General features: G+C 65.5%; 55 protein-coding genes, 1 pseudogene and 1 riboswitch (1 of these 57 running past the window's edge). Of the genes and pseudogenes, 27 read left to right on the forward strand and 29 right to left on the reverse strand.

The genetic code is table 11. The features are described 5' to 3' along the window. Together ACNI3R_RS10615 and gyrB are read left to right on the forward strand one after the other, a co-directional pair. Nucleotides 1-237 carry the final stretch of a glycosyltransferase family 25 protein gene (locus ACNI3R_RS10615; protein WP_426183030.1) on the forward strand. The gene continues 588 nt to the left of window position 1, outside the view, so only the last 237 of its 825 coding nucleotides appear in the window; its start codon lies beyond the left edge, outside the window; the stop codon is at nt 235-237. Between the two features lie 162 nt (nt 238-399). After that, entirely contained in the window at nt 400-2,883 is a 2,484-nt protein-coding gene (gene gyrB, locus ACNI3R_RS10620; protein WP_426183032.1) for a DNA topoisomerase (ATP-hydrolyzing) subunit B, read from the forward strand. Between the two features lie 12 nt (nt 2,884-2,895). On the opposite strand, the gene ACNI3R_RS10625 is transcribed toward gyrB, so the two are convergent. Together ACNI3R_RS10625 and ACNI3R_RS10630 are read right to left on the reverse strand one after the other, a co-directional pair. Next, nucleotides 2,896-3,360, reverse strand: a complete 465-nt coding sequence (locus ACNI3R_RS10625) for a DoxX family protein (protein ID WP_426183034.1) — start codon at nt 3,358-3,360, stop codon at nt 2,896-2,898. 53 nt (nt 3,361-3,413) lie between these two features. After that, nucleotides 3,414-3,692, reverse strand: coding sequence for a BufA1 family periplasmic bufferin-type metallophore (locus ACNI3R_RS10630; RefSeq protein ID WP_426183036.1), 279 nt, complete (start codon nt 3,690-3,692; stop codon nt 3,414-3,416). Between the two features lie 139 nt (nt 3,693-3,831). Here ACNI3R_RS10630 and ACNI3R_RS10635 point away from each other — a divergent pair, with 139 nt between their 5' ends. The 6 genes from ACNI3R_RS10635 (at nt 3,832) to ACNI3R_RS10660 (ending at nt 7,579) form a co-directional block, all read left to right on the forward strand. Next, nucleotides 3,832-4,440: a sigma-70 family RNA polymerase sigma factor gene (locus ACNI3R_RS10635; protein ID WP_426183038.1), complete on the forward strand. Its 609-nt coding sequence runs from the start codon at nt 3,832-3,834 to the stop codon at nt 4,438-4,440. Beyond that, a complete protein-coding gene (locus ACNI3R_RS10640; protein WP_426183040.1) occupies nt 4,437-5,078 on the forward strand; it encodes an NrsF family protein in 642 nt (213 codons plus the stop codon). Before ACNI3R_RS10635 ends, ACNI3R_RS10640 begins: the two co-directional genes overlap by 4 nt. A gap of 89 nt (nt 5,079-5,167) precedes the next feature. Then, nucleotides 5,168-5,434, forward strand: a complete 267-nt coding sequence (gene bufA2 / locus ACNI3R_RS10645; RefSeq protein ID WP_426183042.1) for a BufA2 family periplasmic bufferin-type metallophore — start codon at nt 5,168-5,170, stop codon at nt 5,432-5,434. Nucleotides 5,435-5,490: 56 nt separating this feature from the next. After that, on the forward strand, nt 5,491-6,324 hold the full coding sequence (bufB, locus tag ACNI3R_RS10650; RefSeq protein WP_426183044.1) for an MNIO family bufferin maturase: 834 nt from the start codon (nt 5,491-5,493) through the stop codon (nt 6,322-6,324). Beyond that, nucleotides 6,321-7,055 (forward strand): HvfC/BufC family peptide modification chaperone, encoded by a 735-nt coding sequence (locus ACNI3R_RS10655; protein WP_426183046.1) that lies wholly within the window; start codon nt 6,321-6,323, stop codon nt 7,053-7,055. Before bufB ends, ACNI3R_RS10655 begins: the two co-directional genes overlap by 4 nt. A gap of 53 nt (nt 7,056-7,108) precedes the next feature. Beyond that, complete coding sequence (locus ACNI3R_RS10660) at nt 7,109-7,579, forward strand: YaiI/YqxD family protein (protein WP_426183048.1); 471 nt, start codon at nt 7,109-7,111, stop codon at nt 7,577-7,579. Nucleotides 7,580-7,671: 92 nt separating this feature from the next. Here the strand turns inward: ACNI3R_RS10660 and ACNI3R_RS10665 are convergent, their stop codons facing one another. The 4 genes from ACNI3R_RS10665 to ACNI3R_RS10680 form a co-directional block, all read right to left on the reverse strand. Then, nucleotides 7,672-8,205 carry a DUF1993 domain-containing protein gene (locus ACNI3R_RS10665; RefSeq protein ID WP_426183050.1) on the reverse strand — a complete coding sequence of 178 codons (534 nt, stop codon included), beginning with the start codon at nt 8,203-8,205 and terminating at the stop codon, nt 7,672-7,674. Nucleotides 8,206-8,320: 115 nt separating this feature from the next. After that, nucleotides 8,321-8,647, reverse strand: a complete 327-nt coding sequence (locus ACNI3R_RS10670; RefSeq protein ID WP_426183052.1) for a hypothetical protein — start codon at nt 8,645-8,647, stop codon at nt 8,321-8,323. Between the two features lie 31 nt (nt 8,648-8,678). After that, nucleotides 8,679-9,284, reverse strand: a complete 606-nt coding sequence (gene wrbA, locus ACNI3R_RS10675) for an NAD(P)H:quinone oxidoreductase (RefSeq protein ID WP_165323401.1) — start codon at nt 9,282-9,284, stop codon at nt 8,679-8,681. 100 nt (nt 9,285-9,384) lie between these two features. After that, nucleotides 9,385-10,080 (reverse strand): pirin family protein, encoded by a 696-nt coding sequence (locus ACNI3R_RS10680; protein ID WP_426183054.1) that lies wholly within the window; start codon nt 10,078-10,080, stop codon nt 9,385-9,387. Between the two features lie 116 nt (nt 10,081-10,196). On the opposite strand from ACNI3R_RS10680, the pseudogene ACNI3R_RS10685 reads away from it, so the two are divergent. The 6 genes and pseudogenes from ACNI3R_RS10685 (at nt 10,197) to ACNI3R_RS10710 (ending at nt 15,937) form a co-directional block, all read left to right on the forward strand. Then, nucleotides 10,197-11,117 (forward strand): annotated as a pseudogene (locus ACNI3R_RS10685) (LysR family transcriptional regulator). Nucleotides 11,118-11,219: 102 nt separating this feature from the next. Next, nucleotides 11,220-11,486 (forward strand): DUF3297 family protein, encoded by a 267-nt coding sequence (locus ACNI3R_RS10690; protein WP_426183056.1) that lies wholly within the window; start codon nt 11,220-11,222, stop codon nt 11,484-11,486. Nucleotides 11,487-11,491: 5 nt separating this feature from the next. Beyond that, nucleotides 11,492-12,376, forward strand: coding sequence for an aldose 1-epimerase family protein (locus tag ACNI3R_RS10695; protein ID WP_426183058.1), 885 nt, complete (start codon nt 11,492-11,494; stop codon nt 12,374-12,376). A gap of 438 nt (nt 12,377-12,814) precedes the next feature. Next, complete coding sequence (locus ACNI3R_RS10700; RefSeq protein ID WP_426183060.1) at nt 12,815-12,991, forward strand: hypothetical protein; 177 nt, start codon at nt 12,815-12,817, stop codon at nt 12,989-12,991. Between the two features lie 283 nt (nt 12,992-13,274). Continuing rightward, nucleotides 13,275-13,667 (forward strand): peptide-methionine (R)-S-oxide reductase MsrB, encoded by a 393-nt coding sequence (gene msrB / locus ACNI3R_RS10705; RefSeq protein ID WP_426183062.1) that lies wholly within the window; start codon nt 13,275-13,277, stop codon nt 13,665-13,667. 122 nt (nt 13,668-13,789) lie between these two features. Further along, nucleotides 13,790-15,937 carry a transglycosylase domain-containing protein gene (locus tag ACNI3R_RS10710; protein WP_426183064.1) on the forward strand — a complete coding sequence of 716 codons (2,148 nt, stop codon included), beginning with the start codon at nt 13,790-13,792 and terminating at the stop codon, nt 15,935-15,937. Here the strand turns inward: ACNI3R_RS10710 and ACNI3R_RS10715 are convergent. From ACNI3R_RS10715 to ACNI3R_RS10725, 3 genes are read right to left on the reverse strand one after another with little or no spacing between them, the layout of a single operon-like run. Further along, nucleotides 15,913-16,635, reverse strand: coding sequence for a M48 family metallopeptidase (locus ACNI3R_RS10715; RefSeq protein ID WP_426183142.1), 723 nt, complete (start codon nt 16,633-16,635; stop codon nt 15,913-15,915). The genes ACNI3R_RS10710 and ACNI3R_RS10715 overlap by 25 nt on opposite strands. A gap of 46 nt (nt 16,636-16,681) precedes the next feature. After that, nucleotides 16,682-17,125 carry a YcgN family cysteine cluster protein gene (locus ACNI3R_RS10720; RefSeq protein WP_426183066.1) on the reverse strand — a complete coding sequence of 148 codons (444 nt, stop codon included), beginning with the start codon at nt 17,123-17,125 and terminating at the stop codon, nt 16,682-16,684. Continuing rightward, the gene (locus ACNI3R_RS10725; RefSeq protein WP_426183068.1) at nt 17,122-17,748 is read right to left on the reverse strand and encodes an SCO family protein; all 627 of its coding nucleotides are present in this window, start codon (nt 17,746-17,748) and stop codon (nt 17,122-17,124) included. The genes ACNI3R_RS10720 and ACNI3R_RS10725 overlap by 4 nt, the downstream gene beginning before the upstream one ends. Nucleotides 17,749-17,804: 56 nt before the next feature. On the opposite strand from ACNI3R_RS10725, the gene ACNI3R_RS10730 reads away from it, so the two are divergent. After that, the gene (locus ACNI3R_RS10730) at nt 17,805-18,410 is read left to right on the forward strand and encodes an ankyrin repeat domain-containing protein (RefSeq protein WP_426183070.1); all 606 of its coding nucleotides are present in this window, start codon (nt 17,805-17,807) and stop codon (nt 18,408-18,410) included. Nucleotides 18,411-18,421: 11 nt separating this feature from the next. Here ACNI3R_RS10730 and ACNI3R_RS10735 read toward each other — a convergent pair whose 3' ends face one another. The 10 genes from ACNI3R_RS10735 to ACNI3R_RS10780 all read right to left on the reverse strand — a co-directional run bounded on the left by ACNI3R_RS10735 (nt 18,422) and on the right by ACNI3R_RS10780 (nt 24,602). After that, on the reverse strand, nt 18,422-18,910 hold the full coding sequence (locus ACNI3R_RS10735) for an MmcB family DNA repair protein (RefSeq protein WP_426183072.1): 489 nt from the start codon (nt 18,908-18,910) through the stop codon (nt 18,422-18,424). 92 nt (nt 18,911-19,002) lie between these two features. Continuing rightward, nucleotides 19,003-19,308, reverse strand: a complete 306-nt coding sequence (locus ACNI3R_RS10740; RefSeq protein WP_426183074.1) for a DUF1491 family protein — start codon at nt 19,306-19,308, stop codon at nt 19,003-19,005. 29 nt (nt 19,309-19,337) lie between these two features. Then, nucleotides 19,338-19,805 (reverse strand): PaaI family thioesterase, encoded by a 468-nt coding sequence (locus ACNI3R_RS10745; protein ID WP_426183076.1) that lies wholly within the window; start codon nt 19,803-19,805, stop codon nt 19,338-19,340. A 16-nt stretch (nt 19,806-19,821) separates the two neighbouring features. After that, nucleotides 19,822-20,307: a PTS sugar transporter subunit IIA gene (locus tag ACNI3R_RS10750; RefSeq protein ID WP_426183078.1), complete on the reverse strand. Its 486-nt coding sequence runs from the start codon at nt 20,305-20,307 to the stop codon at nt 19,822-19,824. A gap of 20 nt (nt 20,308-20,327) precedes the next feature. Then, entirely contained in the window at nt 20,328-20,915 is a 588-nt protein-coding gene (gene hpf, locus ACNI3R_RS10755) for a ribosome hibernation-promoting factor, HPF/YfiA family (protein ID WP_426183080.1), read from the reverse strand. A gap of 76 nt (nt 20,916-20,991) precedes the next feature. Further along, on the reverse strand, nt 20,992-21,690 hold the full coding sequence (gene dnaQ, locus ACNI3R_RS10760) for a DNA polymerase III subunit epsilon (protein WP_426183144.1): 699 nt from the start codon (nt 21,688-21,690) through the stop codon (nt 20,992-20,994). Then, a complete protein-coding gene (gene coaE, locus ACNI3R_RS10765; protein ID WP_426183082.1) occupies nt 21,651-22,292 on the reverse strand; it encodes a dephospho-CoA kinase in 642 nt (213 codons plus the stop codon). The genes dnaQ and coaE overlap by 40 nt, the downstream gene beginning before the upstream one ends. 8 nt (nt 22,293-22,300) lie before the next feature. Next, nucleotides 22,301-23,167 (reverse strand): shikimate dehydrogenase, encoded by an 867-nt coding sequence (aroE, locus tag ACNI3R_RS10770; protein ID WP_426183084.1) that lies wholly within the window; start codon nt 23,165-23,167, stop codon nt 22,301-22,303. Beyond that, nucleotides 23,164-23,769, reverse strand: coding sequence for a Maf family protein (locus ACNI3R_RS10775; protein WP_426183086.1), 606 nt, complete (start codon nt 23,767-23,769; stop codon nt 23,164-23,166). The genes aroE and ACNI3R_RS10775 overlap by 4 nt, the downstream gene beginning before the upstream one ends. Then, nucleotides 23,769-24,602 (reverse strand): pyruvate, water dikinase regulatory protein, encoded by an 834-nt coding sequence (locus ACNI3R_RS10780; protein ID WP_426183088.1) that lies wholly within the window; start codon nt 24,600-24,602, stop codon nt 23,769-23,771. The genes ACNI3R_RS10775 and ACNI3R_RS10780 overlap by 1 nt, the downstream gene beginning before the upstream one ends. 324 nt (nt 24,603-24,926) lie before the next feature. Between ACNI3R_RS10780 and hemE the strand changes: the two genes are divergently transcribed. From hemE to ACNI3R_RS10800, 4 genes are all read left to right on the forward strand, one after another. Next, nucleotides 24,927-25,961, forward strand: coding sequence for a uroporphyrinogen decarboxylase (gene hemE, locus ACNI3R_RS10785; RefSeq protein WP_426183090.1), 1,035 nt, complete (start codon nt 24,927-24,929; stop codon nt 25,959-25,961). Between the two features lie 11 nt (nt 25,962-25,972). After that, nucleotides 25,973-26,419, forward strand: a complete 447-nt coding sequence (locus ACNI3R_RS10790) for a CopD family protein (protein WP_426183092.1) — start codon at nt 25,973-25,975, stop codon at nt 26,417-26,419. Between the two features lie 189 nt (nt 26,420-26,608). Then, the gene (gene rho, locus ACNI3R_RS10795) at nt 26,609-27,865 is read left to right on the forward strand and encodes a transcription termination factor Rho (protein ID WP_165323420.1); all 1,257 of its coding nucleotides are present in this window, start codon (nt 26,609-26,611) and stop codon (nt 27,863-27,865) included. 135 nt (nt 27,866-28,000) lie between these two features. Beyond that, entirely contained in the window at nt 28,001-28,939 is a 939-nt protein-coding gene (locus tag ACNI3R_RS10800) for a cyclase family protein (protein ID WP_426183094.1), read from the forward strand. Between the two features lie 19 nt (nt 28,940-28,958). Here the strand turns inward: ACNI3R_RS10800 and ACNI3R_RS10805 are convergent, their stop codons facing one another. Further along, nucleotides 28,959-29,468, reverse strand: coding sequence for a protein tyrosine phosphatase family protein (locus ACNI3R_RS10805; protein ID WP_426183096.1), 510 nt, complete (start codon nt 29,466-29,468; stop codon nt 28,959-28,961). A gap of 15 nt (nt 29,469-29,483) precedes the next feature. Next, nucleotides 29,484-29,564, reverse strand: a riboswitch (ZMP/ZTP riboswitch). A 49-nt stretch (nt 29,565-29,613) separates the two neighbouring features. Beyond that, the gene (locus tag ACNI3R_RS10810; protein ID WP_426183098.1) at nt 29,614-30,306 is read right to left on the reverse strand and encodes a YggS family pyridoxal phosphate-dependent enzyme; all 693 of its coding nucleotides are present in this window, start codon (nt 30,304-30,306) and stop codon (nt 29,614-29,616) included. Between the two features lie 22 nt (nt 30,307-30,328). Here ACNI3R_RS10810 and ACNI3R_RS10815 point away from each other — a divergent pair, with 22 nt between their 5' ends. Continuing rightward, nucleotides 30,329-30,889, forward strand: a complete 561-nt coding sequence (locus ACNI3R_RS10815; RefSeq protein ID WP_426183146.1) for a thiamine phosphate synthase — start codon at nt 30,329-30,331, stop codon at nt 30,887-30,889. 9 nt (nt 30,890-30,898) lie between these two features. On the opposite strand, the gene ACNI3R_RS10820 is transcribed toward ACNI3R_RS10815, so the two are convergent. After that, nucleotides 30,899-31,636 (reverse strand): porin, encoded by a 738-nt coding sequence (locus ACNI3R_RS10820; protein WP_426183100.1) that lies wholly within the window; start codon nt 31,634-31,636, stop codon nt 30,899-30,901. Nucleotides 31,637-31,905: 269 nt separating this feature from the next. On the opposite strand from ACNI3R_RS10820, the gene ACNI3R_RS10825 reads away from it, so the two are divergent. Genes ACNI3R_RS10825 through holA form a run of 4 tightly spaced genes read left to right on the forward strand, consistent with a single transcriptional unit; the run spans nt 31,906 to nt 36,395 of the window. Continuing rightward, complete coding sequence (locus ACNI3R_RS10825; protein WP_426183102.1) at nt 31,906-32,349, forward strand: DUF3576 domain-containing protein; 444 nt, start codon at nt 31,906-31,908, stop codon at nt 32,347-32,349. Nucleotides 32,350-32,368: 19 nt separating this feature from the next. Further along, nucleotides 32,369-34,876 carry a leucine--tRNA ligase gene (gene leuS, locus ACNI3R_RS10830; protein WP_426183104.1) on the forward strand — a complete coding sequence of 836 codons (2,508 nt, stop codon included), beginning with the start codon at nt 32,369-32,371 and terminating at the stop codon, nt 34,874-34,876. Beyond that, a complete protein-coding gene (gene lptE, locus ACNI3R_RS10835) occupies nt 34,873-35,379 on the forward strand; it encodes an LPS assembly lipoprotein LptE (RefSeq protein ID WP_426183106.1) in 507 nt (168 codons plus the stop codon). Before leuS ends, lptE begins: the two co-directional genes overlap by 4 nt. Next, nucleotides 35,376-36,395: a DNA polymerase III subunit delta gene (gene holA / locus ACNI3R_RS10840; RefSeq protein ID WP_426183108.1), complete on the forward strand. Its 1,020-nt coding sequence runs from the start codon at nt 35,376-35,378 to the stop codon at nt 36,393-36,395. Before lptE ends, holA begins: the two co-directional genes overlap by 4 nt. A gap of 152 nt (nt 36,396-36,547) precedes the next feature. Here holA and ACNI3R_RS10845 read toward each other — a convergent pair whose 3' ends face one another. From ACNI3R_RS10845 to ACNI3R_RS10870, 6 genes are read right to left on the reverse strand one after another with little or no spacing between them, the layout of a single operon-like run. Continuing rightward, complete coding sequence (locus ACNI3R_RS10845; protein ID WP_426183110.1) at nt 36,548-37,450, reverse strand: ParB/RepB/Spo0J family partition protein; 903 nt, start codon at nt 37,448-37,450, stop codon at nt 36,548-36,550. After that, on the reverse strand, nt 37,447-38,226 hold the full coding sequence (locus tag ACNI3R_RS10850) for a ParA family protein (RefSeq protein ID WP_426183112.1): 780 nt from the start codon (nt 38,224-38,226) through the stop codon (nt 37,447-37,449). Before ACNI3R_RS10850 ends, ACNI3R_RS10845 begins: the two co-directional genes overlap by 4 nt. Further along, a complete protein-coding gene (gene rsmG / locus ACNI3R_RS10855; protein WP_426183114.1) occupies nt 38,223-38,888 on the reverse strand; it encodes a 16S rRNA (guanine(527)-N(7))-methyltransferase RsmG in 666 nt (221 codons plus the stop codon). Before rsmG ends, ACNI3R_RS10850 begins: the two co-directional genes overlap by 4 nt. Next, entirely contained in the window at nt 38,885-40,759 is a 1,875-nt protein-coding gene (mnmG, locus tag ACNI3R_RS10860; protein WP_426183116.1) for a tRNA uridine-5-carboxymethylaminomethyl(34) synthesis enzyme MnmG, read from the reverse strand. Before mnmG ends, rsmG begins: the two co-directional genes overlap by 4 nt. 56 nt (nt 40,760-40,815) lie before the next feature. Beyond that, on the reverse strand, nt 40,816-42,129 hold the full coding sequence (gene mnmE / locus ACNI3R_RS10865) for a tRNA uridine-5-carboxymethylaminomethyl(34) synthesis GTPase MnmE (protein ID WP_426183118.1): 1,314 nt from the start codon (nt 42,127-42,129) through the stop codon (nt 40,816-40,818). Further along, the gene (locus tag ACNI3R_RS10870) at nt 42,119-42,361 is read right to left on the reverse strand and encodes a DUF6489 family protein (protein WP_426183120.1); all 243 of its coding nucleotides are present in this window, start codon (nt 42,359-42,361) and stop codon (nt 42,119-42,121) included. The genes mnmE and ACNI3R_RS10870 overlap by 11 nt, the downstream gene beginning before the upstream one ends. Before the next feature lie 64 nt (nt 42,362-42,425). Between ACNI3R_RS10870 and ACNI3R_RS10875 the strand changes: the two genes are divergently transcribed. Genes ACNI3R_RS10875 through ACNI3R_RS10885 form a run of 3 tightly spaced genes read left to right on the forward strand, consistent with a single transcriptional unit; the run spans nt 42,426 to nt 44,607 of the window. Then, nucleotides 42,426-42,917 (forward strand): methylated-DNA--[protein]-cysteine S-methyltransferase, encoded by a 492-nt coding sequence (locus ACNI3R_RS10875; RefSeq protein WP_426183122.1) that lies wholly within the window; start codon nt 42,426-42,428, stop codon nt 42,915-42,917. Further along, a complete protein-coding gene (locus ACNI3R_RS10880; protein WP_426183124.1) occupies nt 42,914-43,612 on the forward strand; it encodes a dienelactone hydrolase family protein in 699 nt (232 codons plus the stop codon). The genes ACNI3R_RS10875 and ACNI3R_RS10880 overlap by 4 nt, the downstream gene beginning before the upstream one ends. A gap of 17 nt (nt 43,613-43,629) precedes the next feature. Then, nucleotides 43,630-44,607: a quinone oxidoreductase family protein gene (locus ACNI3R_RS10885; RefSeq protein ID WP_426183126.1), complete on the forward strand. Its 978-nt coding sequence runs from the start codon at nt 43,630-43,632 to the stop codon at nt 44,605-44,607. Nucleotides 44,608-44,616: 9 nt separating this feature from the next. Here the strand turns inward: ACNI3R_RS10885 and ACNI3R_RS10890 are convergent, their stop codons facing one another. After that, nucleotides 44,617-44,886: a hypothetical protein gene (locus tag ACNI3R_RS10890; protein ID WP_426183128.1), complete on the reverse strand. Its 270-nt coding sequence runs from the start codon at nt 44,884-44,886 to the stop codon at nt 44,617-44,619. Nucleotides 44,887-44,990: the final 104 nt, after the last annotated feature.

A 44,990-nucleotide genomic window follows, 5' to 3' on the forward strand; every position in this document is an offset into this window, starting at 1 on the left:
AAGGCACGCTATGTCTTCCCCTATCTGGTCGGCCTCGATCCCGGGGCGAAGACGACGCTCACCGACCGCCGCGACGAGGGCAATCACCAGCTGTTCGTCGACATCGCCAATCTGTTCGCGGCGGGCGGGGACATCGACGCCCTGCGCCTCGACGCCTTCGACGCCCTGCACAACCGGCCGTTCGACGCCGAGACCTTCGTCGCCTCGCAGATCCTCTATCGACGCATGTTGCGCTGAGCCCTGCCCGCCCCCTCGCAATGTCGCGCCAGACGACAAGTTCGGACCCTCTCGCGGAGCGGCGAAGGATCAAGCCTCGGATGGCCGCAGCGGAAGGGCCAGCGGACATCGATTCGGGCGCTTTCTTTTGGATTTTATGACAGCCGGGGCTATAGGCTGGGCATGACGAACGAAACCGAGAACAGCCCGAACACCAACAGCTATGGCGCCGATTCGATCAAGGTCCTCAAGGGCCTCGACGCGGTGCGCAAGCGCCCCGGCATGTATATCGGCGATACCGACGACGGCTCGGGTCTCCACCACATGGTGTTCGAGGTGTCAGACAATGCGATCGACGAGGCGCTGGCCGGCCATTGCGACCGGATCATCATCACGCTGAACCCCGACGGATCGGTTTCGGTCGAGGATAATGGCCGCGGCATTCCGACCGGCATCCACACCGAGGAAGGCGTCTCGGCGGCCGAGGTCATCATGACCCAGCTCCACGCCGGCGGTAAGTTCGACAACACCAACGACGCCAATGCTTACAAGGTGTCGGGCGGACTGCACGGCGTCGGCGTGTCGGTGGTCAATGCGCTGTCGGATATCCTGGATCTGACGATCTGGCGCGACGGCGAAGAGCATTATATGCAGTTCCGCCGGGGCGACGCGGTCGCACCGCTCAAGGTCGTCGGACCGGCAAACGGCAAGAAGGGTACCAAGGTGACCTTCCTGCCGTCGGCCGACACGTTCAAGATCACCGAGTTCGATTTCGACAAGCTCGAGCACCGTTATCGCGAGCTCGCCTTCCTCAATTCGGGCGTCCGCCTGTTCCTGGTCGACGAGCGTCATGCCGAACGGCGCGAGGTCGAGCTCTATTATGAAGGCGGCATCGCGGCCTTCGTCAAATATCTCGACCGCACCAAGGTCCCGCTGATGCCCGAACCGGTGGCGATCACGGGCCAGCGCGACGATGTCGGCATCGACGTCGCGCTCGAGTGGAACGACAGCTATTATGAGCAGGTTCTCTGCTTCACCAACAACATCCCGCAGCGCGACGGCGGCACCCACCTCGCCGCCTTCCGCGCCGCGCTGACCCGCACGCTCAACAATTATGCGGAAAAGTCGGGCGCGCTGAAGAAGGAGAAGGTCAGCCTCACCGGCGACGACATGCGCGAGGGCCTGACCGCGATCGTTTCGGTCAAGCTGCCCGATCCCAAATTCTCGTCGCAGACCAAGGACAAGCTGGTCTCCTCCGAAGTCCGCCAGCCTCTCGAAAGCCTGATGGCCGACAAGCTGGCCGAGTGGCTTGAGGAAAACCCCGCCCACGCCCGCTCGATCGTCCAGAAGGTGATCGATGCCGCCGCCGCGCGCGAAGCCGCCCGCAAGGCGCGCGAGCTGACCCGGCGCAAGGGCGTGATGGACATCGCCTCGCTGCCCGGCAAGCTCGCCGACTGCCAGGAGCGCGATCCCAGCAAGTGCGAACTCTTCCTCGTCGAGGGTGACTCGGCCGGCGGATCGGCCAAGCAGGGGCGCGACCGCGTCTATCAGGCGATCCTGCCGCTGAAGGGCAAGATCCTCAACGTCGAGCGCGCCCGCTTCGACCGGATGCTGTCGTCGAAGGAAGTCGGCACGCTGATTCAGGCGATGGGCACCGGCATCGGCCGCGACGACTTCAACCTCGAAAAGCTGCGCTACCACAAGATCGTCATCATGACCGACGCAGACGTCGACGGCGCGCATATCCGAACGTTGCTGCTGACCTTCTTCTACCGGCACATGCGGCCGATCATCGAGGCCGGGCATCTCTACATAGCCCAGCCGCCGCTCTACAAGGTCAGCCGCGGCCGCTCCGAAGTCTATCTGAAGGATGATGCGGCGCTCGACGAATATCTCGTCACCGCCGGCCTCGCCGCGATGATGCTCGAATCCCCGCTCGGCGCGCGTTCGGGCGAGGATCTGCGCCAGCTGGTCGAACATGCGCGCCGGATGAAGTCGCTGATGCGCTTCGTCCCCAAGCGCTACGACCCGGTGATTATCGAGGCGCTGGCGCTGACCGGCGCGCTCGACCCAGAGGGTAACGAAGCCGCACACCGCGCGGCGGTGGCCCGCATGGCCGCGTGGATGGGTCGCATGGATCCCGAAGCGAAATGGACGGGCGACCTGTCCGAGGATGGTGGCTACGACCTGCGTCGCCTGTGGCGCGGCGTGACCGACGTTCACCTGATCGATCCGGCCTTCGTCCGCTCGGCAGAAGCCCGCAAGCTCCACGCCCTCGCCTCGGAACAGGCCGACAGCTACGCCCAGACTGCGCGCCTCGTCTCGGTCAAGAGCGTCGCGGCGCAGGCTGCCGCCGAGGCCGAAGAGGACGATGTCCCCGACACGCGCGGCACGGCGGTGTTCCAGCCGTCCAATCTTCTGGACGGGATCCTCGCCGCCGGCCGCAAGGGCATGTCGGTGCAGCGCTATAAGGGGCTCGGCGAGATGAACGCCGAGCAGCTATGGGAAACGACGCTCGACCCGTCCAACCGGGCGATGCTCAAGGTCGAGGTCGCGCAGGCCGACGTCGCCGACGAGATTTTCACCCGCCTGATGGGCGACGTCGTCGAACCCCGCCGCGAGTTCATCCAGGAGAACGCGCTGAGCGTCGCCAATCTCGACGTCTGACGATGCCGGCGCCTATGGCCGGGGCTGCGGCGCCGTCCCGGTCGGGCCCGCCAGAAGCGCGTCGAGCGACCAGGCACCGCCGCCCCGGGCGATCAGCGGCAGCAGGATCGCGGCCCAGCTGAGATGGGTCGGCCAGGCATCGGGATAGACGAAGATCTGGATGACCAGCGTCATCCCGAAGAGTCCCGCCGCCGACAGACGCGTCAACAAGCCCAGGACGAGCAGGATCGACAAACCATGTTCGGCGAGCGTCGCAGCCACTGCGGCGATCTCCGGCGGGACCAGCGGCAGACTATATTCGGTGCGGAACAGCTCATAGGTTCCGTCGGTGATGGTCAGCCAGCCTTCGACCTTGGAACGGCCGGACAGGAAGAAGATGCCGGCGATGCCCAGCCGGGCGACCAGCAGCAACAGCGCATCGGATATGGTGGCGGAGAGCCGTTCGACGGCGGCTCGATAGGGGGCGATCTGGATCATGGGGGTCTCCCGGAGGATGGGGCGACGACCGGGCCAGCCGCCGCCCCGCGCCGTCACGCCTTGGGGGTCAGCGAGCCGGGGCCCTTGGGGGTCTTGATCTTGGTGCAGGTGCCGGCCTTGACCAGCTTCCAGGCATTGCCCTGATAATCGACCTTCGAGGTACCGGCACAGCTGGTGCCGGCGCCGGCCTTGCAGTCGTTCTTTCCAGCGAGCGACACGCCATAGCATTTCTCCATCGCCGGCTTGTCCTGGGCGGAAGCGGCAGTGGCCAGTGCGGTGCCGGCGATCATCGCCGCGATTCCTGCGGCGATCTTGGTGCTGTTGGTCGACATGATAAGTCCTTCTATCGCGCCCCTCGCGCGCCCGGCCTCTGGCCGGTGCGCGATGATCCGGAGGAGGCGAAAGCCGGATCATGGCAGGATTTCGGCGCAGACCCGCTCGCGGTTACAGGCCGGTCTTGCGAAATATTTTATGATCGCCCCGTTCGGCGCTGTAACCTTTGGCCGGCGCATCGCGAACGATGTCTCGGGGGCCTGCCATCCGGTGACGAGCGAAGATCAGTTGAAGAGCTGGATGATCGGCGGCCTGGAGGGCAGTGCAGCGGACCATAGTGCGCTGCTCCGTTCGCTCGCTCCGCTTCTCCGCAGCTATTACCGTCGGCGGGCCCGCGGCAGCGAGGATGACATCGAGGACCTTGTACAGGAGACGATCATCGCAGTTCACACGCGCCGCGGCACCTATGACCGCGAGCGGCCCTTTACCGCCTGGCTGTTTGCCATAGCGCGGTACAAGATGGTCGACAATTTCCGCCGCACCCGCCGCCTCGTTCCGCTCGACGATCTCGCCGAATGGCCGAGCGAGGAATGCTTCGCGGACGCAGCCGATGCACGGATGGATGTGGAGCAGCTGCTCGGCCTGCTGCCGGACAAGCAGGCCGCCGCCATCCGTTCGACGCGGATCGAAGGCAGCAGCGTGTCCGAAGCGGCCGCCAGAGCGGGCTTGGGCGAATCCGACATCAAGGTGTCGGTCCATAGGGGGCTGAAGGCGCTCGTCGCCCGCGTCCAGCGGGACCGGCCATGAGAACCGAGGATCTGATCGAGTCCCTCGCGCAGGACGTGAAGCCGGTGGCGCGCCATGGTGTCGGGCTGCGGCTTGCCAGCGGCATCGCGATCGGCGGCGTCGGTTCTGTGGCCCTGGTCGCCGCCATGCTGGGTGTCCGCCCGGATCTCGGCTTCGCGCTGCAAAGCTCCGCGCTGTGGATGAAATGGGGCTACACCATCTCGCTGGCGCTGCTCGCCTTTGCCGCCACGGCGAGGCTGGCGCGCCCGGACGCGGGTCGCTTCGGATGGCTGTGGCTGCTGGCGGCCCCGATCGTTGCGCTGGCGGGCTATGGCGTCATCGAACTGGCGACCACACCGCGCGCCGACTGGAAGGCCATGTGGCTGGGCGACAGCTGGACGTCCTGCCCGTGGAACGTCCTCAGCCTTTCGGCGCCCATCTTTGCCGGGCTGCTCTGGGCGTTCCGTCGGTTTGCCCCGACCCGGCTTCGCGCCACCGGCGCAGCGGCAGGACTGGCATCGGGCGCCTTTGCGGCGATGATCTATTGCATCCACTGCCCCGAGGCGGCGGCGGTCTTCGTGCTGACCTGGTATTCGCTCGGCATCCTGCTCGCCACCGCGATCGGGGCGCTGCTCGGGCCTCGGCTGCTGCGCTGGTGAACAATTTTCGGCGCTGCTGTAACCGCCGGAACCGTGCCGACGAATAGAGGAGGCCATATGGCATCCACCTTCGCTTCAGGAGCCTACCCATGTCCTCGATCCACCAGGCAATGAGCCTTACCGCCACCGCAGCCCTCGTCGCCGTCTCGGCCGCCGTGCCGGTCGCCCCTGCCTTCGCCCAGTCGGGTGACGCCAAGGTCCATTGCTACGGCATCAACAGCTGCAAGGGCACGTCGGACTGCAAGACCGCCAAGAACGACTGCAAGGGCCTGAACGACTGCAAGGGCCAGGGCTTCCAGGTCATGACGGTCAAGCAGTGCAAGGCCAAGGGCGGCAGCCTGACCGAAGCGAAGTGATCGATCGCTCCGGCCGGCGCAGCGCGTCGGCCGGAGTTTGCGGAGATAGACCAACCATGGCGCCACCGCCTCCCTCCCGCTTCGGCCTCGGCATGCGCCGTCCGCATTATGCGGATTTCCTCGCCCAGGACGTGGCGGTCGACTTCGTCGAGGTCATCTCCGAAAATTTCATGGTCGACGGCGGCCGCCCGCGCGAGATTCTGCGCCGGGTTCGCGAGGGCTACCCGGTCGCCCTGCACGGCGTATCGATGTCGCTCGGCTCGGTCGACGGGCTGGACGCCGACTATCTCCGGCGGCTGCGCGCGCTGGTCGACGAGGTCGAGCCGCTGTTCGTCTCGGACCATCTGAGCTGGAGCCGCATCGGCGATTTCAATTCGCACGATCTGCTGCCCCTGCCCTATGACCGGGCGACGCTCGACCTTCTGTGCGCCAATATCGACCGGGCGCAGTCCGCGCTAGGATGCGCCATGCTGATCGAGAACCCGTCTTCCTATCTCGTCCTTCCGGGCGCGGAGATGCGCGAGTGGGAGTTTCTCAACGCCCTCGCGCAGCGCACGGGCTGCGGCCTGCTGCTCGACGTCAACAATGTCTTCGTCAGCGCCTCCAACCATGGCCTCGACCCGATCGCCTATCTCGACGGTCTCGCGGTGGAGCATGTCCGGCAGATCCACCTCGCCGGCCACAGCCAGGGGCGCGACCTGTTGATCGACAGCCATGACCAGCCGGTGCCGCACTCGGTCTGGTCGCTCTATGCCCATGTCCTGCCACGCATCACGGGCGCGGCCACGATGATCGAACGCGACGACGACATCCCGCCGCTGGCAGAGCTGCTCGACGAGCTCGACATCGCCCGGTCGATCGCAGCGCGGCCGCTGGCGGTGGCGGCATGAGCCTCGCCGAAACGCAGAGCGCCTTTGCCGCCTTTCTCCAGTCGGGCGAGGAGGCGGACACCCCGCCTTTCCGTGCAGCCGGTCTGCAGATCTATCTGAACAATTATCGGTCGCAGCTGATCGCCTGCCTCGAAGCAAGCTATCCCCGGACCCGGCAGTGGATCGGCGAAGACGCCTTCCTCCACGCCGCTGTGAACCATGTCGACCGCGTCCATCCGCGCAGCTGGACGCTCGATGCCTATGGGCAGGATTTCCCCGAAACGCTCGACGCGCTGCTCCCCGACGACCGCGAGGTCCGCGACCTTGCGGCGCTTGAGCGGGCGCTCGAACAGGTTTTCGTCGCGGCCGACAGTGAGTCGATGACGATCGATGCTGTCGCATCGATCGACTGGGACGCCCGCCCCCTGATCTTCACCCCCTCGACCCAATTGCTGCCGGTCGCGACCAATGTTGCGGACCTCTGGTCCTGGCTGGTCGAGGGCGGCGAGCCGCAGCCTGAGGTGCGGGACGTGGCCCCCGATGCACGCCTCCTCGTCTGGAGAAAGGACGGAGAAAGCCGCTTCCGAATGCCGGAACCCGGCGAGGTTGGGGCGCTGGCATCTGTTTTCTCGACCCGGAGCTTCGGTGCGGTGTGCGAGATGCTGGTCACCGAGCAAGGCTTCGAGGCCGGAGTGCGACGCGCGGGGCTGTTGCTGCGGCAGTGGATATCCGACGGCATCGTCGCGGCCTGATCCGCCGCAGAAAGCCGGATCGCCTTTCATCCAACCCTGCTAAACACGCGACGATGAGCACTATTCGCATCCTCGTCGACGCCGATGCCTGCCCGGTGAAGGAGGAAATCTACAAGGTCGCATGGCGGCTGGATATCCCGGTCACATTGGTCAGCAACGCCCATTTGCGCTTTCCCCCGCACCCACTGATCGACAAGGTCGTGGTGGGGGCGGGCTTCGATGCTGCCGACGACTGGATCGCCGAGGCGAGCGGCCCGGCGACGGTGGTCATCACCGCCGACATTTTGCTGGCCGATCGTTGCCTCAAAGCCGGCGCCACCGCGATCTCGCCCAGCGGCAAGCCCTTCACGGCCAACTCGATCGGGTCGGCGGTCGCCACCCGCGCGATCATGGCCGACCTGCGCGCCGGGATGACCGACAAGGGGATCAGCGGCCCTGCCCCCTTCTCGAAGGCCGACCGCTCGCGTTTCCTGTCCGCGCTCGATGCCGCGCTGGTGAAACTCAAGCGGCACTATCCGGGGTAATCCCGGTGCTCGGCAGAAGCCCTAGCGCCGAAATATTGGATCAGGCCGGTCCGGCGTTCCCGTAGCGGCCCCGCGATGCCCTCATGCAGCGGTCACGAGGCAACGCGCGGACGGATGTCCATCTCTCCGAGGAAATCGCGCTTGCCGAGCGGCACGCCGAGGTTGCGCAGGATCGCGTAGGTCGTCGTCGTGTGGAACAGCACATTCGGCACCACGAAGTCGCGAACATAGGTGGCACCGGTGAAGTGAATCGCGAAATCGCCGATCTCCAGCAGAATGGGCGCATCCTCGCGCCCCTCGATCGCGCTGGCGGGGACGCTGTCGAGATAGGCGATCGTCTTGGCGATCCGGGCCTGCAAATCGGCGACGCTCGTCTCGTCGTCGGGGAAGCTCGGCGGCGTCTGATCGGACAGGCGTGCCGCCGCGCCCTTGGCACCGTCGCTGGCGATCTGGATCTGGCGGAGAAGGGGGTGCATGTCTTCGGCCAGCCGCGCATTGAGCCATTCGGCCTCGGCCACGCCCTTTTCGGCGAAATGTTCGGCGCCCTTGTCGAGCACGGTCGACAGATTGGCGAGGGTGCGGCGGATCACCGGGATCGAGGCGGAATAGAGCGTGGTGGCAGTCACAGGCTTCCCCTGAAATCATGTTCGCAGTCACCATAGCAAACCGCCCGCTCCCCGCGAACGGGAAACGGGCGGCGCGGTGCCATGGGCGGGGGGCTGATGCCCGTGGCAGCTATACTCAGCGGGCGAGCATCGTCACCGCGCGGATCTGGCCGGGGTGAAACCCCAGTTCGAGCAATTGCGGCCCAAGGTCCGACGCGTCGCCACGGTCGCGCACCCGGCAGGTGAAGCGGCGCAGCGCCTCAAGCCGGGGATCGGCAAGCGGAAGCGTCGGACGCAGGCCCGAAGCCTTGCGGAAGAGACGCCCCAGCCAGCCATTGCCACCGGTGTCGCCTTCGGTTCCGGTGGCTTCGCGCATGGCCAGGCTGACGACCTTCCACTCGAGCGGGGACAGTGGCGGAAATTCCGTCTCGGTCCCTTCGGTGATGCGGGCGGTCGTCGTCATGGTCTCCTCCTGATGTAACGCTTGTTTACGTTCAGCCGATCAGCTTGGCTGTGATCTCCGCCACATGGCGGCCCTGGAATCGTGCACCGTCGAGTTCGACTCCGCTCGGCTGACGCGAGCCGTCGCCGTCGGCGATCGTGGTCGCGCCATAGGGCGAACCGCCCTTCACCTCGTCGACGCCCAGCTGCCCCTGGAACGAATAGGGCAGGCCGACGATGGTCATGCCGAAGTGCAGCAGGTTGGTGATGAGCGAGAAGAGCGTCGTCTCCTGCCCGCCATGCTGGCTCGCCGTCGACACGAAGGCCGAGCCGACCTTGCCGTTGAGCGCGCCGCGCGCCCACAGCCCGCCGGCGCCGTCGAGGAAGGCCGCCATCTGGCTCGACAGGCGGCCGAAGCGGGTCCCGGTGCCGAGGATGATGGCGTCGTAATTCTCCAGTTCGGCGACGGTCGCGACCGGCGCCTTCTGGTCGAGCTTGAAATGCGCGCCTTGCGCGATCTCCAGCGGCACCGTCTCGGGCACGCGCTTCACGTCGACCTCGGCACCCGCCGAGCGCGCGCCTTCGGCGACGGCTTCCGCCATGGTCTCGATATGGCCGTAGCTCGAATAATAGAGGACGAGGATCTTGGGCTTGGACATGGTCTTGCTCCTGGAAAGAGGGACGGACTCGGCAGCGATCTGCCTTGAAAGGGGTGCCGCCGCGCCCTGGAGGGGGGTGGCGCGGCGGCGGGGGGAAGGATCAGGCGACGTCGACGAGGACGATCTCCGCATCGTCGAGCGCGCGGACCTCGATCGAGTCGACCTCGGCGATCGCGACGCCGTCGCGGGGTTCGGCCGCCACGCCGTTGACCTCGATCCGGCCGGCGGTCGCGACCAGATAGGCCTTGCGGTCACCGAGGGTGTGCGTCGCCGTCTCGCCGGCCTTGAGGGTGGCGCCCAGCACCCGCGCATCAGCACGGATCGGCAGCGCGTCGCCATCCTCGGCATGGCCGCTGGCGAGCGTCACGAAGCGACCGGCCCGCTCACCGCGGGGGAAGGGACGCGCGCCCCAGCCGGGGGTCTCGCCGCGCCGATCGGGAATGATCCAGATCTGGAACAGCGTCGTCTCGACATCTTCCTCGTTGCGTTCGGAATGGACGATGCCGGTGCCGGCCGACATCACCTGCACGTCGCCCGCCTCGGTACGACCGGCATTGCCCAGGCTGTCGCGGTGCGAGATCGCCCCCGAGCGGACATAGGTGATGATCTCCATGTCGTTGTGCGGATGCGGCACGAAGCCCGTGTGCGGGGCGATGCGATCGTCGTTCCAGACCCGCAGCGCACCCCAGTGAACGCGGCTCGGATCATGATAATCGGCGAAGGAGAAATGATGCTTGGCGTCGAGCCAGCCATGGTTGGCGCCGCCGAGCGTGGAAAAGGGTCGAACGTCGATCATGGGTCTTGCTCCCGTCTGCCGCCGGAGCGGCCTGTTGGAACCCAATCTAGGCTTGCGCATCGGCAATTAAATGGAGATGATCGAAACCTATCGTTTCCAATATTGGATGCAGCGCGATGGCCCGTCTTCCCGATTTCGAGGCCTGGGCCATCTTCGCCAAAGTGGCCGAACTCGGCAGCTTTTCGGCGGCGGCCGATGAACTGCGCCTGTCCAAAGCGACCATTTCAAAAGCGGTGTCGCGGCTCGAATAGCGGCTGGCGGCACCGCTCTTCCACCGCAGCTCGCGCAAGCTGTCGCTGACCGAAAGCGGGCAGCTGGCGCAGGAACGCGCGTCGATGCTGCTGGCCGAGGGCGAGGCGATCGAGGAAGCGATCTCCGAACGCGGCGCGGTCCCGCGCGGGCTGGTCCGGCTGGCCGCGCCGATGTCGTTCGGGCTTGCCCATCTGGGGCCGATCCTGCCGCTGTTCCACCAGGCCTATCCCGAAGTCGTCATCGACTTGCATCTGTCGGACGAGCGGATCGACCTGATCGAGCAGGGCTTCGATATCGCGCTCAGGATCGGGCAACTCGAGGATTCGGCGCTCAAGGCACGGCGACTGTTTCCGGTGCGCCTGCCCGTTGTCGCGGCACCATCGCTGATCGAGCGGCTGGGTCGGCCCGAGCATCCCCGCGACCTCGTCCGCTTTCCGGTGTTCAGCTACACCCATGTCCGCAATCCCGGCCGCTGGCATTGCCGCCACCCGGTCGAGGGCGATTATGTCGTGGAGGTCAAGGGTCCCGTCCGGGCCAATAATGGCGATGTGCTGATCGACGCGCTGGTGGCGGGCATGGGCATCGCGCGCGCGCCCGACTTCCTCGTCTGGCGCGAAGTGGAAGACGGGAGACTCGTCGAGATATTGCACGACTGGTCGACGGGCATGGACGCCGCGCTGCATCTGGTGACACCGCCTACTGCGCTCCGCCCGGCACGCGTGAAGGCGCTGATCGACTTCCTCGCCGCCGCCTTCCTCAAGCCGCCCTGGACGGTCAGTCCCTGAGCGCGATACATCTATCCCTCTAAGAAGCGTTGAGATGACCGGTCGGCGGGGCTAAGGCGGCGGCCTGCATTTCGCGTTCCGCATCAAGCTATGGACATGCCCATGACCGACTCCATGCCCGACCGTCTCTCGATCAATCCCAATAGCCCCTATTATGATGGCACCCTGCTCGAGCGTGGCGTGGGCATCCGGTTCAAGGGCGTCGAGAAGACCAATGTCGAGGAATATTGCGTCAGCGAGGGCTGGATCCGCGTGTCGGTCGGCAACACCCGCGATCGCAAGGGCAATCCGCTGACGATCAAGCTGCAGGGTCCGGTCGAGCCCTATCTGAAGGATGAGCCCGAAGCCGACGCGGCACAGGAAGGCTGACCCGGATGGCCGCTCCCGCCCTCCATCGGATCGAATCCGAGGGGCTGGCGGCCGAGATATCGGAGGCGGGCGCCGAACTCGTCCGCCTCGTCGATCGGGCCGGCGCCGACTGGCTATGGAATGGCGACCCGGCCTATTGGTCCGGCCGCGCGCCGCTGCTCTTCCCGATCGTCGGCACGCTCGCGGGGGGCCGCTTCCGCACCGGCGGGCAGAGCTACGAGCTGCCGCGCCACGGCTTTGCACGGAACAACCATTTTCGCTGTGTCGACAAGACCGACGACGGCATAACCCTCCGGCTGGAGCCGACGCCCGCCATATGCGAAAGCTGGCCGTTCGATTTCCGGCTGGACGTGCGCTACGCGGTGGAGGGCTCGACGCTGACGATCACGGCCGATGTCCTCAATCAAGGAGCGGAGCCTATGCCGGCGAGCTTCGGCTTTCATCCGGCGTTGCGCTGGCCGCTGCCGGGCGAGGATGATCGATCGTCACACGAAATCCTGTTCGATGAGGAAGAGCCGGCACCGGTGCGGCGCCTTGACCCTGATGGCCTGGTGGATCCGATCGCTCGCCCGAGCCCGATCGCCGGCAAGCGGCTCGCGCTCGACGACGGGCTATTCGAGGAGGATGCGCTGATCCTCGATCGCCCGCGCAGCCGGACGCTGACCTTCCGTGGACGGCACCGCAGCGTCCGGGTCGCCTTTGCCGACATGCCGCACCTTGCCTTCTGGACGAAGCCCGGTGCCGGCTTTCTCTGCATCGAGCCCTGGCAAGGGCATAGCGATCCGGCGGGTTTTTATGGGTGTATCGCCGACAAGCCCGGAATCGTCTCGATCGCACCGGGTGCGAGCCGCTGTTTTTCGATGAGCCTTACGCTCGATCCAGCGTCCTGACACCCAATGACGGATCCGGCCATGTGCAGGCCGTAGCCACAGCATCCGAAGGGGCTGCGCGACGAAAATGGGGCGCAATCATCCAGTCCGGCGGAAGCAGTCGCGGCGATGTCGAGTCGCGCTGACGTCGTTCTGAGGCGATGAAGCTGAAAAACACCCCCTTTCAATCATTTGCTACGCCAATTTATCCGCCACTGATCGCACCCCTGACTCATCTCGGCGCGACATGCCGCAGGCACGGTCAGCTCGTCGTGGTTTCAAAACGATTGAGATCAATGGCTTACAGGCGCCCATTGACTCGCTATGGCAAAGTCCGGGATCATGGCAGCAAGGGGGACGTCACGATCCCCGGGAGGCTGTCCGCTGTGCGGATCGCGGGGATGACAGGATGAGGTGCTTAACGCTCTTACTTCTCTCAGCCTGAAAGGAGAGACGACCATGTCGGATCGATTTGTCCGTTATATGGAACGTGAGCATGCCCGGCTGAACGCCATGATCGCCGACCATCGCAGTCGGCACCGGCCCGACAGCGAGATCGCCCGGTTGAAGAGGGTCCGTAGCATGATGCGCTATCAGATCGGCGCGTGGCGCGCCGACACTGGCGGCATCGCCTGATCCGAAGAAGACGGTTCGCAGGGCCGGATATGGCTGCCCGGCGATCGAGGCCTTGATCGCCGGGCTCGCCCGATTCCACGCTACCCGATTCACGCCACATTGCGCGGATGGGGGCGATTCCCCTGCGCCCCCGACGCCAACGCAACAACCCGGACGCCATGCAACGCCGAGCCATCGGATAGCCGCTGCGCGCTTCGCAGGCAGTGATGCGCATCACAGCGACCCGCTTTGCCTTACAGCGCCGATGCTTGACCCGATGGAGGGTCGGCACCACATTGGCGTCATGGACAAGTTCGAACTCAGCGACGAGGAATGGCAGGCGCGGCTGACCCCGGAGCAATATCATGTGCTCCGCCAGGCCGGAACCGAGCGCGCCTTCACCGGAAAATATTGGAATGCCAAGGACGCGGGCGCGTATCGCTGCGCAGGCTGCGGCGAGCTGCTGTTCAGCAGCGACAGCAAATATGACTCGGGTTGCGGCTGGCCGAGTTTCACCGAACCGGCAGCCGAACGCTCGATCAGCGAATATGTCGACACCAGCCATGGGATGGTCCGCACCGAAGTCCGCTGCGCACGGTGCGACGGGCATCTGGGCCATGTCTTCCCGGACGGCCCCGGTCCGCACGGCCTGCGCTATTGCATCAATTCGGCGTCGATCGACCTGGAAACCGACTGACCCCTGCTGGCCAGTCGAGCGATCGGCCCATGTCGCTCGTCGGATTCGGCCGTCACCCGGTGGAAAAGCACCGGCGATGCGCTTGGCAGCGGTCGGGATAGGCGCTAATCGGACATCAGCCGATGTCCAGCAGCGCCAAGACAACCAAGGATCCGAACCGCCGCATGGGCTGGCTTCGCAAATTTCTCAAGATCAGCCTCTTTGCCGCGCTCGCCGGGCTGGGTGCGCTGGTCATCGCCGTGATCATCGCCATGGCCTCGCTGCCGGGCTTCGAGGAGCTCAAGTCGAGCCCCAACGGTCAGATGGTGCGCGTTCGCGCGGCCGACGGCTCGGTGATCGTCTCGCTCGGGCCGAGCTATGGCGACTGGCTGCCGGTCGCGCAGATTCCCGACGACATGAAGAAGGCGATGGTCGCCGTCGAGGACCGCCGCTACTATATGCATCCCGGCATCGACCCGATCGGCATGGCGCGCGCAGCCTGGCTGGCCTTCCAGCGGCAGGGCGAAGGCCGGCGGCTGCAGGGCGCCTCGACGATCACGCAACAGCTCGCCCGCAACATCTTCCTGACCAACGCCTACAGCTTCGGCCGGAAGTTCCGGGAGATCATCCTGGCGCTCGCCATGGAGCGCAAATTCTCCAAGGAACAGATCCTCGAACTCTATCTGAACCGGGTCTATTTCGGCGGCGGCGCCTATGGTATCGACGCGGCATCGCGCAAATTCTTCGACCATAGTGCGACGACGCTGAGCCTGGGCGAAAGCGCTATCATCGCTGGCCTCGTCAAGGCGCCGTCGCATTATTCGCCCACCGCCGATCGCGAGGCCGCCATCGGCCGCGCCAAGGTGGTGCTCGAGGTGATGCAGGATGCCGGCGCGATCACACCGTCGCAGGCCGAGCAGGTCGATCTGTCGAAGGTCCGCCTCGCGCCCGAGCGCGACCAGAATGCCGTCCGCTATTTCACCGACTGGGCGCTCGCCCAGCTCGATGAACTCGTCGAAGAGCAGGTCGAGCCGATCGACGTCTGGACCACGATCGATCCGGAAATGCAGAAGGCCGCCGATGCCGCGATCCGCGCCAATGCGCCGGCGGGGACGCAAGGCGCTCTTGTCGCACTCGACCGCGACGGCGCGGTGCGCGCGATGGTCGGCGGCCGCGACTATGTGAGTTCGATCTATAACCGGGCGACCCAGGCGGAACGGCAGCCGGGTTCCGCTTTCAAGCTGTTCGTCTATCTTGCTGCGCTCGAAGCCGGAATGAAGCCCGACACCGCCGTGGTCGACGAGCCGGTCGACATCGACGGCTGGAGCCCGCGCAACAGCAACCGCGAGTTCGCCGGACCGATCGATATCCGCACCGCCTTCGCCTTTTCCGTCAACACCGTCGCTGCCAAGCTGGGCCGGGAAGTCGGGTTCGACACCGTCGCCGACATGGCCCGGCGCTTCGGGATCGGCTCCAAGCTCAACACCCACCCCTCGATGGTCCTCGGCACGTCCGACGTCCGCCTGATCGACATGACCCGGGCCTTTGCCGCCGTGGCGCGCAAGGGCGTCGCAGTGGTGCCTTATGGCATCGTCAAGGTGACCACCGCCAAGGGCGATATGCTCTACGAGCATCGCGCCGACGATAATCGCGTACTGGTCGCCCCCTGGGTCGCCGCCGAAATGACCGATCTGCTCCAGACCGCGGTCAACACCGGCACCGCACGCGCAGCCCAGATCGGCCGCCCCGTCGCCGGCAAGACCGGCACGACCTCGTCCAACAAGGATGGCTGGTTCCTCGGCTTCTCGTCGGGGATCACGACCGGCGTGTGGATGGGGCGCGACGACGCCAAAGCGGTTTCGGGCCTGCAAGGTGGTCGCGCACCGGCCCGCGCCTTCGCCGACTTCATGCGCGTCGCGGTATCGAAGCGCCCCGTCGAACAGTTCGAGACGCAGGTCACTCTTCCCGAGTTCCAGATCGAGCCCGACGACGAGGCCTTTTTCGGTACTCCCGACGAGAGCCTGTTCGCCCCGGAGGGCGAAGCGGTCGACCCAGGTCAGGAACCCCAGGCCGATCCGGAAGACGGGTTCGAGCCGCAGGCCGGCCCGGCCTCGCTCATCCCGCCGGCCCGCCCGGCCGCGCAACCCGCAGCCGCCCGTACGCCCCCTGTCGCGACACCATCCACACGCGCACCCACCCCTGCTCAGCCGCAGAAGCCGGCGCTCGGATCGGACTTTCTGAACGGACTCGACGCGCCGAAGCCGCGTCAGGGCGCCCGGCCCAACCAGTAAAGATCGCGCCCCTGGATGCGGAGCCATTCGCGTTCCGCATCGGGAGACCGCCCGAGCAGCCGTTCGACCGCCGCATGGAAGCGTGCGCTGTGGTCCATATGCAGCCGGTGTGCGACCTCATGCGCCACCGTCGCCTCCAGCACGGCGGGCGGGGCGAGGATCAGCCGCCAGCTATAGCGTATGTCGCCGCTGGCCGAGCAGCTGCCCCAGCGGGCGCGCGGATCGCCGACCGCAACGCGGGCGACGCTCACGCCGGCCAGCGCCGCAAAACGGCACGTCTCCGCCTCCAGTCGCTCCAGCGCCTGCGCGCGCAGCCAGCGCAGGACGCGCGGACCGATCAGCTCTTCCGGACCGGGCACGAGCAGCACATCGCCGTCGCGTCGGGTGATCCGCCCCTTCGCAGCGATTTCGACGCGCAAGGGCTCTCCCGCGACGGTGATGATCATGCCCGGCCTGATCGGCTGCGCCTTGGGCAGCGCATCCAGCGCCGCCTCGATCCAGCCGCGCTTGCTTTCGACCCAGGCCAGCGCCGCCTTCATCGACGCGCGGGGCGGGAGGATCAGCCGCACGCCCCCGTCGCGCGGGTCGACGCTAAGCCGCATCCGCCGGGCCTGCGCCATGCGACGGACTTCCAGCGGACGCGAGCGCCCGCCGGATTCGAAGGAGAGTTGCGTGGGGGAACGGCGACGGAAGATCAACGCCGCCTTGTCCCAGATCATGTCGGTCGGCGGCATGGCGAACCCGTTACAGCTCGCGCTCGACGAGATGATGTTCGAGGTCGCCCGCCTCGTCCTCCGACACCGTCCAGCCGCGCACCGATATGCCCGCCCGGTGCACCGACTCCGGATCACCGGTCACCAGCGGATGCCAGTCGGGCAGCCCCTGCCCCTCGCCGAGCAGCCGATAGGCGCAGGTCGAAGGCAGCCAGTCGATCTCCTCGACGAGGCGCGGGGTCAGGCGCACGCATTCGGGCACATGCACCCGGCGGTTCTTGTAATCCTTGCACAGTCCTGAGCGGCGATCGAGCAGCCGGCAGGCGACGTTGGTCGGCAGAAGCTCGCCCGTGTCCTCATCCTCCAGCTTGTGAAGGCAGCATTTTCCGCAGCCGTCACAGAGCGATTCCCATTCGGCACGCGTCATCTCGTCGAGCCGCTTCGTCTCCCAGAAGGGCCGGGAAGCCGGTGTCATTTCGCCCAGCGCTTGAGATCGGAAACGACCGCTGCCGCATCCTTGTCCTGGGTGATCAGCGCCAGCGGCTCACCCTTGGGGCCGAACAGCATCGCCTGACGACTATGGTCGACCAGATAGGCGTTGGATCCGGCGGCAGCCGGTTGCTTGCGATAATAGATTGCGAATTTCTTGGCGACCGCCGCAATCTCCGCCGGGGTGCCGGTAAGGCCGATCAGCTTGGGATGGAAGGCGCCGACGAACTGCTTGAGGACGGCGGGCGTGTCGCGCTCGGGATCGACGGTGATGAAGATCGGCTGGATCTTCGCCGCCAGAGAGGGATCACTGGCCTCGAGCGCACGATAGCCCTTCATCAGGATCTGGACATCGACCGGGCAGACATCGGGGCAGAAGGTGTAGCCGAAATAGATCAGCCTATATTTGCCGGCAAAATCGCTGTCGGATAGCTTGCGCCCGTCCTGATCGGTCAGCGCGAAGGCGCCGCCGATGCCCGAATCCGCAAGCGGCGGCTTTTCGGCGGCCGGGCTACACCCGGTGAGCGGCGCGACCAGAGCCAGCGCCAGGGCGGCCGACACGCCACGCCAGAAGGAGAAGGTCGCTTTGTTCATGGTAAGGCCAGCCATGCTTTGCTATTGGCGCCCATGCAAGCGCGTTTCATAACAGGGACATGCCACACCAAATGATCCACCGCCACATCCTGATCGGCTGTGCCGCCGCTGCGATCGCACTCAGCGCCGCACCCGCGAGCGCGCAATTTTCCGACAGCTACAACTTCCTCAACGCGGTCCGTCAGTCGGACGGCGAGAAGGCGACCAAGGCCTTGCAGGGTTCGGGCGCCACGCTGGTCAACACCAAGGATTACACAACCGGTGAAACCGCGCTGGCGATCACGATCAAGCGGCGCGACCTGACCTGGTCGAGCTTCCTGCTGGGCAATGGCGCCAATCCGAACATCAAGGACGGACAGGGCAACACCCCGCTCCACGCAGCCGCGCTGCTCGGCTTTCAGGAAGGCGCCGAACTGCTGCTGCGACAGAAGGCGCAGATCAACGCGACGAACAACAGCGGCGAAACCCCGCTGGTGATCGCCGTACAGCAGCGCAACATTCCGATGGTCCGCCTGCTGCTGACCAATGGCGCCGATCCGAAGATCGCCGACCGGATCGCCGGCAAGAATGCGATCGACTATGCGAAGGAAGATCCGCGCGGAGCCGCCGTCAGCAAGGTGATCGAGGAAACCAAGTCGACGGCGCCCGCCAAGCCGAAAATGGGTCCGGGGCTTTAAAAGCCCGTCGCTTAGACGCAGTTCCCCGGAGCGGTATCGAGATCGGGCCACAGGCGCCGGGCAGCGCGTCGCGCGAAGCGCAGCGTCTCGGCCTTGCGGCGCGCACCGGACAAGGGCCGGTGCGGCGCATCGCGCAGGATCGCAGCCTCATAGCGGTCGGCCACGATCAGTCCGCAGCAGTGCGGGCGGAAATGCCCCGTTTCGAAAGGCGACAGATCGAAGCCGCCGGGAACGGCCCAGAAGAAACGGTCGCAATAGTCGAGATAGTCGGGCCACTTGCCGTCGCCCAGAAGATCGGCGCGCGACACCTTGATCTCGACAATGGTGATGCAGCCGCGCGCATCGATCGCCATCATGTCCGCCCGCCGACCATTGCCCAGCGGAACCTCCAGCAGCGGGGTCATTTCCGCCTGCAGAAACAGACGGGCGACGCCGCGCGCGACATCCTGCGCGACCAGCGGCGAAGGGGCGGGATCTGTCGATGGACACGCGTCGGCCATGTCGCAGCCTAGAACAATCCGGGAACGGGATAAAGCCTGGGATCGGCAGGCAATGCTATGGTCGCGCCGCTATGGCCACGCAGACGAATTCTTCAGCACAGGCAGTCGCGTGCGAGCTGCAAAGCCTCGGGATGGTCGATCTCGACCGCCCACAGGTCGGGATCGGTGCGCCGCCGCCGTGCGATATAGTCCGCAGCCGCCCCCGGCTCGCTCGGATCGGCCGGCCCGACCGTCTCCAGGCCGAAGCCCCCTTCAAAACGCCAGACGCGTTCGCAAAGTCCGACGGGACGGCCCCGGTCGCACAGAAGCAGGAGGATCGCTCCCGCAGTCGCATCGCCCTTCGCCAGCACCATCGCCGAGCCTCCGCCGGCTTCGGTCCGGCGGATCAGGGCCGACACGGACAATCCCGTGGCGGGCCGGGCCTCGGTCATTGGTTCCCGGTCGGGCGGGCGTAGCCGGGCAGGCTTGCCAGCGCGATGCGCGACCGCATGAAGGTACCGGTGCCGCGGGCAACCTCTTCCCCTTCGCCGTCGATCAGGCGCGCATCGGCGACCAATACCCGCCGCCGTCCGTTGACCCAGCGCCCTTCGGCGATGATCGGCCCCTTCTTCATCGGGCGGGTGAGCAGCAGGTTGAACGCCGTGGTCAGCAGGAAGAAGTCGTTGACCAGACTGTTGGCCGCATAGAAGGCGGCGTCGTCGAGCATCTTGAAATAGGTGGTGCCGTGCGCTGCACCCGCCGCATGATAATGGCGCGGATCCACCTCGAAATGGATGCGAGCCATACCTTCTTCGGGGATTTCCAGCCGCGAGGCGAAGAGCTGGTTGATCGGCGCTGCAGCGTAGAGCGATTCGAGGGCACGATAATGCGCCTCTGCGCCGGTCTCTCCGCTCATGCCGTCCGCCGGCGGCTCAGGCGGCGTGGCGGGTCTCGCCGGTCGCGAACAGCGCATAGAGCGCATCGTCCGAACCGGCGCCCCGCAGCTTCGCCACGAACGTCTTGTCGCGCATCCGCCGGCTGACGCGGGCGAGAGCCTTGAGATGCTCGACCCCGGCATCGACCGGGGACAACAGCAGGAAGACGAGGTCGACCGGCAGATCGTCGATCGCCGCGAAGTCGATCGGGTTACCGAGTCGCGCGAACAGACCGACGACCCGGTCGAGGCCGTCGATCTTGCCGTGCGGAATCGCGATACCTGCGCCGAAACCCGTCGAACCGAGCCGCTCGCGCTCGACGAGCCGGTCGACGACGAGCTTTGCATCGACATCGACCAGCTTCGAAGCAACGCCAGCAAGCTGCTGGAACAGCGCCTTTTTGTTGGGGACGACGAGAGCGGCCTGCACCGCCTGCAGCGACAGCAGGTCGCTCAGGTCATCCATCGATTTGCTGTCACTCATTCGACGGGATTCGCTATTCCTTATCCGGCTGCCCGGCTCGGCTCGACCCAGCCGATCGTGCCGTCGTTGCGCCGATACACCATATTGAAGGCGCCGGTACCAGAATTTCGGAAAAGAAGCGCCGTCGTATTTCGCAGGTCCAGCATCATCACGGCATCGGAAACCGATGCATCGGGAACGTCGACACGGGTCTCGGCGATGATCACCGGGCTGTCGCCGGCTTCATCCAGTTCTTCCTCGCGCGGGGCTTCGAAAACGGTGTAGCCGGCATTCTCGTCGATCGCGTCGATCGGCGCCGCGACGGGGGCAGTGCGCGACTTCAGGCGACGCATATAGCGACGGAGCTGGGTCTCGATCCGGTCGGCGGCCTGTTCGAACGCGGGGTGGGCCTCCATCGCGTGGGCCGATCCCTTGAGGATCACGCCCTGCATGACATGGGCGATGATATCGCAGGAAAAGCCGTTGCCGTGCTGACCACGACCGAAGGTCACGTGAGCGGAAAGGCTACGCGAGAAATATTTGTCGGCAATCGCTTGGAGCCGGGTCTCGACATGGGTCCGGAGCGCTTCGCCCGTGTCCACCTGATGTCCCGAAACACGAATTTCCATGGCAATTCTCCAACTGTGTTACGCTGATGGTGCGGCGCTCACAGGTCCGCGACCATCCGCACATTTTCGGATAGAATCAGCCCGCCACACCCTCCAGCCAGAGCGGCGCGTCGAGCTTCTGTACAAAGGCCTTGTGTCTTTCCTGTTCCTCCTCGCTGGCAAAATGGGGCCGGATGGGCCGAATGGCGCGCGCGGCCACGATGCTGGGCGCTGCGACGACGATCGTCTCCTCGACGACCATTTCGGTGATCGAAAGGCCGATCTGACGGCCTCCCGTCAATTCCACATAGACCTGGGCGAGCAGCTGTGCGTCGAGCAGCGCGCCATGCTTGACGCGGTGGCTGCGGTCGATGCCATAGCGGCTGCACAGCGCATCCAGCGTGTGCTTGGCGCCCGGATGGAGCTTGCGCGCCATCGGCACCGTATCGATCATCCGGCTCATGGCGATCTTCGGCCGACCGCACAGTGTCAGCTCCGCGTTGAGAAAGCCGAAATCGAATCCGGCATTGTGCGCGACCAGCGGCGCATCGCCGAGAAACTCCAGCAGTTCGTCTGCCAGCGAGGCGAACAGCGGCTTGTCGCTCAGGAAGCGGTCCGACAGGCCGTGGATCTGCTCGGCCTCGATCGGCATCGCGCGCTGAGGGTTGAAATAGGCGTGATAGGTGCGCCCGGTCTCGACCCGGTTGACCATCTCGACACAGCCAATTTCGACGAGCCGGTCTCCTGTCGCAGGGTTCAGGCCAGTGGTTTCGGTGTCGAAGACGATCTCTCGCATGAACGACAATATCGGACTCCGTGCGTCCGTAAGCAAGTGACGAGATGACGGACGGCCCTGCGCGTCCGATCGATCGTCCCGCCATTGTCGATGACGAAGTCGGCGCGCGCGCGTTTTTCGTGGTCGGGCAGCTGCAGCGAACGGATATGCTTGAGTTTCAACGGGTTCATGCCCGGTCTGGCAAGCACTCGACGGGCCTGTTTCCACGCGGGAGCCGAGACGACGACGGTCGCATCGACCAAACGCCAGCCGCGTTTCTCGAACAGCAGCGGGATGTCGAGCACGACGAGCGGCCGCGCACGGTATCGCCGCAGAAAGAGACGGCGCGACTCGACGAGGGCCGGATGCACGATCCGCTCGAGCCGGTGCAGCGCGGCTTTGTCGCCGAGCACCGCTTTCGACAGCACCGCCCGATCGATCCCATGGGGGCCGGCCGTGCCCGGAAAGGCCGCCTCGATCGCGGCGACCAGGCGGCCGCCTCGCCCCTGGAGACGGTGAACTTCGGCGTCGGCGTCATAGACGGGCACCCCGGCGCGCGCGAACATGGCCGAGACGGTCGACTTGCCCATGCCGATCGAGCCGGTCAGTCCGATGACGATCATCGCGCGGCTCAGGCGAGCAATTGCCGGCGCAGATCCTCATCGGCGCCGCGCGGCGCGGGCACGCCGAAGAAATGCTCGAAGGCGACCGCCGCCTGCCCGACCAGCATGCGCAGCCCGTCGACCGTGCGGAGCCCCCGCGCCCGCGCTTCGGCGAGCAGCGGCGTTTCGAGCGGGGCATAGACGATATCGTAGATCACCGCATTGGGCGGAACGTGGCTGAAGTCGAGCTGCAACGGCGGCTGCCCCTTCATGCCGAGCGAGGTCGTGTTGACCACGACATCCAATATGCCTTGGCGGTCGTCGAACGGGAAATCGGTGGGTTGGGCGAAGATGTCGATCGGTGCGACCAGCCGGTCGTCGGGCTCGAACGCCTCGCGCAGCGCACGGGCCTTGTCGAGATCGCGGGCGATGATGACGCAGGTGAAGCCCTGATCGTGGAGGGCGATCGCGACCGCCTTCGCGGCGCCGCCGGTCCCGAAGATTCGCGCCATGCGGAACAGATGCTGCTGCGCGAGCAAGGGCTGGAGCGGTTCGAGGAATCCCGCATAGTCGCTGTTATGGCCGATCAGCCGCCCTTCGCGCGGGACGATCGTGTTGACCGCGCCGATGCGCTGGGCCGCCGGGTCTAATTCATCCAGAAACGGCATCACTGCCTGCTTGTGCGGGATGGTGACGTTGCAGCCGCGCCACAGCGGATCGGCGCGCCGCTGTTCGAAAAAGCTCTGAAGATCTTCCGACCGAATGTGAGATGCACGATAATCGGCTGCGATTCCAGCTTGTTGCAGCCAATGTCTGTGAATCATCGGCGATTTGGAATGGGCGATCGGATCGCCGATCACCTCGGCATAGGGCAGGTTCGATACGTCGTCGGTCATGACGGCAGGACTCCCCGTGTCCGCAGATAGTCGAGCAGCGGCAGCAGCGGCAGGCCCAATATGGTGAACTGGCTTCCCTCGATCCGCGCGAAGAGCTGGGCCCCGCGCCCTTCGAGGCGGTAGCCGCCGACGCAGTGGCCGATCTCGGGCCATTCGGCATCCAGATAGGCATCGATGAATGCCTCGCCGAGCGGGCGCATGTGAAGGGCAGCGACATCCACATGCCGCCAGATGGGGCGTCCTCCCTCGCAGATCACCACAGCGCTCCACAGCCGATGCCGCTGTCCGGAAAGACGCAGCAGCAGATCGCGTTGTTCGTCGCGGCTGCCAGCCTTGTCGATCATGGCATCATCGTCGAACGCGACCGTGGAGTCACAGCCGAGCACCAGCGCGTCGGGAAAGCGCTGCGACAGCCGCATCGCCTTGAACTCTGCCAGGGCGTCGGCAAGGTTGCGCGGCGAGATAGCTTCGGCTCGCAGCCCGTCTTTCATCGCCTCCTCGTCGACGCCGGCGGCCATCGCTTCGAAGTCGACGCCGGCTGCGGACAGCATCGCACGGCGCGAGCTCGATTGAGAGGCGAGGATCAGGCGGGGTGGGACCATCAGCTGTCCTTCCCCTGGTTGCGCTTCGCTGCGCGATCATTGGCGAGATTGATGATGGCGGCTGCGGTCTCCTCGATCGATCGCCGGGTGACGTCGATCACCGGCCATCCCTGATCGGAGAAGATGCGCCGGGCAAAGGCCAGTTCCGCGACGACCTTCTCATGATCGACATAGGCCGTCTCGGGCGACTGGTTGAGCGACAGCAGCCGGTTGCGGCGGATCTGGATCAACCGATCGGGGCTGGTGGTCAGCCCGACGACCAGCGGATGGACGAGCGAATAGAGCGAGCGTGGCGGTGGGGATTCGACGACCAGCGGGACATTCGCGACCTTGTAGCCGCGATTGGCGAGATAGATCGAGGTCGGCGTCTTCGACGATCGCGATACGCCGGTCAGGATGATGTCGGCCTCTTCCCAATCCTCGGGGATCAGGCCGTCGTCATGCGCGATCGTGTACTGGATCGCTTCGACGCGCGCGAAATAGGCGGCATCGAGCATGTGCTGGCGCCCCGGCCGGGCGAGCGCCTCCTGCCCCAGCAGCTGCGACAGCGCCTCGATCACCGGGTCGAGGGCCGAGACGCTCGGCAGGCCGAGGGCGTGGCAGCGCGATTCCAGCCGTTTGCGGATGTCGTTGTTGACCAGGGTGAAGATCACCAGCCCCGGGCGCTGGGCGATTTCGAGGAGTATCCGGTCGAGATGGCCCTGGCTGCGGACCATCGGCCAGAAATGCTTGATCGTCTCGACCCCCTCGAACTGGGCGAGCCCCGCCTTGGCGATGTTCTCGAGCGTCTCGCCGGTCGAATCCGACAGGAGATGGAGATGAAGGCGGATCATGATCCGCACTGCCCCGAAGCGAAGCGGACATGATCGGGGACGGTTCTGTGGAAAAGCATGAGGATCGGGCTAGCGGAAGGCTGGGCACGCTTTCAAGCGCTGCTTTCATCCCCGCTGACCGGCCGATCGTCCCTGGATTCATCCACAGCATCGACAATCCCGGCACTGCCTGTGGATAACGGGCATGGCGCGAATGACTCGCGGACTCGGCGCGAGTCCCTGTGAGTCAAGCTGTTGGCAATTGCACCGGTTGTGAATAAACCCCGGTTCACACGCCCCTACAACAGCTTCAATTTCTCTTTAAAAGAATCAGAAAGTAATAAGATGGCCGCCCAGCCTGCCGAAACGCGCCCCCTGCTCTCCGTGCTGCGCGGCGAACGTCGTGACCCGCCACCGGTCTGGCTGATGCGGCAGGCGGGGCGCTATCTGCCGGAGTATCGCGAACTGCGCGCCAGCAAGGGCGGATTCCTCGCGCTCGCCTATGACAGCGACGCCGCGGCGGAGATCACGCTGCAGCCGATCCGCCGTTTCGGATTCGACGGCGCGATCCTGTTTTCCGACATTCTGGTCATTCCCCATGCCCTGGGACAGGATCTGCGATTCACAGCCGGCGAAGGGCCCCGCCTGTCGCCGACCCTGCTCGACACGACGCTGGACGCGCTGACAGCAGCTCCTGAGCGGCTGCTGCCGATCTACGGCACGATTGAACGGGTGCGGAAGGCTTTGCCCGCTGAGACGACCTTCCTCGGCTTTGCCGGCAGTCCCTGGACGGTCGCGACCTATATGGTTGCGGGTCAGGGCAGCAAGGAGCAGGCCGAGGCTCGGCGCTTCGCCTATCGCGATCCCTCCGCCTTCGCCGCGATCATCGACAGGCTCATCGAGGCAACGACCGACTATCTGTCGCGTCAGATCGAATCCGGCGTCGATGCCGTGCAGCTGTTCGACAGCTGGTCGGGCAGCCTGGCACCGCGCGAGTTCGAGCGCTGGGTGGTCGCACCCACTGCCGAGATCGTCCGCCGGCTTCATGCGCGTCACCCGGGAACGCCGATCATCGGCTTCCCCAAGGGGGCTGGCGGAAAGCTGCCGGCCTATGCCCGTGAAACGGGAGTCGATGCGGTCGGCCTCGACGAGACGGTGGATCCGGTCTGGGCCGATCAGGCTTTGCCCGAGGGCCTTCCGGTACAGGGCAATCTCGATCCGCTCCTGCTCATTGCCGGGGGCGAGGCGCTCGATGCGGCGGTGGATGCCGTTAGGGCAGCTTTCCCCCATCGGCCGCATGTGTTCAATCTCGGTCATGGCATCCAGCTCGACACGCCGATCGCGCATGTCGAACGGCTGCTGGCACGGATCAGAGGGTAAGGGACACAACCATGCTGCTCGGCTTTCTCGGCAATGCCTATCTCTGGGTCAAATCCGCCCATCTGATCTTCGTGATCTTCTGGATGGCGGGGCTCTTCATGCTTCCGCGCTTCTTCATCTATCATCATGCCGCAGCACCGGGCTCGATGGAGGATCAGGCCTGGATCGAACGCGAGCGGCGGCTGCGGTCGATCATCCTGAATCCGGCGATGATCCTCGTCTGGCTGTTCGGGCTGATGCTCGCCTTCGACCAGGGTCTGTGGAGCACGGCCTGGTTCCACGCGAAATTCGCGACGGTGATCCTGCTTTCGGGATTTCATGGCTGGGCGATCGGCTATGGCAAGAAGATGGCAGCCGGCCATCGCGCGCCATCCGACAAGGCGCTGCGCCTCATGAACGAGATTCCTGGGATCGCTACCGCGATCATCGTCATCCTGGTGATCGTCCGCCCCTTCTGAGCCGGGAGGACCCGCCGTCTTCCCCGACGGTCGGGTGCTTGACTTGACGCGCGGCCACGCTTAGGTCGGCCTTTAGAACAGCACCGCCGTCCGAGCGGAAAGCCTTTCTCCTGTCCAGAGCCGAAGCGGCCCTCTCCATCGCCGCCGCCGATTCTCCCATTCTACGCCCAAAGACTCAGGATTCCGTCGATGCACCTGAAGGACCTCAAGAAGAAGAGCCCCGCCGATCTCGTCACCATGGCGGAAGAGCTGGGCGTCGAGGGCGCGTCGACGATGCGCAAGCAGGACCTGATGTTCGGCATCCTCAAGGTCGAGGCCGAGAATGGCGAGCAGATCATGGGCGAGGGCACGATCGAGGTGCTCCCCGACGGTTTCGGCTTTCTGCGCAGCCCTGAGGCCAATTATCTCGCGGGTCCCGACGATATCTATGTCTCGCCGAACCAGGTCCGCAAATTCGGTCTCCGCACCGGCGACACGGTCGAGGGCGAGATCCGTGCGCCCAAGGACGGCGAGCGCTATTTCGCGCTGACCCGGCTGATCTCGATCAACTTCGACGATCCCGATGTCGTCCGCCACCGCGTCAATTTCGACAATCTGACGCCGCTCTATCCCGAGCAGAAGCTGACGCTCGACACGCTCGATCCGACCGTCAAGGACAAGTCGTCGCGGGTGATCGACATCATCGCCCCCCAAGGCAAAGGCCAGCGCGCGCTGATCGTCGCGCCGCCGCGCGTCGGCAAGACCGTGCTGCTCCAGAACATCGCCAAGGCGATCACCGATAACCACCCCGAGGTGTTCCTGATCGTCCTGCTGATCGACGAACGCCCCGAGGAAGTCACCGACATGCAGCGTTCGGTGAAGGGCGAAGTCATCTCCTCGACCTTCGACGAGCCGGCCCAGCGCCACGTCCAGGTTGCCGAAATGGTGATCGAGAAGGCCAAGCGCCTCGTCGAGCATAAGAAGGATGTCGTGATCCTGCTCGACTCGATCACCCGCCTGGGTCGGGCCTACAACACCGTCGTACCGTCGTCGGGCAAGGTGCTGACCGGCGGTGTCGATGCCAATGCACTGCAGCGTCCCAAGCGCTTCTTCGGTGCCGCCCGCAATATCGAGGAAGGCGGTTCTCTCTCGATCATCGCCACCGCACTGATCGATACCGGCAGCCGCATGGACGAAGTGATCTTCGAAGAGTTCAAGGGCACCGGTAACTCCGAAATCGTCCTCGATCGCAAGGTCGCCGACAAGCGCATCTTCCCGGCGATGGACGTCGGCAAGTCGGGCACCCGCAAGGAAGAGCTGCTGGTCGACAAGGGCAAGCTGTCGAAGATGTGGGTCCTGCGCCGCATCCTGATGCAGATGGGCACGATCGACGCGATGGAGTTCCTTCTCGACAAGATGAAGGATTCGAAGACCAACGAGGATTTCTTCGACTCGATGAACTCCTGAGCCGGGGTCGCTCGGCGCGGCCCTCCCTCCTTCTGCCACCGACAGAGATCTATCGCGCTTGCCTCTGAGGCAGCAGGGCGTGAAGATCGCGGTCGGGAGTCCCATCGAACGGGACCGGGGAGAGGAGAGCGAGGCATGGCGACCGAGGCCTGGGACAGACTGGCCGAAAGGCTTCGCAACTGGGGCCGTTGGGGGCCGGAGGACGAGCGCGGGACGCTCAACCATATCGGTCCCGAAGCGCTTCGTCGCGGAGCAGGTGCCGTTCGTCAGGGCAAGCTGTTCGCACTCGGACTGAACTGTGACTCGAACGGCCCGCAGATCGGGACATTCCGGTCGAACCCCGTCAAATATGTCACCGAGCTGTTCACGCCGATCGCGGAGGGCAGCGATGTCCAATATTGCGACGACGTCATTCATATGTGCTTGCAGGCGTCGACCCAATGGGACGCCTTCGCCCACATGCATTATGGCGGGCAGCTCTATAATGGCCTGGACGCGCGCAGCCATGTCGATGCACGGCACGGTGCGCATCGCTGCGGCATCGAGCATCTGGCACTGCCGGGAATCAGTTCGCGTGGCGTCCTGCTCGACATCGCCCGGCTCAAGGGCATGGACATGCTGCCGCGCACCTATGTCATCACCCCCGACGACATGAATGCGGCCTGCGAAGCGGCGGGGGTCCGCATCGAGAAGGGCGATATCATCCTCGTGCGCACCGGCATGATCCGGCTGTTCACGGATACCGGCGACGCGCATGCCTTCCATGGTGCGCAGGCAGGGCTCGGTGCCGATGTCGTCGAATGGCTGCACGACCATGATGTCGCTGCGGTGGCCGCCGACAATATGGCGGTCGAGGCGTTGGGGATCGAACCCGATCCGCGCTATGATGTCCCCTTGCCCGTCCACATGCTGGCGCTGCGCGACATGGGCATGCCGCTGGGCGAAATCTTCAATCTCGAAGCGCTGGCAGCCGATTGTGCGGCCGACAGGCAATATGATTTCCTGCTGTCCGCGCCGCCCTTGCCCGTGACGGGTGGTTTCGGGTCACCGGTCAATCCGCAGGCGATCAAATAGGCGGCGCAGTCGCGGGTAATCATCTCGTCAGCGGGGTATAGTCCTGCCCTGCGAAGCGATGCGGGAGAGCTTCGTCTTTGGCTCGGCCGACGAAGACCGCCCAGACACCGCCGGGACGCCAGATGCTATCAAGCCGTGCAGCAGCCTCGGCGACATCTTTGCCCAGCACCAGCTCCCGCCGGTAGAAGAAGGCCGAGACGCGGGCGTTCAGGATGCAATGGACATGAACGTTGCGGCCGTGGAGACTATCGAGCGCAGCCATGAAATGATCGAAATCCCTGTCTGTGGGTGCGGCGAAGTCGACGGGAATATGAACATAGCGCATGCCGAGCGTCGCCACGCTTGCGGCTTCGTCGACGAGCGCGTCTTCATGGCTGTGCAGGGCCAGGTTGATGACGTCGGAAACGCCGATAGCTGCCAGCAGATTCAGCTGCTCTTCAGTGGGCTGACCGGAGGTCGTCAGGCGATCGTCGAGACGCCGCCAGGCGCGGATCGAAACAGGATCTTCGACATGTGAAGGGCGCGTCATGGGCATCACTCCTTGCGATGGTGCCCAGGCGAGCGGCGGACTCAGCCCGCGCTCCCCGATGGTGATCCATCCTCGTCGCCAGTCACGCGGTCGACGGAACATGCCAGACCGGCTTTTGCATGGCCAGCTGACCAAGACAAAAAACTCAGCCGCGCTCTCCGAACAGGGCCGTGCCGATCCGGACATGGGTTGCGCCGAGCATGATCGCGGTCTCGAAATCCGACGACATCCCCATGCTGAGGCCGACAAGCTCGTGCCGGGCCGCCAGCTTGGCGAGCAGCGCGAAATAGGGCGCAGGTTCGACGTCGAGCGGAGGCACCGCCATCAGTCCGACGATGGGGAGACCAGCGTCGCGGGCCCGCACGAGGGTGGCGGGCAGATCGGCGATGGCGCAACCGCCCTTCTGGTCTTCCTCGCCGATATTGACCTGGACGAAGCAGTCGGGCCGTCGACCCTGCCGATCCATCGCCTTGGCCAGTGCCTCGATCAGCGAGGGGCGGTCGACCGAATGGATCGCATCGAACAGGGCGACGGCCTGCTCGGCCTTGTTCGATTGGAGCTTGCCGATGAGATGGAGCTTCAGCCCGTCGACGTGGCAGAGATCGGGCCATTTTTCCTCGGCCTCCTGCACGCGGTTCTCGCCGAAGGACCGGTGACCGGCATCGATCAGGGGGGCGATCGCCGCTGCGGGCTTGGTTTTCGAGACCGCGATCAGCTCGATCTCGCTCGCTGTCCTGTCGGCCAGTGCAGCGGCATGGGCGATCCGGGACAGGATGGCGTCGATCCGTTGCTGCGCTGGAAAAGGAAGGGTGGTGGTGGTGGTGTCGATCTCGGGCATGGGCTCCGCTATAGAAGCGCCGATGACGCCCCGCCAGCCTGTGCTGCCGCATCTGTGGCTGATGACCGACGAACGGCTCGGCGAAAGGCTGTTCGATGCGATCGACCGGCTGCCGCGCGGTTCGGGCGTAATCTTCCGACACTATAGCCTGCCGGTTGCCGAGCGTCGGCGGCTATTTGATGCCGTCCGCCGGCGGACTCGACGACGAGGGCTGGTCCTGTTGCTGGCAGGAGACGAGCATATGGCTCTGCGCTGGGGGGCAGACGGAGCCCATCACCGTCAGCCGCATGCGCCGCGCTTCGGGACTTCGCCGGTGCATGATCGGCGCGAGATACGGGCGGCGGAGCGATCGGGCGCCACCGCGCTCCTCCTCTCCCCGCTCTATGCGACACGCTCCCATCCCGGAGCGTCGGGTCTTGGCCGGATGCGCTTTGCCGCGCTCCTGCGCGCGACGCGTCTGCCGGTGATCGCTCTGGGGGGCATGACGGCTCGACGTGGGCGCCATGCGCGCTTGCTCGGCGCACAGGGTTGGGCGGCGATCGATGCCTGGGGCGGTCGGGCGTCCGGGCGAAAGCAAGCCTGACGCCGGCGATCAGAAGCGGAAGGCGGTTCCGACGTAGACCGACTGGCTGTCGCGACGCTGGTCGCTGGTCAGGTCGCTGTGGTCACGCTGGCTCTTGTAGCGAACGCCACCCGAGAGCTCCAGATTCTTGGTGAGCGAGAAAGAGCCACCCAGATCGACCGAGAGGGCCTCTTCGGGTCCGCCGAGATTGGTCGCGCCGGTCGCCTTTTCGGTCCCGAACAGCAGTCGAGTGCTCCATTTGGAGCGCGAGTAGCTCACGCCGATATCCGCCATCTGACGGGTATCGGCAATGGTGCCCCCGTCGATGCGTGCGAAGTCGCCCGACAGGGTGAAATGCTTCCAGCCCACGGATGCGCCAAGGCTGTAGGCCGTGGGTGCCAGGCCCATGTTGAGCGCTGTGGTGTTCGGAATGCTGATCGTCGATCCGGCGAGCATGGTGGTGCTCGAGGTACCCGGCTTGGACGAGCGGGCGCGGATGGCTACCGTTACCGCGCGCTTGCCATTGCCACCCGAGGGAGTGAAGCGGAAGCTGGGTTCGGCGAAGCTGCCGCCGACGCGATCGAACAGTGCGGCCTGGCGAGGATCGGACGCAGCGGGGGTGAAGAAGCCGATACCGCGTGCCTTCTTGCGGTCGACCTTGACCTTCGGCGCGGCGGGAGTCTTGGCGGCTGCGACCGGCACAGACAGGGCCAGCGACGCGAGCAGCGCCGTCCCCATCATCCTTGCCGTGACCCCCTTGACCATCATCCTGCCAAATCCGGACTTTTCTCTATACCAGTCGGTTAGCACTCGATCGGAGTCGATGCCAGCCGGCTGCGGCGAAAGTCCGTCCCTGTTGCACAGACTCCACAACCGCCGAACGCCTGTAGAGGCATATGTGTTTCAGATCGATGAATCTAACCGTGCGTCCGGAGCAACGTGGACCCTGCCTCGCGGGGCAAAGACATGTTGCCCGGTGGGGGCATGTGTCTATAACGGCGCGCAACGCCTTTTCGAGCCTCAAGGACTTGCCTGACATGATCCGTCGCCCCTGCCGTACCGCGATCGCCCTTGCCCTCGTCGTCTCGCTGGCGGCCTGCGGAGGTGGACGCAACAAGGCGCAGCTCGCGTCCGATGTTGCGGCGGCCAAGACCACCACGATCGGGATCAACACCTATTTGTGGAAGGCCTCGCTCGAGGCGCTCAGCTTCATGCCGCTGCTGCAGGCGGATTCCAATGGCGGCGTCATCGTCACCGACTGGTATGTGAATCCTAACCAGCCCGCCGAACGGATGAAGGTGACCGTGACCATCCTCGACGCCGATCTGCGCGCCGATGCCGTCCGCGTCGCGCCCCAGCGCCAGGTGCTGTCGAACGGCAGCTGGGTCGACACGTCGGTACAGGCCGCGACCGCGCAGAAGCTTGAAGATATCATCCTGACCAAGGCCCGAGACCTGCGCCGCGCGACCGTCGCCGGCTGAACAAGAAGCGAAAGATCAAGTGAACGCGCGTTTCAACCATTTGAAGGCCGACGCGCACTGGCAGCGCGTCTGGGAAGACCGGCAGACCTTTCAGGCCCGCGACGACAGCGAGCGGCCCAAAAGCTATGTCCTCGAGATGTTCCCCTATCCGTCGGGGCGCATCCATATGGGCCATGTGCGCAATTACACCATGGGCGACGTGCTCGCCCGCTTCCGCCGGATGAAGGGCTATGAAGTGCTCCATCCGATGGGATGGGACGCCTTCGGCATGCCGGCCGAAAATGCCGCGATGGAGAAGAAGGTCCATCCGGGCGACTGGACCCGCGCCAATATCGCGGCCATGCGCGAGCAGCTGAAGCGGATCGGCTTCGCGCTCGACTGGAGCCGCGAACTCGCCACCTGCGAGCCGGACTATTATGGCCAGGAGCAGGCACTGTTCCTCGAACTGTTCGCGGCAGGGCTGGTCTATCGCAAGGAGTCGGCGGTCAACTGGGATCCGGTCGACATGACCGTGCTCGCCAATGAACAGGTGATCGACGGCCGGGGCTGGCGCTCGGGGGCGCTGGTCGAACGGCGTAAGCTCAGCCAGTGGTTCCTCAAGATCACCGACTTTGCCGACGAGCTGCTCGATGGCCTGAAAACGCTCGACCAGTGGCCCGAAAAGGTCCGGACGATGCAGGAGAACTGGATCGGCAAGTCGCAGGGCATGCGCTTCCGCTTCACCCTCGATCGGCCGGTCGGCGAGATCGACGGCTTCGAGGTGTTCACGACCCGGCCCGACACACTGTTCGGCGCCAGCTTCGCGGCGGTTGCTCCCGATCATCCGATCGCGCAGGCGCTGGCGGCGGATGACGAAGCGCTGCAGGCGTTCATCGCCGATTGCAAGCGGACGGGCACCGCAGCGGCCGAGATCGAGACCGCCGAGAAGAAGGGCTATGATACCGGCCTGACGGTAGCGCATCCGCTCGATCCGACGTGGAAGCTGCCGGTGTTCGTCGCGAACTTCGTGCTGATGGAATATGGAACGGGGGCGATCTACGCCTGTCCGGCGCACGACCAGCGCGATCTGGACTTCGCCCGCAAATATGCGCTGCCCGTCAAGCGCGTCGTCGCGCCGACACCCGAGGAGGCCGACGCGCCGATCGGTGACGAGGCTTATGTCGGGCCCGGCCGGATCGTCAATTCCGCCTTCCTCGACGGCCTGTCGGTGGAAGAAGCCAAGGCCGCCGTCATCGCACGCGGCGAGAGCGAAGGCTGGGGCCAAGGCACGACGGTGTGGCGCCTGCGCGACTGGGGCGTCTCCCGGCAGCGTTACTGGGGTACGCCGATCCCGATCATCCACTGCCAGGATTGCGGCGCAGTTCCGGTTCCGCGCGAACAGCTGCCGGTGGTGCTGCCCGAGGATGTCAGCTTCGACATTCCCGGCAATCCGCTCGATCGCCATCCGAGCTGGAAGCATGTCGACTGCCCGTCCTGCGGCAAGCCCGCGCGGCGCGAGACCGACACGCTCGACACCTTCGTCGACTCCAGCTGGTATTTCATCCGCTTCGCCAGCGCCCCGGGCGATCAGCCGTTCGACCGCGCGGTGGCCGAGCAATGGCTGCCGGTCGGGCAATATATCGGCGGGGTCGAGCATGCGATCCTGCACCTGCTCTACGCCCGCTTCTGGACGCGGGCGCTCGAGCGGATCGGCAAGCTGTCGGTCAAGGAGCCCTTCACCGGGCTGTTCACTCAGGGGATGGTCACGCACGAGACCTACAAGAGCCCTGACGGTCAGTGGCTGAGCCCGGAGGAGGTTTCCAACGGGGTCGTTGTGGCGACCGGCGAGCCGGCAACGGTCGGACGCATCGAGAAGATGTCGAAGTCCAAGAAGAACGTCGTCGATCCGGGGCCCATCGTCGAGCAATATGGCGCGGACGCGGTTCGCTGGTTCATGCTGTCCGACAGCCCGCCCGAGCGCGACCTCGAATGGACCGAAAGCGGCATCGAGGGCTGCTGGCGCTTCGTCAACCGGCTGTGGCGAATGACCGATGTCGCCGAGGCGGCGGAGGGCGAGGACAAGGATCTCGACCGCAAGTTGCACCGTGCCATCGCCGGAATCGCGACCGATATCGAGGCGCTGGGCTTCAACCGCGCCGTCGCCAAGGTTCACGAGCTTGCCAATGCGATCGAGAAGGCTCCGCCTTCGGCAAGCCGGGCGACCGCAGCGCGGACCCTCGTCCGTCTGATCGCGCCGATGGTGCCGCATCTGGCCGAGGAGGCTTGGGCACGGCTTGGCGAAGAGGGTCTGGTCGCCGATGCGGCGTGGCCCGATCATGATCCTGCGCTGCTCGTCGACGATGAGGTCACGATCGCGGTTCAGGTCAACGGCAAGCTGCGCGACACGCTGACGGCGCCCAAGGGGATGTCCAGGGACGCGTTGCAGAGCCTGGCGCTGCAGTCGGAGAAGATCGTGAAGCTTCTGGAAGGCGCCGAGCCCAAGAAGGTGATCGTGGTTCCCGACCGCCTCGTGAACATCGTCGCATGAGGCCCCTCGCCCGCCTCGGCCTGGCATTTGCGCTGGTCGCCGGCCTTTCCGCCTGCAGCCTGCGGCCGCTCTATGTCGACGGCGGGGCCGGCGGCGTGGCGAGCGCCCTGTCCTCGGTCGAGGTGTCGGCGATCGGCGGGCAGAGTGGCTGGCTGGTTCGGAATACGCTCAACGACCGGATGCACCGTCAGGGCGAGTCTGCCGCGCGCTACAAGCTCGAAGTCGAACTCGACGACGACATCACCGGTTTCGGTACCCGTCTGGACAATACGATCAGCCGTGAGCGGCGTACCTTGCGGGCGCGCTATCGGCTGATCGACGCGGCGACCGGCTCGGTGCTGCTCGACCAGACGGCGGCGGCCGACGCGGGCATCGACGTGACCCAGTCCGATTATGCGACGCTGGCGGCCGAGCAGACCGCGCTCGAACGCATGGCAGACCGGCTGGCCGACCAGATCGTGGCGCGTGTCGCCACCTATGCCGGCCGCAGCACGAACCGGTGAAAGCCGACGCTGGCCAGATCGCGCGGGCCCTCGACAAGGGGGACCCGTCCGTCCGGCTGTTCCTGCTCTACGGGCCAGATGAGTCGGGCTCACGCGCGCTCGCGGCGCGGCTCGACAAGGCGATGGGCGCCGATGCCGAACGGATCGATCTGACCGGCAGCCAGATCAAGGATGACCCCGCGCGTCTCGCGGACGAGGCGGCGTCGATTTCGCTGTTCGGTGGAGCGCGTCATATCCGCGTCGATCCGGCCGGCGACGAGATCATCGATGCAGTCGAGGCGCTGCTGGAGGCGACGTCTGCCGGCAATCCGGTGGTCGTCGTGGCGGGGAACCTCCGCAAGGATGCCAAGCTGGTCAAGGCCGCTCTTGCCTCCCCGCAGGCGCTCGCCTTCGCCTCCTATCTGCCCGAGGGCCGTCAGGCGGACCAGGTGGCGGTCGAGATGGCCCGCGAACTGGGCCTGCGGCTCGATCCGCGTATGGCGCAGTCGCTGGTGGCCGCGACCAATGCCGACCGGGGCCTGATCCAGCGCGAAGTCGAGAAGATCGCGCTCTATCTCGATGCCAGCCCCGAGAGCCCCAAGGAGCTCGACGCTGATGCGCTTGCCGCGATCGGTGCAGAGAATGACGAAAGCGACGTGGCGGCCATCGTCGATGCGGTGATGGGCGGAAGGCCCGATATCGCAGCAGCCGAGCTCGCCCTGATCGGCCCGACCGAAGCGATTGGCGTGGTGCGGGCCGTGCTCCGCAAATTGGCCTTGATCACCCCGCTTCGGGCCGAAGTCGCTCAGGGGCGGACCATCGACGCGGTCATGGCCGGCAGTGGCAAGGCGATCTTCTGGAAGGAACAGAAGACCGTAGCCGGGCTTCTTCAGCGCTGGTCGCCCGAGCGGATCGCAGCGGCCACCGAGCGTCTGGCGGGGCTGGAGCGGGCCTATAAGCGTTCGGGTTCGGCGGGCATGGTGCTGGTGACCGAGGAACTGCTGACCATAGCACGGGCGGCTGCTGCGCGTCGGTGATAAGGGCCTGGTTTCAGATCGTTAAGCCTGGTCTCAAACAATCTGCGGAATCGTCTTCGCAATTTCACTTAAAGATCATTTTGCAACTTCGCAGCTTTTCGAAAACTTCGCATTTTGTGCGAACAGGCCGTTATGACGCCGTCTGAGCCTGTTCAGATCGGTTCTCCGCTCAACCGCTGGCATACGAGGTCGAGCTGGTCGAGCGTCGAATAGGCGATCGTCACTTTCCCGCCCTTCTCCGTATGTTCGATCTGAACCTTGAGGCCCAATATGTCGCCGATCTGGCGTTCGAGCGCCTGGATATCGGCATCGGCGGCCGGTTGCGCGGCGGCAGCGGGAGCCGAGCGGCCATCGCCCTTTGCTGCCGGCCGCGCCTTCTTGGCCAGCGCTTCGGTGTCGCGGACCGACAGGTCCTGGCTGACCACCTGTTCGGCGAGCATCTCGGCATCGGGCGAGGTAATCAGCGCGCGGGCATGACCCATGCTGAGGCGACCGTCTGCCAGCAACGAGCGGACGCTTTGCGGCAGGTCGAGCAGGCGCAGCAGATTGGCGACATGGCTGCGCGATTTGCCGACCAGCTTGCCCAGTGCTTCCTGCGTGTGGCCGAAATCGGTCACAAGCCTTTGATAGGCTTCGGCTTCCTCGATCGCATTGAGATCCTGCCGCTGCACATTCTCGACGATCGCGAGTTCGAGCGTCTCGCTGTCCGACAGCTCGCGGACGATCGCCGGCACCTCGTGAATCCGCGCCCGCTGCGCCGCGCGCCAGCGGCGCTCGCCGGCGATGATTTGATAGCCCCCGCTCGACGGGTGCGGTCGCACCACGATTGGCTGCAGCAGCCCCCGCTCGGCGAGCGAACTGGCGAGATCGGCCAGAGCCTCTTCGTCGAAATGTCGGCGCGGCTGATCGGGATTGGGCGCGATCGCGGCGACCGAGAGCATCTGGATGCCGGCAGGGCGCGGCGCGCCGGGCGCCAGCGGCTGTTCCGACGCGACTTCGCCGAGCAGAGCGGACAGGCCGCGTCCCAGACCACGGCGGGGGGCGTCGGCGCTCATGCGGCCTGTGCCTTGCGCGTCAGACGAGTGATGCATTCACGGGCGAGCGAGATATAGGCCTCCGATCCGGGACAGCGATGATCGTAGATGAGGGCGGGCACGCCATGGCTGGGCGCTTCGGACAGCCGCACATTGCGCGGAATGACGGTCTCGAACACGACGTCGCCGAGGACGCTGCGAACATCTGCGGCGACCTGTTCGGACAGCCGGTTGCGACGGTCGTACATCGTCAGCGCCACGCCGAGGATGGAGAGCTGCGGGTTGAAGCGCGCGCGGACCCGCTCGATCGTCTGGAGCAGCTGGCTCAAGCCCTCCAGCGCAAAGAACTCGCATTGCAGCGGAACGAGCATCATGTTGGCGGCGACCAGAGCGTTGACCGTCAGCAGGCCGAGCGACGGGGGGCAGTCGATCAGGCAGACATCCCAGCGATTCTCGTCCTGGGCGAGTGCGTCATGCAGACGATGGGTGCGCTTCTCGACTTCGATCAGCTCGATCTCGGCGCCGCTGAGGTCGACCGTCGCCGGTACGATGTCGAGCCGCGGGATCTGCGTCGGCACGACGGCCTCGCCGAGCGTGCAGTCGCGACGGAGCAACTCGTAGCTGCTGTGGTCGCGGGCCGCTCGATCGATGCCCAGGCCGGTGGACGCATTGCCCTGCGGATCGAAGTCGACGAGCAGGACCCGCCATCCGGTGGCGGCAAGAGCGGTGGCGAGATTGATCGCCGTGGTGGTCTTTCCCACCCCGCCCTTCTGGTTCGCTATGGCGATCCGGATCATGTTCGTCCCTTTGATCGAGGCTTGGACTTCAGCGAGGCGCCCCGTGCCGCAGACACTTTCGACGCCACGATGATCGAGGCTTCGGGATCGGTGATGCTCGGAACGATGCTGAACTCACCCTGCCATGTTCCTGTGACGGCTTCCAGTTCGGAAGCGGCGCTGCGTCCTTTTGGCAGCAGCCAGACCGTTTCCTCCCCAGCGAAAGGCTGGGCCAGAGGCAGCAGCCGATCGAGAGGTGCGAAGGCCCGGGCGCTGATGACGTCATAGGGTGATGGCTCGAGTGTTTCCAGTCGCGCGCCGGCCACGTGGACCCGATCGGCGATCCCGAGCTGTTCGGCCATGAAGCTCAGAAAGTCGATTCGCTTCCGGCGCGATTCGACGAGCGTCACTGTCATATTGTCGCGCAGCAGTGCGATCACCATGCCGGGGAAGCCGGCGCCCGAACCGAGGTCGATCCACTTCGACGCGCTCTCGGGCGCGAGCGGCAACAGCTGCGTGGAATCCAAAATATGTCGCACCCAGATATGATCCACGGTCGACGCCGCGATCAGATTCTGCCGGCCCATTTCATCCGTTACGAGGGCGATCAGCTGGTCGAGCTTCTCGACTGTTTCACGTGGAACAGTGCTGGCGATCGCCGCGCGGGCGTCGTCCTCGGTCATGCCGCGAGCTTCCGCGCATAGACCATGATTGCCGCCAGCGCCGCAGGAGTGATACCGCGGATCCGGCCCGCAGCGGCAAGATCGTCCGGGCGGGCGGCATCGAGCCGTTCGATCATCTCGTTCGAAAGACCGGCGACATGGCTATAGCTGTCGATCGCCATGAGCGAGAGAGTCTGGTCGCGCTTGAGACGGGCGATCTCCTCGTCCTGCCGTTCGAGGTAAGGCGCGTAGCGGCAATCCTCGATCAGTTCGGCACGAACCGGCGGAGCGATCTCCCGCCAGCCCGGTATCAGCGCTGCGACGTGCTCGTCACGGACATCCGGGTAGCGCAGCCACTCGGCGAGGCTCCGCTTGCTGTGATCGGCTGCAACAGGAGAGCCAGCTTCGATCAGTTGATGGGCCGTGACGGTCAAGCTGTCCAACTGGCTTCGACCGAGCATGCGCGCCGCTTCGCGTTCAGCAAACCAGGCCCTGCGCTCTGAGCCGACAGCGCTCAAAGCCTCGGCCCACCCCGTCAAGCGGGTCGCCGCATTATCGGCCCGGAGCCGGAGGCGGTACTCGGCGCGCGCGGTGAGCATGCGATAAGGTTCGGACACACCCTGCAGCGTGAGGTCGTCCACCATGACGCCGATATAGCTGGAGGCACGATCGAACAGGACCGGCGGTGAACCGGCGGCGAAGGCCGCCGCATTTAATCCGGCGACGAGGCCCTGCGCAGCGGCCTCCTCATAACCGGTGGTGCCGTTGATCTGGCCAGCACAGAACAGCCCCGGCAAGGCGCGTAGCGCGAGACCTGCTGTCAGGCTGCGCGGATCGATATAGTCATATTCCACCGCATAGCCGGGTTGAGCGATCTCGACCCGTTCCAACCCGCCCACCGTACGCAGCATCGCGAGCTGGACGTCCTCGGGAAGCGACGTCGAGACGCCGTTCGGGTAGATCAGATGATCGCCAAGACCCTCAGGTTCGAGGAAGATCTGGTGTCCGTCCCGGTCGCCGAAGCGGTGAACCTTGTCCTCGATCGAGGGACAATAGCGCGGCCCGGTTCCCTCGATGACCCCGGAGAAGAGCGGCGAGCGATCGAGGCTGTTGCGGATGATATCATGGGTCCGCTGGTTTGTCCGCGTGATCGCGCAGGCGAGTTGCGGTACCGAGCGCGCCCCGTGAAGCGGTGAGAAGGTCCAATCCTCATCGTCGGATGGCTGGCGGTCGAGCCCGGCCCAGTCGATCGTGCGGCCGTCGAGGCGCGGAGGTGTCCCTGTTTTCAGCCGGCCCAGCGGAAGATCGAGAGCCCGCAGCTGTTCCGCGAGGCCCAGGGCGGCGCCCTCCCCTACCCGTCCACCAGCACAATTGGTCATGCCGAAGTGAAGCTTGGCGTTGAGGAATGTCCCCGTCGCCAGGACTACGGACCGCGCATGAAGCGCCCGTCCGTCGGCCAGCTTCACACCGCATGTTTCACGTGGAACATCGCTGAGGATCAGCGACTCGACCGATCCCTCGATGATGTGAAGCGTCTCGAGTTGGGCGAGCAGATCCCGCACCGCTGTCCGAAACAGCTGGCGATCGGCCTGAATACGTGGGCCTTGAACAGCCGACCCCTTGCTGCTGTTGAGCATGCGGTAGTGAATCGCCGCTCGATCTGCAGCCCTGGCGATGATGCCGTCGCAGGCGTCGACCTCGCGGACGAGATGACCCTTGCCGAGGCCACCGATCGCCGGATTGCACGACATGGCACCGATCATGTCGCGTCGCATGCTCACCAATGCGACGGATGCACCCATGCGCGCTGCGGCTGCGGCAGCCTCGCACCCCGCATGTCCGCCACCGACGACAATGACGTCGAACCGGTCCTTCTGATCCGCTAAGAGCATGCCGCCGCGCTATCGCAGCGCCGCTGGCAAGTCAAAAGCGTTCCACGTGGAACAGCCTATTTGCCGATGCAAAAACGCCCGAACAGCGTGTCGAGCATGTCCTCGGTTCCGGCGCGGCCGGTGAGCCGATCGATCGCAGCGCGGGCCATGCGCAGCGCCTCGGCCACGAGCAACGGATCTTGCTCCGCCCCCGCCAGACCGAGCATCACCGCCAGATGTTCGATGCCGTCTCTCTGCCGCCGGGAAAGCGCCACCTCATCCTCGCGGGGCAGGAGCGTGGCCGCTCGCTCCCCCAGCACCGCCACCAGTCGCTCCATGCCCTCCCCCGTCCGCGCAGACAGAATGAGATCCGCTGCGTCCGGAGGTGCGAAGCCCGTCTCGTCGGACCGCGCGGCAATCCGCAGTGCGCCCGCCGGCGCTTCGTCTGGCGGGCCGAGCCAAAGCAGAATATCTGCTCGCGCCATAGCCTGACGGGCACGCTCGATTCCGATCTCCTCTACCGCATCTGCAGCCGCCTCATGCAGGCCGGCGGTGTCGGTGAGGAGGAAGGCTATGCCCCCGATTGACACCGGGACCTCGACGAGGTCGCGCGTGGTCCCGGCGAGTGGCGTCACGATTGCCGCTTCACGTCCGGCGAGCGCATTGAGCAAAGTGGATTTGCCCGCATTGGGCGGCCCGGCTAGGACGACCCGGATACCGTCGCGAAGGCGCTCTACCGCCGGCCGACCGCACCAACCCGCCACATCCTTCGCGATGTGCTCAAGCTCTGTCGTAAAAGCGTCTCCGAGATCCGGGACATCCGCCTCATCTTCGAAATCGAGCACCGCTTCGACGCGCGCAGACAGAAGGAGAATATGGTCCAGCCAGGCGGCGAGCTTGCGGCTCAGCGCCCCATCTGCCAGCGCAAGCGCGTTCCGCCGCTGGGTTTCGGTCTCGGCTGTCAGCAGGTCACCCAGTGCTTCGGCTTCGGTGAGATCGATGCGTCCATTGGCGAAGGCGCGCCGGGTGAACTCGCCGGCTTCCGCCGCGCGCAGGCCCGGCTGCTCGCTGAGCGATCGCAGAACGGCGGTTACGACAGCCCTGCCCCCATGAACGTGAAACTCCGCCATATCCTCACCGGTGGCGCTGGCGGGACCGGGAAACCAGAGCAGCAGGGCCTGATCCAGTGGGTGATGGTCGACCGGGTCGACGATCGACCGGAGCGAGGCGCGTCTTGGGGCAGGCCTCGGTCGTCCGCCGAGCAGGGCGTCCATCGCGTCACCCGCCCGAGGGCCGCTGACACGGATCAGAGCTACGCCGGCGGGTGGCGACCCGCTCGACAGGGCGAAGATGGTCGCGGCGTCTGCGGCGTATTGCGGGCTATTTTCCACCACTGCCGGTGCGGCCGATCTGGTCGAACATCGATCGCCATATGTTCATTCCTGCCTCACCCATCGGCATCCAGTTGCGCATCATCTGATCGACCGCATCGGGCGTTATGCCTTCCTCGATCATCTTCTTCATCTTGTCGATATAGACGTCGTGAACGACGGACAGGTCGGGAAGGCCCATGAAACGGCGCGCTTCCTCCGGCGTGCAATCGACGTCGACGGTGATCTTCATGCGCGGCTCCAAGGGTCATTGAAACGTCGGTATCCATGGCTAGAGTCTCCGCAGGCGCATGTCCATGACCATCCTCTCCACTCTATTGGCTTCTCCGCTCGGATCGATCCTGATCGAAGGTGACGAGCGCTATGTGCATCGCATCGTCATCGGCTGCGAGACGGGCGGCGAGACGGGCGGTCTGGCGATCGAGAGGATCGATCCAGCCTCGCCCGCGGGACGCGCAGCGGCACAGCTCCGGGCCTATTTCGACGGTGCCTGCGAGGACTTCGAGCTGCCCCTTGCACCCGCCACGACGGCCAGGGGTGACGTCCTGCGACAGGCGATCACCGCCATCCCATATGGCGCATCGCTCAGCTATGGCGGGGTCGCGCGGCTCGCCGCGTCCAGCCCCCGGGCCATCGGTCAAGCCTGCGCCCGCAACCCTTTTCCCATCGTCGTTCCCTGCCATCGGGTGCTAGGGAATGGCGGCGCGATCGGCCATTATTCGGCCGGCGATGGGGTAGCCACCAAGCTGTGGCTGCTCGAGCATGAGAGACGAGGAGGACTGCTGTGAAGAGCTATACCGAGATCAAGGCGCTGGCCGGGGACGAGGAATTTCTCGCTTACACGTCGCAGCCCACATCGGAGCCGAAGGCCGCGATCATCGTCATTCAGGAGATTTTCGGCGTCAATGAAGGCATCCGCATCAAATGCGATGCCTGGGCGAAGCTCGGTTATCTCGCCATCGCGCCCGATCTTTTCTGGCGGATTCGTCCGGGCATCGAGCTCGATCCCGATGTCGAGCCGGAACTGCAGGAGGCCTTCGGTCTGTTCGGCAAGTTCGATCAGGAAGCGGGCATTCGCGATATAGAGGCCACCATCCGCGAAGCGCGCCGCATGGTCGGCGGCAAGAAGGTCGGCGCGGTGGGCTATTGCCTCGGGGGCCGCCTGGCCTTCATGACCGCTGCGCGGACCGATATCGATGCGAGCGTGGGCTATTATGGTGTCGGGATCGATGGGTTGCTGGGCGAGGCGCATGCCATCGCCCATCCGCACGCGCAGCATATCGCGGTGGACGATGGCTTCGTGCCCAAGGATGCGCAGGCCCGCATGCATGCCGGTCTGGACGACCATCCGAAGGTCACGCTGTGGGACTATGAAGGGGTCGACCACGGTTTCGCGGCGACGATGGGCAATCGCCGGGTCGAGGAGGCGGCCCAGCTGGCCGATGGCCGGACCGAGGCCTTCTTCGCCGACCATCTCGCCTGAAGAAGGGTCGATCCCCCATGTCCGATTTCCGCCTTGTCGCCCCCGCTTTCGGCGGCCCCGAAGTCATCGAAGCCGTCGCGCTCGAACCCATTGCCCTGTCCCCTGGAAAGGTCCGGGTGCGTCACCATGCGGTGGGGGTGAACTTCATCGACACCTACCACCGCACGGGACTGTACCCACAGCCCCTCCCTGCCGGGCTCGGCGTCGAGGCGGCTGGCGTGGTCGAGGCGGTGGGCGAAGGCGTCAGTGGCTGGCAAGCCGGTGACCGGGTGGGCTACGCCATCGCCACGCCCGGCAGCTATGCGAGCTGGCAGGATGTCGATGCGAGCCGGCTTCTCGCTTTGCCCGACACGATCGACGACGAGACCGCAGCCGCGATCCTGCTCAAGGGGCTGACGGTGGAGAGTCTCGTCAATGGATGTGCCCATGTCCAGCCCGGCCAGAGCGCGCTCGTACTGGCCGCTGCCGGTGGCGTCGGTCGCATGCTCGTCCAATGGCTCAGCGCCATCGGGGTGCGGGTCATCGCCCATGCCGGGTCGGCGGAAAAGGCCGCCATCGCCAGCGCGCTCGGCGCAAGCACCTCGATAGATTGCCCGTTCGAGGACCTTGCGGCCACGGTGCGGGCGGCGAATGGCGGCAAAGGCGTCGACGTGGTGTTCGACGGGGTCGGCGCGGACAGCTGGACCGCCTCGCTCGATTCGCTCCGGCCGCGCGGGCTGATGGTGAGTTTCGGTAACGCCTCGGGACCGGTGGCCCCCTTCACGCCACTGGAACTCGCCAAGCGCGGCTCGCTCAGTGTCGTTCGGCCGCGTCTCTATGACTATATCACCGAGCGCTCCGAACTGGAGGCGTCGGCCGCCGCGCTGTTCGCCATGGTCGCCGATGGGCGGGTCAAGGTGGAGATCGGCCTGCGCATGCCGCTGGCCGAGGCTGCCGATGCGCACCGGGCGCTCGAAGGCCGCGCGACCACCGGATCGGTGATCCTGACCGTCTGAGCGGTCACGCTATTTGGGCTGGCCCTGCTCCGTCGCGGGGGCAGGGCCGGCGTCAGCATGGCGTCCGGGCCGCAGCTGCATAGGCTGGGGCGTCACGAGCAGGCTGATGTCGAGTCGTTCATCGACGACACCCTGAATCATCGCCATCAGCTCAGCTGTGACATAGCGGCCATAGTTGAAGCATTCCGCGGGCATGTAGCGCGAGACAGGCTTGGGCCGATCGCACAGATAGCCCAGATGAAGGCCGATCGCGGCGCCGAGCCGCTCATCATGATACATCCCGCCCGAGGATCCGGATTCGGCGTTGGCCGACGTGGCCGCTGATCGTGGGGCCTTTCGCGTCTAGGGCGAAATCCGTTCCGATTGCATCGGACGGATCGCTC

The sequence above is a fragment of the Rhizorhabdus antheiae genome, assembly GCF_049889055.1.
Taxonomy (GTDB): Bacteria; Pseudomonadota; Alphaproteobacteria; order Sphingomonadales; family Sphingomonadaceae; genus Rhizorhabdus.

What these genes read in the sequence shown, in the direction of transcription:
- gyrB (WP_426183032.1), top strand. Translation starts at nt 400, where the DNA reads ATGACGAACGAAACCGAGAACAGCCCGAACACCAACAGCTATGGCGCC.
- ACNI3R_RS10625 (WP_426183034.1), bottom strand. Translation starts at nt 3,360, where the DNA reads ATGATCCAGATCGCCCCCTATCGAGCCGCCGTCGAACGGCTCTCCGCC.
- ACNI3R_RS10630 (WP_426183036.1), bottom strand. Translation starts at nt 3,692, where the DNA reads ATGTCGACCAACAGCACCAAGATCGCCGCAGGAATCGCGGCGATGATC.
- ACNI3R_RS10635 (WP_426183038.1), top strand. Translation starts at nt 3,832, where the DNA reads ATGATCGCCCCGTTCGGCGCTGTAACCTTTGGCCGGCGCATCGCGAAC.
- ACNI3R_RS10640 (WP_426183040.1), top strand. Translation starts at nt 4,437, where the DNA reads ATGAGAACCGAGGATCTGATCGAGTCCCTCGCGCAGGACGTGAAGCCG.
- bufA2 (WP_426183042.1), top strand. Translation starts at nt 5,168, where the DNA reads ATGTCCTCGATCCACCAGGCAATGAGCCTTACCGCCACCGCAGCCCTC.
- bufB (WP_426183044.1), top strand. Translation starts at nt 5,491, where the DNA reads ATGGCGCCACCGCCTCCCTCCCGCTTCGGCCTCGGCATGCGCCGTCCG.
- ACNI3R_RS10655 (WP_426183046.1), top strand. Translation starts at nt 6,321, where the DNA reads ATGAGCCTCGCCGAAACGCAGAGCGCCTTTGCCGCCTTTCTCCAGTCG.
- ACNI3R_RS10660 (WP_426183048.1), top strand. Translation starts at nt 7,109, where the DNA reads ATGAGCACTATTCGCATCCTCGTCGACGCCGATGCCTGCCCGGTGAAG.
- ACNI3R_RS10670 (WP_426183052.1), bottom strand. Translation starts at nt 8,647, where the DNA reads ATGACGACGACCGCCCGCATCACCGAAGGGACCGAGACGGAATTTCCG.
- wrbA (WP_165323401.1), bottom strand. Translation starts at nt 9,284, where the DNA reads ATGTCCAAGCCCAAGATCCTCGTCCTCTATTATTCGAGCTACGGCCAT.
- ACNI3R_RS10680 (WP_426183054.1), bottom strand. Translation starts at nt 10,080, where the DNA reads ATGATCGACGTTCGACCCTTTTCCACGCTCGGCGGCGCCAACCATGGC.
- ACNI3R_RS10690 (WP_426183056.1), top strand. Translation starts at nt 11,220, where the DNA reads ATGACCGACTCCATGCCCGACCGTCTCTCGATCAATCCCAATAGCCCC.
- ACNI3R_RS10695 (WP_426183058.1), top strand. Translation starts at nt 11,492, where the DNA reads ATGGCCGCTCCCGCCCTCCATCGGATCGAATCCGAGGGGCTGGCGGCC.
- ACNI3R_RS10700 (WP_426183060.1), top strand. Translation starts at nt 12,815, where the DNA reads ATGTCGGATCGATTTGTCCGTTATATGGAACGTGAGCATGCCCGGCTG.
- msrB (WP_426183062.1), top strand. Translation starts at nt 13,275, where the DNA reads ATGGACAAGTTCGAACTCAGCGACGAGGAATGGCAGGCGCGGCTGACC.
- ACNI3R_RS10710 (WP_426183064.1), top strand. Translation starts at nt 13,790, where the DNA reads ATGTCCAGCAGCGCCAAGACAACCAAGGATCCGAACCGCCGCATGGGC.
- ACNI3R_RS10720 (WP_426183066.1), bottom strand. Translation starts at nt 17,125, where the DNA reads ATGACACCGGCTTCCCGGCCCTTCTGGGAGACGAAGCGGCTCGACGAG.
- ACNI3R_RS10725 (WP_426183068.1), bottom strand. Translation starts at nt 17,748, where the DNA reads ATGGCTGGCCTTACCATGAACAAAGCGACCTTCTCCTTCTGGCGTGGC.
- ACNI3R_RS10730 (WP_426183070.1), top strand. Translation starts at nt 17,805, where the DNA reads ATGATCCACCGCCACATCCTGATCGGCTGTGCCGCCGCTGCGATCGCA.
- ACNI3R_RS10735 (WP_426183072.1), bottom strand. Translation starts at nt 18,910, where the DNA reads ATGGCCGACGCGTGTCCATCGACAGATCCCGCCCCTTCGCCGCTGGTC.
- ACNI3R_RS10745 (WP_426183076.1), bottom strand. Translation starts at nt 19,805, where the DNA reads ATGAGCGGAGAGACCGGCGCAGAGGCGCATTATCGTGCCCTCGAATCG.
- ACNI3R_RS10750 (WP_426183078.1), bottom strand. Translation starts at nt 20,307, where the DNA reads ATGAGTGACAGCAAATCGATGGATGACCTGAGCGACCTGCTGTCGCTG.
- hpf (WP_426183080.1), bottom strand. Translation starts at nt 20,915, where the DNA reads ATGGAAATTCGTGTTTCGGGACATCAGGTGGACACGGGCGAAGCGCTC.
- dnaQ (WP_426183144.1), bottom strand. Translation starts at nt 21,690, where the DNA reads ATGCGAGAGATCGTCTTCGACACCGAAACCACTGGCCTGAACCCTGCG.
- coaE (WP_426183082.1), bottom strand. Translation starts at nt 22,292, where the DNA reads ATGATCGTCATCGGACTGACCGGCTCGATCGGCATGGGCAAGTCGACC.
- aroE (WP_426183084.1), bottom strand. Translation starts at nt 23,167, where the DNA reads ATGACCGACGACGTATCGAACCTGCCCTATGCCGAGGTGATCGGCGAT.
- ACNI3R_RS10775 (WP_426183086.1), bottom strand. Translation starts at nt 23,769, where the DNA reads ATGGTCCCACCCCGCCTGATCCTCGCCTCTCAATCGAGCTCGCGCCGT.
- ACNI3R_RS10780 (WP_426183088.1), bottom strand. Translation starts at nt 24,602, where the DNA reads ATGATCCGCCTTCATCTCCATCTCCTGTCGGATTCGACCGGCGAGACG.
- hemE (WP_426183090.1), top strand. Translation starts at nt 24,927, where the DNA reads ATGGCCGCCCAGCCTGCCGAAACGCGCCCCCTGCTCTCCGTGCTGCGC.
- ACNI3R_RS10790 (WP_426183092.1), top strand. Translation starts at nt 25,973, where the DNA reads ATGCTGCTCGGCTTTCTCGGCAATGCCTATCTCTGGGTCAAATCCGCC.
- rho (WP_165323420.1), top strand. Translation starts at nt 26,609, where the DNA reads ATGCACCTGAAGGACCTCAAGAAGAAGAGCCCCGCCGATCTCGTCACC.
- ACNI3R_RS10800 (WP_426183094.1), top strand. Translation starts at nt 28,001, where the DNA reads ATGGCGACCGAGGCCTGGGACAGACTGGCCGAAAGGCTTCGCAACTGG.
- ACNI3R_RS10805 (WP_426183096.1), bottom strand. Translation starts at nt 29,468, where the DNA reads ATGACGCGCCCTTCACATGTCGAAGATCCTGTTTCGATCCGCGCCTGG.
- ACNI3R_RS10810 (WP_426183098.1), bottom strand. Translation starts at nt 30,306, where the DNA reads ATGCCCGAGATCGACACCACCACCACCACCCTTCCTTTTCCAGCGCAG.
- ACNI3R_RS10815 (WP_426183146.1), top strand. Translation starts at nt 30,329, where the DNA reads ATGACGCCCCGCCAGCCTGTGCTGCCGCATCTGTGGCTGATGACCGAC.
- ACNI3R_RS10820 (WP_426183100.1), bottom strand. Translation starts at nt 31,636, where the DNA reads ATGATGGTCAAGGGGGTCACGGCAAGGATGATGGGGACGGCGCTGCTC.
- ACNI3R_RS10825 (WP_426183102.1), top strand. Translation starts at nt 31,906, where the DNA reads ATGATCCGTCGCCCCTGCCGTACCGCGATCGCCCTTGCCCTCGTCGTC.
- lptE (WP_426183106.1), top strand. Translation starts at nt 34,873, where the DNA reads ATGAGGCCCCTCGCCCGCCTCGGCCTGGCATTTGCGCTGGTCGCCGGC.
- ACNI3R_RS10845 (WP_426183110.1), bottom strand. Translation starts at nt 37,450, where the DNA reads ATGAGCGCCGACGCCCCCCGCCGTGGTCTGGGACGCGGCCTGTCCGCT.
- ACNI3R_RS10850 (WP_426183112.1), bottom strand. Translation starts at nt 38,226, where the DNA reads ATGATCCGGATCGCCATAGCGAACCAGAAGGGCGGGGTGGGAAAGACC.
- rsmG (WP_426183114.1), bottom strand. Translation starts at nt 38,888, where the DNA reads ATGACCGAGGACGACGCCCGCGCGGCGATCGCCAGCACTGTTCCACGT.
- mnmG (WP_426183116.1), bottom strand. Translation starts at nt 40,759, where the DNA reads ATGCTCTTAGCGGATCAGAAGGACCGGTTCGACGTCATTGTCGTCGGT.
- ACNI3R_RS10870 (WP_426183120.1), bottom strand. Translation starts at nt 42,361, where the DNA reads ATGAAGATCACCGTCGACGTCGATTGCACGCCGGAGGAAGCGCGCCGT.
- ACNI3R_RS10875 (WP_426183122.1), top strand. Translation starts at nt 42,426, where the DNA reads ATGACCATCCTCTCCACTCTATTGGCTTCTCCGCTCGGATCGATCCTG.
- ACNI3R_RS10885 (WP_426183126.1), top strand. Translation starts at nt 43,630, where the DNA reads ATGTCCGATTTCCGCCTTGTCGCCCCCGCTTTCGGCGGCCCCGAAGTC.
- ACNI3R_RS10890 (WP_426183128.1), bottom strand. Translation starts at nt 44,886, where the DNA reads ATGTATCATGATGAGCGGCTCGGCGCCGCGATCGGCCTTCATCTGGGC.